The sequence below is a fragment of the Oribacterium sp. FC2011 genome, assembly GCF_000701645.1.
GTDB lineage: Bacteria > Bacillota > Clostridia > Lachnospirales > Lachnospiraceae > Oribacterium.
Genome location: NZ_JNJM01000005.1, coordinates 1 through 57,671 on the forward strand (window position 1 = coordinate 1; position 57,671 = coordinate 57,671).

Annotated in this window: 51 protein-coding genes; 3 read left to right on the forward strand and 48 right to left on the reverse strand. The window is 42.2% G+C overall.

From position 1 onward, the window contains the following. Positions 1-146: 146 nt before the first annotated feature. From T357_RS0105105 to T357_RS0105150, 10 genes are all read right to left on the reverse strand, one after another. Positions 147-515 (reverse strand): DUF1667 domain-containing protein, encoded by a 369-nt coding sequence (locus T357_RS0105105; protein WP_031549435.1) that lies wholly within the window; start codon positions 513-515, stop codon positions 147-149. Between the two features lie 13 nt (positions 516-528). Beyond that, complete coding sequence (locus tag T357_RS0105110; RefSeq protein WP_031549437.1) at positions 529-1,797, reverse strand: NAD(P)/FAD-dependent oxidoreductase; 1,269 nt, start codon at positions 1,795-1,797, stop codon at positions 529-531. Beyond that, positions 1,794-3,239: an NAD(P)/FAD-dependent oxidoreductase gene (locus T357_RS0105115; RefSeq protein ID WP_031549439.1), complete on the reverse strand. Its 1,446-nt coding sequence runs from the start codon at positions 3,237-3,239 to the stop codon at positions 1,794-1,796. Before T357_RS0105115 ends, T357_RS0105110 begins: the two co-directional genes overlap by 4 nt. A 157-nt stretch (positions 3,240-3,396) precedes the next feature. Then, positions 3,397-4,890, reverse strand: a complete 1,494-nt coding sequence (glpK, locus tag T357_RS0105120) for a glycerol kinase GlpK (protein WP_031549441.1) — start codon at positions 4,888-4,890, stop codon at positions 3,397-3,399. A gap of 173 nt (positions 4,891-5,063) precedes the next feature. Continuing rightward, positions 5,064-5,639 carry a glycerol-3-phosphate responsive antiterminator gene (locus T357_RS0105125; protein ID WP_031549443.1) on the reverse strand — a complete coding sequence of 192 codons (576 nt, stop codon included), beginning with the start codon at positions 5,637-5,639 and terminating at the stop codon, positions 5,064-5,066. A 227-nt stretch (positions 5,640-5,866) separates the two neighbouring features. Beyond that, entirely contained in the window at positions 5,867-6,448 is a 582-nt protein-coding gene (locus T357_RS0105130) for a hypothetical protein (RefSeq protein ID WP_031549444.1), read from the reverse strand. Then, complete coding sequence (locus T357_RS0105135) at positions 6,445-6,717, reverse strand: hypothetical protein (protein ID WP_031549446.1); 273 nt, start codon at positions 6,715-6,717, stop codon at positions 6,445-6,447. The genes T357_RS0105130 and T357_RS0105135 overlap by 4 nt, the downstream gene beginning before the upstream one ends. A 359-nt stretch (positions 6,718-7,076) precedes the next feature. Next, entirely contained in the window at positions 7,077-7,637 is a 561-nt protein-coding gene (locus tag T357_RS0105140; protein ID WP_031549448.1) for a type II secretion system protein, read from the reverse strand. A gap of 160 nt (positions 7,638-7,797) precedes the next feature. Then, positions 7,798-9,696 (reverse strand): TM1812 family CRISPR-associated protein, encoded by a 1,899-nt coding sequence (locus tag T357_RS0105145; RefSeq protein ID WP_031549450.1) that lies wholly within the window; start codon positions 9,694-9,696, stop codon positions 7,798-7,800. A gap of 437 nt (positions 9,697-10,133) precedes the next feature. Beyond that, the gene (locus T357_RS0105150; RefSeq protein ID WP_031549452.1) at positions 10,134-11,135 is read right to left on the reverse strand and encodes a hypothetical protein; all 1,002 of its coding nucleotides are present in this window, start codon (positions 11,133-11,135) and stop codon (positions 10,134-10,136) included. Between the two features lie 364 nt (positions 11,136-11,499). On the opposite strand from T357_RS0105150, the gene T357_RS0105155 reads away from it, so the two are divergent. After that, complete coding sequence (locus tag T357_RS0105155; RefSeq protein WP_031549454.1) at positions 11,500-11,682, forward strand: hypothetical protein; 183 nt, start codon at positions 11,500-11,502, stop codon at positions 11,680-11,682. A gap of 289 nt (positions 11,683-11,971) precedes the next feature. Here the strand turns inward: T357_RS0105155 and T357_RS20030 are convergent, their stop codons facing one another. From T357_RS20030 to T357_RS0105320, 31 genes are all read right to left on the reverse strand, one after another. Beyond that, a complete protein-coding gene (locus T357_RS20030; RefSeq protein WP_049962287.1) occupies positions 11,972-12,514 on the reverse strand; it encodes a type IV pilin protein in 543 nt (180 codons plus the stop codon). 820 nt (positions 12,515-13,334) lie between these two features. Next, entirely contained in the window at positions 13,335-13,769 is a 435-nt protein-coding gene (locus T357_RS19025; protein ID WP_044916211.1) for a type IV pilin protein, read from the reverse strand. Positions 13,770-13,914: 145 nt separating this feature from the next. Further along, a complete protein-coding gene (locus tag T357_RS0105175; protein ID WP_031549460.1) occupies positions 13,915-15,135 on the reverse strand; it encodes a type II secretion system F family protein in 1,221 nt (406 codons plus the stop codon). Between the two features lie 216 nt (positions 15,136-15,351). Next, positions 15,352-16,407 carry a type IV pilus twitching motility protein PilT gene (locus tag T357_RS0105180; RefSeq protein ID WP_197027304.1) on the reverse strand — a complete coding sequence of 352 codons (1,056 nt, stop codon included), beginning with the start codon at positions 16,405-16,407 and terminating at the stop codon, positions 15,352-15,354. An 86-nt stretch (positions 16,408-16,493) separates the two neighbouring features. Beyond that, a complete protein-coding gene (locus T357_RS0105185) occupies positions 16,494-17,297 on the reverse strand; it encodes a TraX family protein (RefSeq protein WP_031549464.1) in 804 nt (267 codons plus the stop codon). 122 nt (positions 17,298-17,419) lie between these two features. Then, a complete protein-coding gene (locus tag T357_RS0105190) occupies positions 17,420-19,114 on the reverse strand; it encodes a GspE/PulE family protein (protein WP_031549466.1) in 1,695 nt (564 codons plus the stop codon). 444 nt (positions 19,115-19,558) lie between these two features. After that, positions 19,559-20,008, reverse strand: coding sequence for a hypothetical protein (locus T357_RS0105195; protein WP_031549468.1), 450 nt, complete (start codon positions 20,006-20,008; stop codon positions 19,559-19,561). A 116-nt stretch (positions 20,009-20,124) separates the two neighbouring features. After that, positions 20,125-20,301 carry a hypothetical protein gene (locus tag T357_RS21395; protein ID WP_175456470.1) on the reverse strand — a complete coding sequence of 59 codons (177 nt, stop codon included), beginning with the start codon at positions 20,299-20,301 and terminating at the stop codon, positions 20,125-20,127. A gap of 269 nt (positions 20,302-20,570) precedes the next feature. After that, positions 20,571-21,413: a class B sortase gene (locus T357_RS0105205; protein WP_044916213.1), complete on the reverse strand. Its 843-nt coding sequence runs from the start codon at positions 21,411-21,413 to the stop codon at positions 20,571-20,573. Between the two features lie 98 nt (positions 21,414-21,511). Then, entirely contained in the window at positions 21,512-21,682 is a 171-nt protein-coding gene (locus T357_RS0105210) for a DUF362 domain-containing protein (protein WP_029200537.1), read from the reverse strand. A gap of 286 nt (positions 21,683-21,968) precedes the next feature. Further along, positions 21,969-22,904, reverse strand: coding sequence for a PfkB family carbohydrate kinase (locus tag T357_RS0105215; RefSeq protein ID WP_031549472.1), 936 nt, complete (start codon positions 22,902-22,904; stop codon positions 21,969-21,971). Between the two features lie 40 nt (positions 22,905-22,944). Continuing rightward, positions 22,945-23,538, reverse strand: a complete 594-nt coding sequence (locus T357_RS0105220) for a GNAT family N-acetyltransferase (protein WP_031549474.1) — start codon at positions 23,536-23,538, stop codon at positions 22,945-22,947. Positions 23,539-23,752: 214 nt separating this feature from the next. Next, positions 23,753-24,484 carry a glycerophosphodiester phosphodiesterase family protein gene (locus T357_RS0105225; RefSeq protein WP_031549476.1) on the reverse strand — a complete coding sequence of 244 codons (732 nt, stop codon included), beginning with the start codon at positions 24,482-24,484 and terminating at the stop codon, positions 23,753-23,755. A 209-nt stretch (positions 24,485-24,693) separates the two neighbouring features. Next, a complete protein-coding gene (locus T357_RS0105230; RefSeq protein ID WP_031549478.1) occupies positions 24,694-26,538 on the reverse strand; it encodes an SPOR domain-containing protein in 1,845 nt (614 codons plus the stop codon). A gap of 20 nt (positions 26,539-26,558) precedes the next feature. Continuing rightward, entirely contained in the window at positions 26,559-28,229 is a 1,671-nt protein-coding gene (locus T357_RS0105235) for a hypothetical protein (protein WP_031549480.1), read from the reverse strand. A 99-nt stretch (positions 28,230-28,328) separates the two neighbouring features. After that, positions 28,329-29,216 carry a PrsW family glutamic-type intramembrane protease gene (locus T357_RS20035; protein ID WP_049962288.1) on the reverse strand — a complete coding sequence of 296 codons (888 nt, stop codon included), beginning with the start codon at positions 29,214-29,216 and terminating at the stop codon, positions 28,329-28,331. A gap of 19 nt (positions 29,217-29,235) precedes the next feature. Next, positions 29,236-30,246, reverse strand: coding sequence for an HD domain-containing phosphohydrolase (locus T357_RS0105245; RefSeq protein ID WP_031549484.1), 1,011 nt, complete (start codon positions 30,244-30,246; stop codon positions 29,236-29,238). Positions 30,247-30,268: 22 nt separating this feature from the next. Continuing rightward, positions 30,269-31,576: an ABC transporter substrate-binding protein gene (locus T357_RS0105250; protein WP_031549486.1), complete on the reverse strand. Its 1,308-nt coding sequence runs from the start codon at positions 31,574-31,576 to the stop codon at positions 30,269-30,271. A 56-nt stretch (positions 31,577-31,632) separates the two neighbouring features. Next, a complete protein-coding gene (locus T357_RS0105255) occupies positions 31,633-34,461 on the reverse strand; it encodes an ATP-binding protein (protein ID WP_049962289.1) in 2,829 nt (942 codons plus the stop codon). Between the two features lie 111 nt (positions 34,462-34,572). Beyond that, on the reverse strand, positions 34,573-35,634 hold the full coding sequence (locus T357_RS0105260) for a GTP pyrophosphokinase (RefSeq protein ID WP_197027305.1): 1,062 nt from the start codon (positions 35,632-35,634) through the stop codon (positions 34,573-34,575). 359 nt (positions 35,635-35,993) lie between these two features. Further along, positions 35,994-36,710, reverse strand: a complete 717-nt coding sequence (locus tag T357_RS0105270; protein WP_031549493.1) for a hypothetical protein — start codon at positions 36,708-36,710, stop codon at positions 35,994-35,996. Between the two features lie 59 nt (positions 36,711-36,769). Continuing rightward, a complete protein-coding gene (locus T357_RS0105275; protein ID WP_031549495.1) occupies positions 36,770-37,075 on the reverse strand; it encodes a type II toxin-antitoxin system PemK/MazF family toxin in 306 nt (101 codons plus the stop codon). Continuing rightward, on the reverse strand, positions 37,076-37,318 hold the full coding sequence (locus T357_RS0105280) for an AbrB/MazE/SpoVT family DNA-binding domain-containing protein (protein ID WP_031549497.1): 243 nt from the start codon (positions 37,316-37,318) through the stop codon (positions 37,076-37,078). A 76-nt stretch (positions 37,319-37,394) separates the two neighbouring features. After that, positions 37,395-38,897: a GGDEF domain-containing protein gene (locus T357_RS20040; RefSeq protein WP_031549499.1), complete on the reverse strand. Its 1,503-nt coding sequence runs from the start codon at positions 38,895-38,897 to the stop codon at positions 37,395-37,397. A 2-nt stretch (positions 38,898-38,899) separates the two neighbouring features. Beyond that, complete coding sequence (locus tag T357_RS0105290; RefSeq protein ID WP_081828060.1) at positions 38,900-40,156, reverse strand: substrate-binding domain-containing protein; 1,257 nt, start codon at positions 40,154-40,156, stop codon at positions 38,900-38,902. 234 nt (positions 40,157-40,390) lie between these two features. Beyond that, positions 40,391-40,561 carry a hypothetical protein gene (locus tag T357_RS21115; protein ID WP_155991254.1) on the reverse strand — a complete coding sequence of 57 codons (171 nt, stop codon included), beginning with the start codon at positions 40,559-40,561 and terminating at the stop codon, positions 40,391-40,393. 84 nt (positions 40,562-40,645) lie between these two features. Next, positions 40,646-42,577, reverse strand: a complete 1,932-nt coding sequence (locus T357_RS0105300) for a hypothetical protein (protein WP_031549502.1) — start codon at positions 42,575-42,577, stop codon at positions 40,646-40,648. 177 nt (positions 42,578-42,754) lie between these two features. Continuing rightward, positions 42,755-43,726: an alpha/beta fold hydrolase gene (locus T357_RS0105305; RefSeq protein WP_031549504.1), complete on the reverse strand. Its 972-nt coding sequence runs from the start codon at positions 43,724-43,726 to the stop codon at positions 42,755-42,757. Positions 43,727-43,838: 112 nt separating this feature from the next. After that, positions 43,839-45,239, reverse strand: coding sequence for a class I SAM-dependent RNA methyltransferase (locus tag T357_RS0105310; protein WP_031549506.1), 1,401 nt, complete (start codon positions 45,237-45,239; stop codon positions 43,839-43,841). 97 nt (positions 45,240-45,336) lie between these two features. Next, positions 45,337-45,654: a hypothetical protein gene (locus T357_RS0105315; RefSeq protein WP_081828061.1), complete on the reverse strand. Its 318-nt coding sequence runs from the start codon at positions 45,652-45,654 to the stop codon at positions 45,337-45,339. A 91-nt stretch (positions 45,655-45,745) separates the two neighbouring features. Beyond that, positions 45,746-48,283, reverse strand: coding sequence for an ATP-dependent helicase (locus T357_RS0105320; protein ID WP_031549511.1), 2,538 nt, complete (start codon positions 48,281-48,283; stop codon positions 45,746-45,748). A gap of 168 nt (positions 48,284-48,451) precedes the next feature. On the opposite strand from T357_RS0105320, the gene T357_RS0105325 reads away from it, so the two are divergent. Next, entirely contained in the window at positions 48,452-49,084 is a 633-nt protein-coding gene (locus tag T357_RS0105325) for a DUF1836 domain-containing protein (RefSeq protein WP_242840063.1), read from the forward strand. Positions 49,085-49,129: 45 nt separating this feature from the next. Here T357_RS0105325 and T357_RS0105330 read toward each other — a convergent pair whose 3' ends face one another. After that, positions 49,130-49,438 (reverse strand): YerC/YecD family TrpR-related protein, encoded by a 309-nt coding sequence (locus T357_RS0105330; RefSeq protein WP_029200564.1) that lies wholly within the window; start codon positions 49,436-49,438, stop codon positions 49,130-49,132. Between the two features lie 217 nt (positions 49,439-49,655). Continuing rightward, the gene (locus T357_RS0105335) at positions 49,656-51,137 is read right to left on the reverse strand and encodes a polysaccharide deacetylase family protein (RefSeq protein WP_031549515.1); all 1,482 of its coding nucleotides are present in this window, start codon (positions 51,135-51,137) and stop codon (positions 49,656-49,658) included. 320 nt (positions 51,138-51,457) lie between these two features. Between T357_RS0105335 and T357_RS0105340 the strand changes: the two genes are divergently transcribed. Then, the gene (locus T357_RS0105340) at positions 51,458-52,315 is read left to right on the forward strand and encodes a DegV family protein (RefSeq protein WP_031549517.1); all 858 of its coding nucleotides are present in this window, start codon (positions 51,458-51,460) and stop codon (positions 52,313-52,315) included. 150 nt (positions 52,316-52,465) lie between these two features. Here T357_RS0105340 and T357_RS0105345 read toward each other — a convergent pair whose 3' ends face one another. From T357_RS0105345 to argR, 5 genes are all read right to left on the reverse strand, one after another. After that, complete coding sequence (locus tag T357_RS0105345) at positions 52,466-53,401, reverse strand: peptidylprolyl isomerase (RefSeq protein ID WP_442944862.1); 936 nt, start codon at positions 53,399-53,401, stop codon at positions 52,466-52,468. A 70-nt stretch (positions 53,402-53,471) separates the two neighbouring features. After that, on the reverse strand, positions 53,472-53,930 hold the full coding sequence (locus tag T357_RS0105350; protein ID WP_031549520.1) for a divergent PAP2 family protein: 459 nt from the start codon (positions 53,928-53,930) through the stop codon (positions 53,472-53,474). Between the two features lie 6 nt (positions 53,931-53,936). Next, positions 53,937-55,382, reverse strand: coding sequence for a glycogen synthase GlgA (gene glgA / locus T357_RS0105355; protein ID WP_031549522.1), 1,446 nt, complete (start codon positions 55,380-55,382; stop codon positions 53,937-53,939). Positions 55,383-55,466: 84 nt separating this feature from the next. Further along, entirely contained in the window at positions 55,467-57,131 is a 1,665-nt protein-coding gene (recN, locus tag T357_RS0105360; RefSeq protein ID WP_031549524.1) for a DNA repair protein RecN, read from the reverse strand. A 49-nt stretch (positions 57,132-57,180) separates the two neighbouring features. After that, entirely contained in the window at positions 57,181-57,630 is a 450-nt protein-coding gene (gene argR / locus T357_RS0105365) for an arginine repressor (RefSeq protein WP_031549526.1), read from the reverse strand. Positions 57,631-57,671 lie beyond the last annotated feature (41 nt).

The window sequence follows — 57,671 nt, forward strand, 5'->3', positions numbered from 1 at the left end:
GAAAGTAAGCCAGTGGAATGACCTCAGATGGATAAAACCGGTTTTGGAGTCATTGAAAGTAAGCCAGTGGAATGACCTCAGATGGATAAAACCGGCTCTGATTCACACATCTTCTTCTATGTGCAAATCAGAGCCCGTTTAATTATTTATGAGATTTTTCTGATGTCGCGTGTTGCGATTACAGCTACGCCGGTGCCGGCAGCGTTTTCGATGAGGACGTCACCGATGCTGATGGGTGCCTTGCAGACTGCGTGGTTGATGTCCTGCATTACTGCGAAGATTTTGTCTTTTGGAATGTCGTTTGCTGTCTTGCAGGAAACTCTTTCCTTGTCACCTTCCTTAACTGCTATGGTTGAGGTTACGATTCTTGTAGGATTTGTTACTTCTTTCCTTGCATATATATCCCCTCTTTTACAGGTGTTTCCTGTTACCGAGAGGACTTCTCCTTTATCCATTTCGACTGTGAGCTGGCAGCCCATGGGACAGCCGATACAGGTCAAATGTCTCTGCTCCATAATTCTATTCTCCTTACTCTTTTTCAATCTTGATGGTAATAGTCTCCATCTCAGGTCTTGCCAGCAGGTCTTCCTTCTTTACGATAATCTGTTCCATTTCGCCCGGTGCCAGGATCTGGCGCTTTCTGTGCTGAACTCTCTCGTCTCCGTAATATACAGAAACGTAGGAATCCTTATATACATCACCGACACGGAAGCGGACTGTCAGATTCTCATCCATACGGCCGGGGTCGATGGATGAAGGAACTGTATATCTTGCACCGTCGGTTGCAGTAAGCTTAATGAGCTTTCCGGAGGCGTTTTCATCAAGCTGTCCCTTTACATACTTTACTGCGTTCTCTCCGGCACGTCCGGCTTCTTCTGAAACGTAATCTACGAGGTCGTGAACGTGAAGGACATTGCCACAGGCGAAGATGCCGGGAACATTGGTCTCGAGGCTCTCGTTTACAACAGGGCCTGAGGTGATGCGGCTCATTTCAATGCCGGCGGACTGTGAAAGCTCATTCTCAGGGATAAGTCCGCAGGAAAGAAGAAGTGTGTCGCAGGTGTATCGCTCTTCTGTGCCGGGGATCGGCTTACGGTCAGGTCCAACCTCAGCGATGGTTACAGCTGAGATATGCTCCTTGCCTTCGATGTCGATGACCGTGTGTGAAAGCTTGAGAGGGATTCCGTAGTCGTCAAGGCACTGTACGATGTTTCTCTTGAGTCCGCCTGAGTAAGGCATAAGCTCGGCAACAACCTTTACCTTTGCGCCTTCAAGAGTCATACGGCGTGCCATGATGAGTCCAATGTCTCCGGAGCCCAGGATAACAACTTCTCTTCCGGGCATGTAACCCTCGATGTTAACAAGTCTCTGTGCTGTACCTGCTGAGAAGATTCCGGCGGGTCTGTAGCCGGGGATATTGAGGGCTCCTCTAGGACGCTCGCGGCAGCCCATGGCGAGGATTACTGCTCCTGCCTGAATCCGGAACATTCCGTCTGTGCGGTTCATGGCTGTAATGACCTTCTCAGGAGAGATGTCCATTACCATGGTGTTCAGTTTGTATTCAATGTTAAGATCCAGGGCCTGCCGGATGAAGCGGCCTGCGTACTCGGGACCTGTAAGCTCCTCTTTAAATGTATGAAGACCGAATCCGTTGTGGATACACTGATTAAGGATTCCTCCCAGCTCTCCGTCTCTCTCAAGGATGAGAATGCTGTCGCAGCCGGCTTTCTTTGCGGCTACTGCTGCGGCAAGACCTGCAGGTCCTCCGCCGACTATTACGATATCTACTTTATTCATTCTGCTACCTCCTTGGAGTGCTCAAGCACTATGTTTGACTTTCCGCCGTTCTTTGTGATCTCTGTAAGTGGAAGTCCCAGCTCTCTTGCAAGGATATCCATTACACGGGGACTGCAGAAACCTGCCTGGCAGCGTCCCATTCCTGCTCTGGTTCTTCTCTTAATGCCGTCCAGTGAACGTGCGCCGAGAGGTCTGTGAATGGCATCAAGTATCTCGCCTTCTGTTACAGACTCACATCTGCAGATAATCTGTCCGTATGCAGCATTCTTCTTGATAAGTTCATTTCTTTCTTCTAATGAAAGCTTCTTGGGATCAAGCACATCTTTTCTTGTAGCGATCCAGTTTTCTTTCTCTGTGAGCTTCATCATGTCGCGAAGGAGATTTCCGATGTACTCTCCGATTGCCGGTGAGCTTGAAAGTCCCGGTGACTCGATACCAGCACAGTCGATGAAGCCCGGTGCATCCTTAACTTCTCCAAGGATGAATTCCTGATGATCTTCATGAGCACGAAGTCCTGAGAAGGAAGTGATAACACTTCTTAATGGAAGGTTCTTTACATTCTCGGAAGCCTTGGCTGTAATCTGATCCATTCCAAACTGAGTTGTGTTGGTTGCATCCTTATCATCCTGATCGATGGCTGTAGGTCCTACAAGGAGGTTTCCATGAACTGTAGGTGCTACCAGAACGCCCTTACCGAATTTATTGGGCTGAGGAAAAATAGTGTGACTTACGTGATCCCCTACTGTTCTGTCCAGGAGGTAATACTCTCCGCGGCGCTCGATGATGTGAATCTTCTCTTCGCTTACCATGTTGTGGAATACGTCTGCGTAAACGCCGGCAGCATTAACAACATATCTTGTCTTGTACTCGCCGTTGTTGGTGCGGAGATGCCATAAGCCATCCTCACCCTTGGTGATCTTCTCAACGCGGGTGTTGAAGCGGAAGTCTACGCCGTTAACATTGGCATTCTCTGCCATAGCGATATTAAGCTTGAAGGGGCAGATGATTCCGGCAGTCTCTGCATAAAGAGCACCCTGAACGTTATCGGAAAGGTTCGGTTCCATTGCGAGGGCTTCTTCTCTGTTCAGAAGCTTCATGCCGGGAACGCCGTTCTTAATACCCTTGTCATAGAGCTCCTTAAGTCCCGGAAGCATTTCCTCATGGACACATACAACCAGTGAACCGTTTCTCTTGAAAGGAACGTCCAGATCCTTGCAAAGCTGGTCCATCATGTAGTTTCCGCGAACGTTCATCTTTGCCATGTTTGATCCGGGCTCAGCATCGTAGCCTGCGTGGATAATGGCGCTGTTTGCTTTTGAAGTACCGCAGCATACGTCCTCTTCCTTATCAAGAACACATACTTCTACGTTGTAGCGGGAAAGCTCTCTCGCTACGGCTGCACCGGTGACACCTGCACCAATAATGATCACATCGTAAGTCATGATTTATTATCTCCTCGTTTTATAATTGGATGATTTACATTGTTTATAATGATTACCGGTCCGGATCCGGGTTTTCATACTAATATGGTTAATTAAAGGTATCTTTTGGCCTCACATTTTATACCAAGCCAAGGTGGCTTTTATATATTGACTTTATTTATCTCTTGTCCCAGCCGAAGGTAGCCTTTACTGCCTGATTCCATCCGCGGATTTCTTCTTCTCTTTGTTCCGCTCTCATCTCAGGATGGAATTCTTTATCTATCTGCCAGTTCTTCTTGACGTCTTCCTTGTCATTCCAGAAGCCGGTTGCAAGTCCTGCAAGATAAGCGGCTCCCATGGCTGTGGTCTCAACACATTTAGGTCTGTGTACCGGAGCATCGATGATGTCTGACTGGAACTGCATCAGGAAGTTGTTCTTGCAGGCACCGCCGTCTACCTTAAGTGATGTAAGGTGAATGTTGGAATCCTTTTCCATGGCTCTCAGCACGTCGTTTGTCTGGAATGCTAATGACTCCAGCGTCGCTCTGATGATGTGGTATTTGTTTACGCCACGGGTAAGTCCTGTAATGACGCCTCTTGCAAAGGGATCCCAGTAAGGAGCGCCCAGTCCTGTAAAGGCAGGTACCACATAACAGCCGTTTGTATTCTTAACTCTTGTGGCGAAGTACTCGGAATCTGCAGAGCTGTCGATGACTCTCAGCTCATCTCTCAGCCACTGAATGGCTGCACCTGCTACATAAACCGAACCTTCGAGAGCGTAATTTACTTTTCCGTCGATCCCCCAGGCGATGGTGGTGAGAAGTCCGTTCTTTGAGAATACCGGTTTCTCGCCTGTGTTCATCAGCATGAAGCATCCGGTTCCGTAAGTGTTCTTGGCTTCTCCGGAATCGAAGCAGGTCTGTCCGAACAATGCACACTGCTGGTCTCCGCCGGCCCCCGCGATCTTAATGGGACCTCCGAAGAACTCAGGATCTGATTCTCCGTAAACGTAGCTGCTTGGCTTAACCTCAGGAAGCATGCAGCGTGGAATGTTGAGCTTCTCCAGGATTTCATCATCCCAGTCAAGAGTATTGATATTGAAAAGCATGGTTCTGGAAGCATTGGAATAATCTGTTACATGAACTTTTCCCTTAGTGAGCTTCCATATGAGCCAGGTGTCTACTGTTCCGAAAAGCAGCTCTCCTTTTTCCGCTCTTTCCTGTGCGTTCGGCATATGGTGGAGGATCCACTGAAGCTTTGTGGCTGAGAAGTATGGGTCAATGATGAGGCCGGTCTTCTTCTGGAAGCTTTCCTCAAGTCCTTCCTTCTTCAGTTCTTCGGCTGCGTCGGCGGTTCGACGGCATTGCCATACGATTGCGTGACATAAAGGCTGACCTGTGAGCTTGTCCCAGACGATGGTGGTCTCACGCTGGTTTGTGATACCGATGGAAACGATATCCTCAAAGGTTGCTCCGATCTTCTGCATTGCACGTCTTGCTACAGAAAGCTGTGACTGCCAGATCTCACCGGCGTCATGCTCAACCCAGCCGGGATGAGGAAAAAACTGTGTGAATTCCTTCTGCGCTACCGAGCAGATGTTTCCTGCTTTGTCAAAGAGGATGCAGCGGTTACTGGTGGTTCCGGCATCCATGGCCATTACATATTTAGACATTAATATATTCCTCCATATCACTTACTGATTTAATTGTTTTACGAACATCTGCCCGATATATTTCTTAATTTAAAGGCAGATTTGATGTGACAACCTTAGTTTGTAAACCTGTCACATTTTCATTAGTAGTAAAACTACATGTTCCGTATTTCCGAATTAAGTTGAAATTGATTTTATATATCCCAGATCTTCTGGTTTGTGGTTGAAATTGAAATCACTCCGTTGTTCAAGGCGTTTAGCACTTCTTCTTTTGTACTGATGAGGCCGCTCGCCATGATGCGGACTCTTGAGATCCTTCGTAAATTCTCAAAGAACTCCGGAAGAAGTATTCCAGGCAGAACCTCGATGATGTCGGGCTGAATATCCTGGTGGCTCTGCTTCTCAAAGTTCTGAAGAGCGATAGTGTCCAGCATGAAGAATCTGAGTACTGTATTTAACCCAAGCTCTTTTGCATGTTTTATAAGGTTCTGTTTTGTTGTGATGATGCCGTCTGCCTCTGTGTGTTCTTTTATGAAATCCAGTGAGATTTCCTTGGAAGTGAGCCCGTTTATCAGGTCCATGTGAACCACAACTGTTTTCCCCGCATCCTTGATTCGTTTTACGATATTTGGGATGCTGCAGACGTCGCCATAGAGAACGAAGATGACGCCAATGTCGGTTTCGAGACATTTCTCAAGTCCCGCATCATCTTTTATTGCGGCAATGACCGGATTGTCCTCGATTTTTTCGATAAAGTCTTGTCTTAGCATGTTTTTACCTCGTTTTGGGCACAAAAAAAGAGTACAGCTAGTAAGCAGCCTTCATAAACTGCTTACTGCCATACTCTCTACTCTCCGTGGCAAAATATTTATGGATGCATTCTAGCACTTTAAGATTAAATGTACAACAGAAAACAGCAAAAAAGCCAAAAATTTTTTTCAGCTGTGTTTGTGCCTTGTCTATTTTACACTATAAATGCGGTCAGAGCCAGTAGGTCTCACAATTCCTTATGCCGATAGTATTGCCATTGAAGCGTACCATCATTTCTGTAAAACCTTGTCATTATGGGATCGACAGTGTTATAAATCAGGTTTTCAAAATCCCACTCGCAGACGTATATTGTCTGAAACGGAGATTTTTCTATGTCGTAAAGGAAAATATTGGCTTCACCGTTCCATTTCCATTGAGGCATAAGATTCAGCATGTTCCTGTACTCTTCGGATGTGACAAACAGGAATAAGTCTGTATCTCCATATGGGTATTTCTTTCCCTTGTCGTCGATTATCTCCCGAAGGATTGCATCGGTACATTGCTTGATAATGGGACAGTCTGACTGATGACATTCTTCATTTAAAAATACCTTATCATCCCCAACAGCCTTACAGCCGTGATTCCTCAGCCTCTGGATGAATTCGGCATTATATCTTGTATGAGTCACCTCGATAAATCTTCCATCCTTGTATCGGAGATCCGGCATCTTCGGCCTGGAATTGTCGTCAGTATATTCTTCATCCATCTCTATTCCGATGTTCTCAAGAATTTCAAGCGCTTCATTTTCGCCTTGTTTTCGTTTAATCATTGCATGCTATTTATTCTTAGTGATTCTTCTTGAAGCTCCTTAGTTACAATCACCCTGTCTTTATCGGAAACTTCAAGGTTATTAAATGCCTGATCTAAAGTAAAAGAAGCATTTTTCATCAAATTTTTAATGTTCTGTACTAAATTACTAATTCTATTTGTCTCAGCATATTGTTTTGCATATCTTTCAACTTTTTCACTCACGATATCACGACCTTTCTCTGTTTCTTTAAAATGATGAAGACCTTCTGCCAAAAGTTTGAAATTCATGTTTTCTGATGATTTCGAATTAAAGTCCTCAATCAACTAGCCCATTGATATTAATTTGGTTTTGAATATAGACACTTACTTCTGCTTCCTGCATTAAATTCTGTATCTCCTTAAATCTATAATATCATTGATAAACATTCCTAACAATCAGTAAACCAATCATTGTTAATTCTTTATTGTTAGAGAAAAATGTTGAATTCATTTATTACTGATTGCAGTTCATATATCATCAATGCATAAACCTTAACACAACTTTCATTCTTTTCATATTGTCTAAATTCCGACCATATATATGATTTTTGGAATTGAAAAAGCCTCTCTCGTCTTCAAAAACGAGAGAGGCTTTAAATGTATTCAAATTATAATCTATTTACAATATACTCCGGTGTATCTTTAACTACCACAGAAGTTACTCGACCTTCTGCTTCATGAGCATCCCAGACAGCTCCGGTTCCGATATGCTCTGCGCCATAATCATCAAAATCAAATTCGATAGTAGCGTTTTTTCTTGTAACACCCTGATCTCCGTGATCATCTGATGTCAACGTATTATAAAACGGAAGGTTGTCTGCCAGACCGGACCAGTTGTTACTTAGGTTGGTCGGAACCTCAACATTGTAGATGGATATCTGAGCTATTCTTCCATTATGATAATTAATAGACCCTACAATTTTATCGCCGTCCTTGATTACATAGGTGTTAAGAACGTAATCATAATTGTCGTCATTTGCTGTGTAGGTTATATATTCAGACATAGCCCTTGAGTAAGCGCTGCGAATGTTGGCTACCGCCACCGCATCCCTGCTTTCCTCAAGCTTATCTGTATATACATTTAAACAAGCAGCCACAAGTACACCTATTATAGCCGCAACTATAAGAAGTTCTGCTAACTGATAACCTTTTAATGATATTGTTTTCATGTATTGCCCTCACTACAATCACAAATCCTCGTATATATTAACTCTTATTCTGGATTTTTAATATGGGCTATAAGTTAAAATTTTATAAATTTTTTTATTGCAGGTAACAGTTCAGCCGGTGGACCACTAACCCCGTCCCTATGGTCCACCGGCTGAACTGTTACTCTTTTCTTTCATTGTTGCGATGATTATCTTTGTTTTCCCGTTTCAAACGCTCCGAAGCATTTCTCACTTCTTCCGATGTGATGGTGACAATGTTTGGATTTTTATATCGTACTTCTTCTAATGCTTCCTCATAATTGTTGATGAAGAACTCAATGCTTTCACGCATCAGCAGCATGGCGGAGCTTATCTCGTTATCGTATACGATGAGGCGGCATTCGGCCATAGCCCTGGTATCGGCATGGCTGATTTTGTTTCTGACTTCTCCAAGATGATAATAGGCGTAGAGAACTTTCTGTACGGTTATAGTGTCGTCGCAGGCTGTGTGACCTGTTATTTTTTCAGGTGATTCATTATCGATGGACAGGATTCTGAGATAGGAATAGATCTTGTTTCTGTCTTCACCTTTGGAACCGTTTAGTATTACAGCCGAACGGTCATAAGTCTTAATGAAATAGTGTTCTATGTCCTCCATCTTATAGTATTCATAAGGTTTCAATGCCAGACGCTGATGTGCAAGGATCTTAATGACATCTGCAGCCTTGTTCTCGTCATCGCAATAGTAGAAAATACCTGATCTGACAATATTTGCAGGTGCATGGGATTCGATCAGAGTCAATACCTGTTGGTACAGCTGATGCTTATAGGTCCATTTGATAAGTTCTATAAACGGAATTGTGCCGTCACCTTCAAGAAATGGCTTATAATCCGCCTTAATGCATTCGGCGATGATACCGAACAACAATCCATATTCACTTTCTTCTTTCCAGGATGACTCATCCCGGAATATCTCGTGCAGACGGTCTATGCCTTCCTGAACCTCAGGGATATTACACATGGAAATGCCTACATCAACATGGCGTGCAGCATAGATAAGCTTGCTTATCCTTTCATCCTGTACACCAGAATTCTCCCAGAAATTCACAAGCATATCTGTCTTACTGTAGTTAAGAAATGCATGAGCTGCCGAAACAAGTTTTGTGGATTTGGAAAGTGCCGTGCTGTCTTCAATTTTTACTGTCAGGCTTCCTGCAAGATCTATCACCTTGTATATTTTCTTAAGACAAACATTGCTCCCGGGAGTAGATATAAGGATGTCAAGCATGTTGAGGATGAGCTGACCGTCTATAGCGGAATCATTACTCAGGACTACATAAAGATTTATCTCATCTTCTTCCCCGTTTACGAACGGATCTGTGTCAAGCATGCTGTTGACCCAAAACTCCCGTTTTTCAAGCATAACCGCCGGGATGTATCGTGCAGAGACATTTTCATTCACTTCAAGACACTCAAGCTTTGCAGATGGCTTTAATTCGTTATACAGATAGTTCTCTACCCACTTGACAACTTGTGCCGTATTTTTTCTTAGATCCGGAAGTGACGTAAAGAGGTAAGTTATTAATTTCTCATATAGATCCCGGTTGCCGGAAAGCTCATCAAAAAATCGGTTAAGACGTTTTGTTTCCCGCTCTGAATACGACTCCTGAAAATCATTTATGAGTTTGACCAGATTCTCACGAAGTGCCTCATCCACTAAGGTATCACTATCCTCCTCGGTACTGACTTCATTTATGTACTGTGCCATGCGATATCTGTAAAGATCAAATGCAGAATGATGAGTCTCATAGTAAGCATTGGCCAAATACTCTGCATCCTTTAGCTTAAAACTCTTTTCAACGTCCATGTCGGTCCCAAGCTTTAGTGATGGAAATTTTTCTTCTCCGATGATCAGGATCTCCGCAACAGGTACACGCGCCAGAATCAACTTTGTCCCGGCCTCAATGCTCTGCATGGCTTCACAATAATTAAAACCGAATTCACTTTTAGCAGAGTAATATCTCGGTTTTCTATCGTCACGAGATACATCCAGTGTTGTAAGAAGAATATTTTTAGTCATGTGCGCTCCTCATCTTAAAATCCATACACAAACCACCACTCGCTGTATTCGTAAATATAAAATAATATTAGCATAAGTACGAAAGTCTCTCAATTAAGTTGAAAAATCAATTCACTGACTGCTGGAATGATACTCTTAATAAAACCATTCTTTACTTCCTCATGTACTTTCAAAGATGAGAATATAAAAACTTTGCTCAATGCATGTCATATACAGTTTTCATCTCCATATCTATTATAAGTAGATTTAACTACGATTGCATTTAACTCGTGGTTGATATCTTATCTTTCGTTACTTAAATTCCACCGGTAAACCCACTACAATATGACTAATGACTACATCAATCAAAACGTAAAAACGAGGAATCGCATTTTATGCGATTCCTCGTTCTATATTTTATGATCACTAACCCGGATCATTGACCCGGCTACATAGACCTATGGTTTTAAAGATTCATTGTAATACTTCATAACATCATCTTTTGAAACCTTTTCATATATTTCATTTTTTATCACGGCTTTATAAAGTTCATCAAAATCATTGATATAGACCTTTAAACTCTTTACCAGTGCTTCGAGCCCTTTATCTGTGCCTATTACTATACCCTTATTTTCCATTGCTGTTGCATATGTACACAAATCACTCACCTCCACTTCTACTTCTTTTGTCAATTTAAGTGTATATTCAGATTTTAATTTTTGAACTTTTTCTGCTCCATCGATTCGTTCATCGAAAAGATCTGTAAGCATCCGTATAAGTTCATTATTGGATTTCTCCGGATTATGTTTCTCACTGATATAAATGATTATCGCATTAAGGATATCATATCTTGGGTTATCCGTGTTATTACCGTACAGGAAGTTTCTGTTTATATCATAAATCTCAATGGAGTTTGCTCTGGTCTGAGCTGCTTCTGTACAAAGCCAGATGGAATATACCTTTTTGATATTCCCGTACTTCACGGGATCATCACTGTCCGTTGTGAACTCAACTCCCTGCTGTGCTGATATCATACGGCAGCAATAGAATAAAGCCCTCAGCGGTAAATCATACCCGGGTTTATCTTCGTTCTGAGCCTCAAGATTTATGATGAGTTTGATATACTCTGAACCACATTTTCCAGGCAATCTGAGATACGTTCGTATATCAAATCTATCCAGACCTTCTTCATTTAAATATGCTTCGGTATTCAGACCATCAATCCGTTCACCTGCATTGGTGAGCCCACTGTCAACATAAACCTTACTTACGAGAACATCACCTTCTATACAGGCCTCAATGTCATCAAAATTCATATCCCGACACTCTGACACAACTTCTTTAAAAATCCTTGCTAGCAATGGTTTATATGCAAGGATATTTTTAACCGTCATATCCAGCCGGATCTTATCGGGGTCTGCAGCCATTAAGGCTTTCCCCAATCCTGTTAATGTTTCCATATCTTCTCCTAAAGTGAGCGAGAAAGATATGACCTTCTCGCTTTGATTATATATCAGTTCTGCGCAAAATTAATAATGAAATTTGTATTTTCTGGAATGACCGTCCCAGAAGAGTATTTAAGATTGAAATCAGCTGAATTCTATAGATTGTCTTTAGACGTATGCATCATATCACAGCTTAAAAGTATTTCATATTTTCTATTTTCAGACTATATATCCGTTGTACCAAGTTCAGAAAGCATCATAAAACGGATATGGTTCTAATTCAGACTATATGCATTATTCTTTTTCTCTGCTATCATATCTTCACAAATAAAAACAGCCATTAAAGTACCCTAAAACCACTGAAGGAGGCCTTAATTCCATGTGTACAGTCATGCAGCATTATGAAGAGATCGCTGAGCAAAGAGGAAAACGTTTATTATTATTTGAGATGGTTCAAGATGGCGATATTGATGTAAAAAAAGGTGCACTAAAGACCAATCTTTCCGAAGATGAATTTCTTAAAGAAATGAAACTTGCTGGCTTCAAGCCTCCAATCAAGTGATAAATTCACCTAAGTTCAATGGCAACTGCCGAAGATATGGTCTAATCATATCGACACTTGGGCAAGGCTTTTTTAAGCTACAAAATTTGTATCATACAATCGAAACTCAAAAACGAGGAATCGCATTTATTGCAATTCCTCGTTTTAATTGTAATAGGTCTGTTTCTGACTATAAGTCTTATAAACCACATAATAAAGCCTCTCTCGTCTGCAAACGAGGGAGGCAAGAACATGACAGACTACGAAATCATAATGATCATGTTTTTTTATAATTTTGTGGGCATTATCATTAAACAAAGTCAACCGACGTTACATATCCGTCTGCAGCATAGCCGTCCCAGTTTGATCCATCAACACCTCCATCATGGGAGTGTCCGCTTCCGCTTTCATCGAAATTGAAGACAATCATATATTTTCTCGGAACACCGGTATCTCCATCATTCCAGGGTCTCATATGACCATGAAATGGAAGACTGTCACCCATACCGGACCAATCATTTGCCTTGGTGCTTTTAATTTCTACATTCATCACACATATCTGGACTATTCTTCCCTTTCTAAAATTAACAGTCATAACACGTGTTCCGGAGGAATTGTTAACATCATAACTATGAACTGCATCATCCATGCGACTGTCTGAAAAAGAATTGGTTAAGTATTCAGCCATAGCCTGAGCATAAGCACTGCGGATATTGGCAATTGAAGCTGCATCTCTGCTTCTTTCAAGCTGGTTGGTAAATATAGGTATACTGATAGATACAAGTATACCTATGATGGCTACAACAATAAGCAGTTCAGCTAATGTGAAACCTTTTCTTGATAGTCTATTCATATTTTTTCCTCTTAAAAATTATAACTATACTTTATTTTACAATATAATCGATATATTTAATAGTATTTATAAGAGATTATTATTGGAATTTACTAAGGAATGGTAATTGTTCGGTTGAAAAGGCAGAACGTATGTGCTATATTAAAAAAGCGGTTCATCCGCTTTACAAGTACCCATGACGAGGTGGTAATCTCCCGAGCCATATTATAAGGTGCTCCATTATTTGGATGTCACTGTGGAAGGGAGGTGGCGCACATGACGGACTATGAAATCTTAATGATTATGCTGACTCTGTTAGCATTGCTTTTTACAGCTTGTGGTTTCTTATTGGCGTTGCTTAACTTTCTCGATAAGAGAAACAAGCGAAAAAAATAAAGCCTCTCTCGTCTGCAAACAAGAGAGGCGGCTCTCACTGAGAGCTAAATAACATCTATTGGGAGCATCCACTTTGGAGTGGGTACTATCCTTACTGATAATATATCATTTGTGATTATAATTTTCAATAAAAAGCCAGAATTATAGAACACATTATTAATCTAATGATTACCAAGTTGGAGTATAGAATGGTCCCATCATCTTGAATACTAACTGTCCATGCTGTAGCAGTTTTTTCACCTATTTTAGAAATTACATTTAAACCACTACCTGTAGCTCCTGAATATGTCCATGTCTGTATCTAGTCAAATATTCAACATACACCTTCGCATAACATAATTTCAAACTGATTAAACTAAAAATCCTCCCTCGTTATTTAACAAGGGAGGATTCTCTAATTTAGAGTTAAATATTCAAAAATATCACTTAATTCAATAAACAAACATTACGTAAATGTTGCAGCAGATCCATCACTCTTCACAGTAATAGTAATCGTACTTCCAGGTCCAAACTTACTTGCTGATACACTAGCACCACCAATATCTATAGTTCCATCACCTGCTACACCCTCAAGGCCTGTCTTTTGCTGTGTGCAAGTATATGTAGCTGTTCCAGTGACGACTTTAGTTGTAGCATCTTTCGCTATTGTAATAGTTACATCCTTAATTGCTGATGCATGGTCTCCAACATCCTCTGTCAAAACATAAGCTGTTGTTTCTGCATATAAAGAACGAAGATTAGCAAGATCTGTAGCTTCTCTCGCTTTCTCTAACTGTGATGTAAAAATAGGAATTGAAATCGCAACGAGTACACCAATGATAGCAACTACGATGAGCAACTCAGCCAATGTGAAACCTTTTTTGTTAATCTTTTTGAACATGTTTTTTCCTCCTATCGATGTTCTATTTCTTTAATTTTGAACTGCATCCTTGCAGATCAGCTCATGTGATGTGTGGCACCGGATACATTTCTTTCAGGATGTACCGGCAGTATCTATCTTCACCCGTTTCCGGGTAAAAATTTTGTTAAAACAGGTTATACATGGTGAACATTGGCAGGTAGATGGAGATAACCAGAAATCCTGCAAATATTGCCATGATAACAAGTAGTGTGGGCTCCAGCATGGTGATGGCCTGTTGTACACGGCGCTCTGTTTCATTGGCGAAGTATTCGCCGATTACATCCAGAGTCTTATCAAGCTCACCGGTTTCCTCACCTACAGCACACATATCTTTAAGTGTGTTCGGGAAGTATTCGCAACCCTTTATACATTCACCAAGCTGCTTACCTTCTTCTATACGCCCGATCATGCCTTCTATGTCTTTCTGTAAGAGATAGTTGTCCATGACCTTTGCTGTAACTGATACGGCGTTATTTAAAGTAAGTCCGGAACCGATCATGGTTGACATGGTATTGGCAAACTGGGAAGCTCCGTTTAAAACATTGATCTTTCCGATGACCGGCAATGTCAGTGCCAGGTTTGCCTCAAGAATCATTCCCTTTTCGGTTTTTACAAACACCTTCCAGGCAACGATCAATGCTATCAATATGATCAGCATCGCTAACCACGTCTTTGAGAAAAACTCTGCGGTTTTGATCATAATCCTTGTCATCAGAGGAAGCTCGCCTCCCAGACTGCTGAAGACCTGCGCCAGAGTTGGTACAACCTTCACCATGATGACTATAAGAACTATAACTGCGATGATGACTACAAATATAGGATAGGTAAGCGCACCACGTATTTTCTCGGAATTGGTAGCGCTGGTCTCGTAGTACTTGTGCATCCTTTGAAAGGAATTTTCCAGGGTACCGGAAACCTCTCCTGCCTTAATCGTCTCAATAAATGTTATAGGAAACGCATCAGGATACTTCTCAAAGGAACTGGTTAAGGTTGAACCTCCGAGAACATCTTCAGAAGCAGTTTCCAATATCTTCTTTAATTTTTTGTCCTCAGTCTGTCCAGCTATCATCTCAAGGGCATGTCCTATAGGCATTCCGGATTTAAGCGTTATTGCAAACTGTGAACACATAAGTGCCAGGGCTCTGGTCTTGATCCTGGGATTTCCTATCTCCATATTGAGGAGGCTGTCAAATTGCTTTTTCTCCTTTTCTATGGGAGTAAGACTCGTAATAATCGGGCACTTCTGTCTTATCTGGGCAACTGCCGAGTATTCATCCGGTGCCGATATGACACCTTTTGTTTCAACACCCTCTGCAGTTAAAGCTTTGTACGAATAAGTAACCAATGCAATCACCCCTTATCGCTCAGGTCATTGCTTTATATGTTTAGAATATAAAGCAAAATATAAATATTTACAATAGTATTATTTATATTTTTTATTCCTACACAAAGTTTATCGTCGTGAATCCGAAAAACATAAATGTATTTCATAAAAAATATATAAAAATTTGTAATAGGCTCTATAAGCTTACATAAACTTTTCGTTTAACACTTCTAATGTCTACTGCCCAATAACTCTCTTCCGGACATAAAGCTCATCCACAGCAGCATTCACGGCAGTGTCGGCAGTTATCTTTCCTTCATTAAACATCTTAATGAGACAGTTATCCATGGTCATGGAGCCCTGATCTGCGGAGCTTAGCATGAAGCTCTGCATCTGAGGAGTCTTTCCTTCACGGATAAGGTTCTGAAGTGCAGGTGTAACTATCATCACTTCAGCAGCAACAACTCTTCCTTTTCCTCCTGACTTCACCAGCAGCTGTTGGGAAAGAACTGCCTTAAGTGTTGTTGAAAGCTGAAGCCTGATCTGCTGTTGTCTCGCTTCCGGGAATACACCTACGATACGGTCAATGGAATCCACCGCACTGTTGGTATGCAAGGTTGCAAAAACAAGGTGTCCTGTTTCGGCTGCCGTAAGTGCTGTTTCTATGGTATCAAGATCACGCATCTCACCGATAAGGATTACATCCGGGTCTTCACGAAGGATGGCACGGAGTCCGTTTGTATAGCTCTCTGTATCTCTTCCGATCTCGCGCTGATTGATAATGCTTTTGTCGGATTTGTATACATACTCGATAGGATCCTCAAGGGTGATAATGTGATCATTTCTCGTGTGGTTGATACAGTCAAGAATGGCTGCAAGGGTGGTTGACTTACCTGAACCTGTCTCACCCGTAACCAAAACGATTCCCTTATTGAGACTTGGGAACTTCGATACAACCGCGGGAAGTCCCAAAGAATGCAGCTCCGGGATATTACTGGACAGGATTCTGAGTACGGCGGAGATATTACCCTGCTGACGGAAAAGGTTGATACGGACACGTTCGTTTGCTATGGTTCCTCCACAGTCAAGCTCTCCCATTTCTTCAATCAGTTCGTATTTAGTTCCTGCCATTTCCTTCGCCAGGTACTCACAGTCTTCCGGGCTCAGAACATTCTCTGCAAGGTCAACTATACGACCGTCAATACGGCACTTTATGCGGAGTCCGGCAATGAGGTGTATGTCGGAGGCACCTCTTTTTGCTGCGAGGTCAACTATATCCTGAATGTGTATCATGTGAACTCCTTTACTTTATGATTAAAATCCGAAACAGTCGTCAATGATGCCACGGAAAGTGTTTAGTCTCTGAAATGACTAATTGATTAGTCGATCAATAATTTATAAATGCCCGATAATATGACCAGATGCAAAGGATAAAAAATGTAAAAAAAGTACTTTTTAAGAGTCGAAGCAATATACCCCTTCTCCTCTGTACCTGATTTTTTCGTTTTATTTTCATCATAAAACCGGGTGATAAGTATGGCCGCAAGCACGAATCCACAGGTTGTTGACACTCCTTTCAGGAATGAACCTAAGGATATTACGTGGATGATGAGCATCAGTATAAAGCTTTTTATAAATGCAAGTCTGAGACGGTCAGGCTTTACTTTAAAGCCCGGTTTTTCTTGAACCGGCTCAAATGCTTCCGACAGATACAAGGTTATCGGCACTGCCATGATTGTCCAGTCGGTAAAACAGTTTATCGCAAAAAGACCGAGTATCATCAGGTTCTTTTTGCCTGAGTCAGGAACATGGTAATGTACATATATTGCTCCCAGGCAAACAGCAAGTGCAAATAATATATTTAAGGCCGGCACCCCGAAGGCCAAATAAAAGGGTCCCTGTGAAATCACTCCGAATAAAAGGAGCCGAAGCATATACTTTTTTAGATTTTTTGTGTAAAAGTACCCCTCTATAAGGAAATAGATCATTACAGTTCCGGTGAAGGTGCCGAGACTTATAAACACATTACAGAGAATCTCTGCAAAGGGCCGTGAAAGTTGAAGCTTTGTCAGAATCTCACTGCTTCCCTCAAGCCCCGGTTTCAGAAACATTTCCGCAAAATGATCCAGCACCATGGTAAGCATTGCCAGCCATCTGAGCTGAGCTTTGTTTAGTTTAAACATATCTTGTCAAACTCCCTGACCAAAATAAAAATCAACATTTGCCGCGCTTTAGTTTAAGCCACAACCGGTCAGGAACAAAGTCTCTATCCTCCTGTAAAATACAATGACGCTATAAATTTTCATCAGTCTTCCAGCTCGGAAACTGTTCTCAGAACTTCATCCACAGTGGTAATGCCGTCTTCCACCAGCTTGTCGGCATTTTCAAGCATGCTGATATATCCGGTTTCCTTAGCCAGTCGCTGGAACTCCTGCTTGTCTCCGCCGCTGGTGATACAATGTCTCAGTGCATCATTCATGACCAAAACCTCGAAATCACCGATTCGTCCTCTGTAGCCGGAATTGAAGCACATGTCACAGCCTCTGCCATGATAGAATATACGTCCCGGTCTGTTCTTCAGCTTGGAAAGCTGGAGCTTTTCAGGTGAAACCTGCTCCACTTCCCTACAGTTTGTGCAGATACGACGGAGAAGTCTCTGGGAAATGATACCTCTGAGACCTGCTGAAATAAGGTATGGCGCAACGCCCATATCTTTAAGTCTGTCGATGGCGCTGATGGCATCCTCTGTATGGATGGTGGTGATAACCAGGTGTCCGGTCATTGCCGCACGCATGGCAATCTCCGCTGTCTCACTATCACGGATTTCTCCGACGCAGATGATATCAGGATCCTGACGGAGGATGGCACGAAGACCCGAAGCGAAGGTCAGCCCGACCTTTTCATTGATCTGAACCTGGATAGCTCCGTTCATGTTGTACTCTACCGGGTCTTCCAGTGAAATCATGTTGGTGGACTCGGAAAGAAGCTCGCTTACCAGAGTATACATGGTGGATGACTTACCTGATCCGGTAGGACCCACGATCATGATAACGCCGCTGGTGAGACTAAGGAGCTTTGTGATCTTTGCATCTTCCGCTTCCGGAATACCTATGCCGCGACGATTAAGCTTTGAACCGTCACGTCTCAAGATACGGATAACTATATTTTCACCGTAGATAGAGGGTAATGTTGAAATACGGAGATCAATGTCTTTTCCCTTTATGCGCACTCTGGCACGACCGTCCTGCGGAACACGTCGTTCAATGATATCCATTCGGCTCATGATCTTGAGACGGGAAATGACGGGCTCCATCAAGTTGTGAGGTATAGTCAGAATCTTATGGAGGTGTCCGTCGATTCTCATTCGGATCACGAGATCCTTCTCTGAGGGCTCCCAGTGGATATCGGAAGCATTCTCAACATAGGCACGCTCGATTATGGAGTTTACAAGACGGATGGTTGGTGCGGATTCTTCGCTTGTATCGATAGTCTGGTCTGCGGCGGAGGTTACAACCTCATCATCGCTGATGCCGGCTTCGGCTCTCATCTGAGCCATGGCCTGGGCGGCACCTTCATTACCATAAAGTGTGTTAATGGCATGATCTACAGCATTACCCGCTGCGATCATGGGTATAATGTTCTTTTTACTTGCTTTTCTGGCATCCTCCAACGCAAGGAAATTCGTTGGGTCGGCCATCGCAATGAAGAGATTGTCCTTTGAAACAGATACAGGCACCATACGGTTCTGCTTCGCCAGCTTCTTTGGGATATATTGAGACATTTCCGGTGCGATGTCTGTCTTTGAAAGGTCAATATAATCGATACCCAGCTGCAAACGGAGGGCATCAACCATCTGGGATTCAGTTATAAAACCATGTCTTACAAGTGTTGTACCCAGTCTTTCATGCTCCTGCTTCTGAATTGCAAGAGCTTCATTAAGCTGCTGATCTGTAATAAAATTCATCTCGACCAGCATGTCACCAAGTCTTTTCGTTTTCATACATTCCCGCCTTTAGTAAAAAAATTGCTAGCGCATTCTTCTACTAAATTACCGACTTGTTTTTGTAATTTAATAAATGTTTTATGGTATTAAAATGAGAAATTTAGAAAGATTTTTCGGATCTTTCAGCGTGAAAGAAAATCTGCTGTGAATCAACAGTTTTATTTACATGTTAGGAATAAAAAAATACAAAAAAAGCCGAACTTTGCGCCCGGCCACCGAAACCTTATTGGTTTCCCTTCATTGTCTTAACTATAAACGATAAATTAAATATAAACAAGCATTTTGCTGTAATAAATTGTACTTTTTTAAATACTTTCGTAAAAATTAACAGAATTTTGTAAGAATTAACAATCAAAAACTTTGAGGGAACTTTCCACCGGACCAAATCACGATAGAACGCTCCCTCAATTTAAAATCTTTTTTTCGATTCTTTTCTGAATTTTATCCAAGTGCCTCATCCATCAGGAATAACAGATCGAGAACACTGTCAAATCTGCTCCTCTTGTCACCTTCAACATGAAGAACCATTCCCTGCCAGCTGGAGTGCTGACGCATCTCTGTAAGTAAAAGGAAGGTTGCTACCTGCCCTCTTTCCTCTGAAATGTCTCTGGGTTTAGTCTCAGCAGCTATATGAGTAAGTTTCTTCTTCTCCACTGCCTCACCCTCATTTGTGAGATCACTTCTATGCATAGTGAAGCTTCGGGTTTTTGAAGACGCTTCAGGAAATCCCCAATCATCATATATGGTATCAAGTTCATTCAGCATACTCATGCATGAGTCAAACTCGATTCTTCTGTCGTCATACTGATTAATGATTACACCACTGAAATCATGATCCCTGGTTTTATCAACAAGGATTCCGATAAGATTAATTCCTTTAAGTTTTTCCATATATTCTCCGTTCTGCAAAGCAAGTCTTTTTTCAAAGTCTCAAGACGCGTCATTTTGAGATGCGCCCCTGATTTAAATATACAGGAAAATGTCGAAAAATTATAGCTTAATAATCTTTATTCGTTGAAATCTTCAGTAGAATTGTCATCATCCATAGCGCCGTTCAGCATCTTGATAAGCTCAAGAGTGGATCTGAAATACTTTGTCTTTGACTTCTGAGCCCAGGTAACTTTACCCTGCCATGTTGCATTCTCACGACACTTAATGTTAACAATAAATGTTTCGTTATTCATCTATTTCCCCTTTCAACTTCTGTATTACAATCAAATCCCGACCCCTATTTCAGGATATAATCAACGCATATCAAATAATCAATATGCATACAGAAGTTCCCATCACCTAGGTAAGACTATAACGCTTAAGTTGTTAAAAAAATGATTAAATCGTTTTCAATATTTGCAAAGGTGACTATTTTAGTGAATTTATACATCATTTAAAATCCAGTCTCCTGCCTTTTGACGGATTCCTGGTAGAAATCAGGGCTCCATGTAACATATGTACATCATTTAATATTCAGTCTCTGCCCTTTTGATGGATTCCTGGTGGAAATCAGGGCTCCATGTACCACAAATCGTTCATTTCCGCCGGATCTTCCGGAACAGGTGGATAATGTTACGATACCGGGTCTTTCACCAAAATCAATGTCTCCGATGTAATCAGTGAAATTAGAATTCTTTAATGCGCGGTCAATGTATGCATCATAATCTTCTTCCGACAATATATCATCATAGGTTTTTGATGAACTTACTGTCTGATAGAAAGAAAAGATTTCATATTTTCTAACCTGTCCGTCTGTGTAAATATAGAAATATGGGTTCTCGGCAGCGAGACCGGGTTCTGAGTTAAGCTTCTTGAGGGTTCCGAACATTGAACCGTTTTTCATATTGTGGCCGAATATAAAAGTATTGTGGCCTTTGAAGCCGCGTTCACTCAGGTAATCATAGAATATGCATCCGGCAAAGTTATACTTACCTTCAAATGTTTTGTGCAGGTAGTCATCATTATCCTTGGAGTAAACTACCGGATAAGTCATATCCAGCGCAGGCACATAGAGAACACAGGCCAAACTTTCATTGATGTTTTTTAATTCCTTAAAATCAATGGAAAGAGTCGGAAAATAATCGTTTCTTTCATCGTATACATCAGCAGGTTCCTTTGTGTCTTCTGTATCTTCAAGAATCTTTATGTAATTGTCATTGATATCGGCATATTCATCAGCGGCTTCTTTATATTTCAGATAATCTTTCATATAGAGATACCCGAAAAAAATGGCTGCCGCTGCCGCTATGACGGGGATAAGGTAAAACAGTATCGTCCCCGGGGTGAGTTTCTTTTTTTCTTTCATTTGGCGTTTCCTCGGATTTATATTAACAAATCAATTATAGCACAAAAAAAGGAGCCGGTACTTAGTACCAACTCCTTTAAATCTTATTATATTTGAAATTACTTAGCAGCGATAGCGCCTGTAGGACAAGCTTCCTCACAAGCTCCACAATCGATGCAAGTGCCCTCATCTACAACATACTTTGAATCGCCAGCTGAGATAGCCTCTACTGGACATACAGATGCACATGATCCGCAGCTTACGCACTCATCATTGATAAAATGTGACATATAGGTTCCTCCTTGAAATAATATTAAATCAAAACTTAGTGTTCGATGAAGTGTTCAATCTCATCTGTATTGTATCTTAATATAGTTTCCAAAAAAGTACAACAAAATAATTTTCTTTTTTTGTATTTTTTGGGATAATTTATTTAGTTGGAACTAACCATATCATACCGCAAATATAGGGATTTGATATGCATTGGCACTTAAGAACTTAATATATTCTGTAGTGATGCTGAATACTGCAGAAATCGGCAACTCCGGGTACAACTTATAATTCAGGTCTGAAACATTAGCGCTCTGCCTCTATTCCGAATTCTCCCGGAAGGAATCTGGGGCAGACGTTGTCGGTGGTGAGGATTACTGAGTTTGCAAGTCTTGATCCGATCTGGCAGGCTTCGTTAAGCGATTTTCCGTAGGTCAGTCCGATGGCAACGCCCGAGAAGAATGCATCTCCTGCTCCGGTGGTATCGATCACCTCAACTGATATGGTTGGGCTGAATCCCGGCTCATCATTCATTGATGCATATACTGCACCCTTTGAACCCATGGTCACAACCATACGGGGATACTGTGCAAGCTTAACCTGCTTATCAAGTATCTGCATCATTTCTTCAGGAGTTTTATTGCAATAATCATCGGAGAAAAGCATTCCCGCTTCCTGCTCATTGCAGACCAAAACTCCGGTTCTCTTGATCAGGTCTCTTCTCTGCATTGCGATAGACATATTGGAAACTACCGCATAAACTTCTTTTCCGTATTTTTCTGCCAGATCAAAAACAAGCTTCAGTATGGATGAATCCATGTCGATCTCTACAACTACGCTGTCTGCTTCTGAAATTATCTCGTCTCCCTGCTCCTTAAGTATATCTTCAATATCACTAAGGTCAGGTCTTTTGGATATGGAAGCTATGACGTCACCATCATTGTTGAAAATTGCAAGCCACATGCCGAGCCCGTCCTCGACTTTTCTGATATATTTAGTATTTATCTTGTGGCGGTTCAGCTTATTGATGACATCGACTCCGGTTCCGGTATCATCCACAAGGCTTACGAATGTTGGCTTCAGCTCAACATTGGCAATATCCTCAGCCACATTTCGGCAAACACCTCCATGCACCTGCATTACTGATCCCGCATTTCTTCCGTTTTGAAGAAATGTCTCTGTGGGGTATCCTTTGATGTCAACAAATGTGGCACCTATAACTACAATTCCGTTTTTTGACATATGTATCACCTCTTGTATAGATTTATTCAAGTTGCAAATTTTAGTATCTGCTGAAGTCTATTTCCGGTTCAATCTCATCAAATCTTTTTACTTCCGGCTGGTTTTCAACGTGCTCTCCGATGATTTTCTCCATCCAGATCAGGTTGTACCAGCGGTTAAACTTGTAGCCGCATTTATGAAATTCTCCCACCATGTGGTATCCAAGATGTTCATGAAATTCGGCACTGTTTTTAGTGAGATGTTCATCTTCAGAATCCGGGTAAGCGATGCTTACGTTAATATTCAGATAGCCCTGCTTCTTCAATATATCTTCAAGTGCGATATAAAGTCGTTTGCCGAGGCCGCTGTGTTGAGAATTTTTATCGATATATATGGAGGCTTCAACATTGAACCTGGCAGCCACACGGACGTGAAATGGTGCTGCGTAGGCATATCCCACTATCTTCCCATCCTGCTCTGCAACGAGGTAGGGCAATTTTTCAAGAATGTTCTTTATCCGCTGCCTGAAGTCCTCTACTGTTGGAACTTCAACCTCGTAGGTAATGGCTGTTTCCAGAACGTAGGGCGCGTATATCGAAACTAAAGCTTCGGCATCTGCCTCGGAAGCTTTTCTGATTTTGAAGTCGTTATTCATTTGTCTCTCCCATGGATGTCTTTATTTAATGTCTAAGCCATCTGGAACACATCTCTCTAGTGAGAACAGCTCCCTATGGACTTCTTAAATAATGCATATACTATACGCTTTGAAAAGATATAAGTCCACTGCTAAGATGACTTCTTAAAAGTCCGCCAAGTATACAGCACGAAGTCAGAAGGTATCAAACTTTAATTTAGAATTTTTATATAATTCAGGAAACATATACTTCGGGCTCGTTCAGCATTATGTCGGTAATGCCTTTGACCTCCAGGGCTGTTAGATTCAGCTTGTTGCCGCTTGGCTCCTCCGGGAAGAGGCGGCCGCTGCCCCAGGCTCTGACGGTGTAGCCCTGTAATTCATCAAGTGTGCTGTCGATGGATCTGAATTCAGGGTGAAGGGCGTCAGCATTAACACCGCCACGGATTTTAAAAAGGCAGTCAGAGGTGTAGCGGTCAAGGATGCCGATCTCAGCCTCATAATCAAGTTCACGAATTAGGTTCAGGGATTTTCCGTAGAAGGATGAGTACACGATGGCATGCTCCAGACCTCTCCGGTGAATAAGCTCCACTATCTTCTGCTCCATGCCCTCGTAACGGATATTGCTGTTTTTGAGTTCGAGGTTCAGCTTAAGTGTGCCTGCCTTCAGACGTGGCTCGAGAAGGTCCAGGAGTTCCTCCACTGTAGGGATTCTTTCAACTCTGGCTTCACCTGCATCTATTTTCATGTTTTTCAATTCTTCAAGGGTGTAGTTTCTGATCTCACCCTTTCCGTCCGTTGTCCGGTCCAGGGTTTCGTCGTGCATGATCATTATGTGACCGTCTTTTGACAACTGGATATCTGTCTCTATACCTGTGAGATCTTTTAGTTCCATTGCTTTCCTGAAAGCTGTCAGTGTATTCTCAGGATATCTTAAACTGCAGCCTCTGTGCGCCCATATTCTCATGACAATCTCCATTCAACCTAATTGAATTTGTTACGAAATCTTGTGTACTAACTTAAAGTTATTTTATCATATATCTATAGGATCATTAGTTATTTGAAATCAAAAAAAAACGGTTGTCTACCGGATTGCAGACAACCATTTTTATTTGATGCCATCAGGTCGAAGTAAACAGTTTATTAAATCTCCCGGGATCTAAGAAAACAGTCTATTTAATCCCACCATGCGCTGCTGTAATAAGTTGTGATCCTGTCACCCTTTATAGCAACTTTGAAAACTCCGTGAAGTGGAACGCCCTCGGAGTAAGCTTCAGGATTGGTTTCTAAAAGCTCAAGATTCTTCTTGATCCACTCGTATGGGGTTTCACCTTTTTCGTAATTGGTGAAGGTGCTGAGGTCTCCGTCCTTGGTAAACTCTGCGTCTTTGTATACGTAGAGGTTCATTGTTGTATTCTCACATTCCATAGGATATGGGAGGGAAACATTTACACCTTGTAACAGAATATAATCATCCTCAACAGAAATACCTTCTGTGCTGTATATGGTGTAGAGATATTTATCTCCGATATACTTGCCGGCATTCTTAATGTAAGCATCCTTGAAGCCTGCGGCCTTTACTTCTTTGAGACTCTCCTGTGCTTCTTCCCTGGTTTTGAAAAGTCCTGCCACAACAGCATAGTATGATTCAGGATTAAGTCCTGAGAAATCCGGAGTATAAACCATGAACTCATCGTAAATATCTGCGTCATTCAGAGCCATCTCTGTGTCCAGACATTTGTCAGATTTCTTTGTTGTCATTACAACAACACCGTAGAGATCTTCCGGGCTTTCGGGCAGCACAGAGCTTTCGTTTTGCGCAGAGTTTTCAGTTTGTGCAGAGTTTTCGGACATCACGGAGCTTTCGTTTTGCGCGGAGCTTCCGTTCTGCGCGGAGCTTTCATAGCCGGAACCCAGAAGCTGAACTTTGTAAATGCCGCCGAAGTCAGAACCGTAAAGGTCTGCTTCATCATCGTCCCAGGCTTTTATGTAGTCGTTGATTCGGGTATCGAAGGTCGCGTTCATATAGTTTATGGATCTGGAGCCATCATTCAGTTTTGATTCTTTGGAGTAATTAATATTGATGATTCCATTGTTCCTTTGGATAATGTTATCAACGGTATATCCATCACCCTCCAACTCTTTTACGACATCGGTACCAACAATATCTTTAAGCTCTGAAGCATTGATCTCCTTTGCACCATACTCCATGAAATCGCCGGTATTCCTGCTGTAGTAGAAATAATAAGGTTTCCAGCTGTGTCCCAGCCACATAGGTTCTTTGGAATCCTTTTCAAAATCGCAGGTACAGTCATAAGCACTTAGCTGGATGACCAGGTCCCCGGTGTCCTCGTCAACCTTAGCATCTCCAACTCCCGAAACAACGGATTCCTTGCATGTTTCACCATCTGTATAATAAAAGTTAGTTACCAATGACGTTGCATACATGTCATTGAAAACAACAAAGTTTTTGTCATGTCCTTCCACAATGCTGAAAACATCACCTTCATCGTTTAAATAATATTGAAACTTATCGTGAAGTTTCTTTGAGCCCTCTTCATTTACAAACCAAATCTCGCCTTCACAGGAATTATATTCCTTGTCAGCCTCTGTTCCGATGAACATAAAGCCTTCATACTCACCGTCAAAGTCGATATCATCTACAAGGAAAGATCTCACTTCCTGAGTATCTACATTGGCATCCTTTGCTACTTTTGAAATGAAGAAATCTGTCATCTCTGCTTTAGAAGACTCTGTTTCCGAGGTCTCCGAAGACTTATCAGGCAATACCTCATCGGCAGCTTCAGATTCACCGGATTTTCCGCCTTCATTTTTCTCAGCCTCATTTTTTCCGGCTTCGTTTTGCTTAGCTTCACCTTCCTCATCAGCTTTGTCGGTGGTCCCAGCTGCAGCATCAGAATTTGCGGAAGGTACATTTGAACCTCCGCAGGAAGCCATAGACATAATCACTGCCGCAGAAGCACCAACAGAAACCAAAAACCTTGATAATTTCTTTTTCATTTGTAATCCCCCATAATTACTTAAAACACTATCGCACATGTACTTCCCAGCAAGATAAAGAAAAGCCCGATCAAAAGTCCGAAACCTGAACAGCCCATTTCACGCATAGTTCCAAACAACGTGATTCTCTTTCCGTTTCTGTCAACCTTTCCGATACCGAACATTGAGAAAATGCTGAGCTTCCTGTCTATGCGTTTGCCTATAAGTCGTGTTTTGCCATCAGGTTTTATTTCATAGATATAAGGATGGTCATAAGCATCTTTCCTTACACCCTTAACGAAATAAACCAGAACTATCATTGCAGCCAATACATACCACGCGGCACCATACAAAGGGTAAAAGTGGTCAAAAAATCCTTCACCTTCTTCCATATCTGCAAGCCTTAACAGCGCCGCAAGGATAAGAGGAAGGAACACCGTAACAAGTGCATTATACAGGATGCCTATCCATCTTCCAATTGTGTAGAACCTTAGTCTCACCGGAACTTTCTCGCCCTTTGCATTAGACTCATAAAACACAGGAGTGTTGTCATAAGGATTCTTTAAAACACCTTTTCCTTCATTGATGACAAGCTCGCCGTCCTCGCGATACGCCCTGGAAGTTTCGCTTTTGAGAGTGATTCTTCTGACAAGTGACGTTCTGCCGTCTCCCATTACCGAGAAGATAATGCAGCCGAAAACCATGGCTCCGTAGAACATTGGCTCAGCAGCCCATCCATAGAAGTATCCCATTATCATGGTAAGTATCACTGTATAGATAAGGGGTTCGATGACCCATGGATATGATTTTTTCGTACGGTTTTTTGAGACTGCAATACGACCTGTCTGTCCGTTCATAACCGCCGTCAGAGGTCCGTTTTTAATGAAGTAAACGGGAAGTATGGCGGAGAGAACATTGATCTTTTCCGTGTGGGTGTTGATCACTAGTCCGGAGGACTGAAGTACAGACTCTACCTTGGGTCTGAAATCCTCGGTAACCTCTTCCTCGATTCTTTGATTTATAACCTTGTCCGGGGAGTCATTGAGCTTTACAGGCATACCTGCAATGAGTCCAAACTCAAAGGGTCTGGCGCCGGACCAGTCAAAGGGCTCCATGTCATTCATCACCAGATTGTCAAACTGCTTTGAAGTATTGACAGCTGTGCCGTCAAGATATCCGCCGCACTCATATCTTCTTTCGGTACCATCGCGGGAAACACTGGCATAAACAGGTCCCTTGGCAACTCTGTAGGGAAGATATGAACCGTGGAACTGTCCCATTGATGAAACGACAGCCTTTCCTTCAGGAGTGTTCGAATGTTTATGCCCCCAGTCCAGCATTCTCTTTTTTGCTTCCTCAGGCGTTATGGCAAAAGGAATGATGAGATCCGGCATCTGGGATGAATCAGTAAGTTCCGATCTCACCAGTTTACTGCCGCAGAATATACATTTTTCCGAAGCTTCACCTACTCCAAAGATAACTCTGGCTCCACAGGCTGAGCATGAGCCCTCTTCTATTTTGTCACCGGAAGCTCTTATTTTTACGCTGTTTTTATTCAGCTCTCTCCACTTATATACCGAATCATAGGCTTCTTCTATTCCGGTAGACTCACCGCAATTTGCACATCTGTAGGTCTGATTTACAATGTCAAAATCAGCCGGTGCACCACAGTTTTTACAATATATCCTAAGTGGTGATTTATTCTCTTCCATACTCCCCTTTAATCCCCCAACAATATCTAAGCTAAGAGTTCACGATTATATAGTTTGATTATTTTATGGATTGAAATAGGATATTAATTGTTTGATTAATCACACCGGAGAATCATAATACGCATATTTCTTGATATTCTTATAAGCTGTTACATTAAGCGCCACCATGACAAACAAAAGAAGAAGTCCGATAATAATCTGTGCAAATTCAGAATCCGAAATGCTTCCAAGCATACAAAGAAAATCGTAGCCGCCGTGGATAAGGATCGTTATGAACAGTCCCTTCCTTCTCATCTTTTTGGCGCCTTCCGGGTCCCCGTGCAATTCATGAGACTTTGCCTGTCCATAGTAGTATCCCATATATATTCCGAAAACGCAGTGTCCCGGAAATGCTGCTCTCATAAAGGCTGTACTCAGGGCATTGTCAGCGAGATAAAGAAGATTCTCTGCTATATCAAAACCTATGGCCAGCATGGTACTGTAAACAACACCGTCAAAGCGGTAATTGAAGGCAGGATGCTTCCATGTGATGGATTTGAGAAGCTGATATTTTACCAGCTCTTCTGTTGCAGCAGCAAGAACAAAAGCTTCCATAAAGCTGTAAACTATAGGATCCCATGAGAACAGAAAATCTATGAACATGCCAAGTAAGGATTCAATCGTACCTGCTAAAAATGTGGCAATAAATGCCCCAACAAGGAAAAGCTTAAGAATCAACCCCACAGGCTCCGGCTCTATGCGATCCATCCGGTATATAAGAAACATGAGAATTATGCCCGGAACACAGGAAAGCATCACAGCAAGATTGGCATCCCCATCCTCGAAAATGAATGCACTTATAAGAAATCCCATGGTAAGGACGATGATAAGAAGTACAGGCATACGTCTGACCACAAAAGTCTGCTTCTGTACTATAACCGGAGTTCCGCACTGCGGACAGAACTTCTCACCTTCTCTCAGCGGTGTACCGCATCTTTGACAATTCATAATTACTCACACCCTATCTTTATTCATGCAGTTTGAAATCAACGTCTTCTTTGATTATCTCAAGCATAATTGCCGCAAACTTTGGATCAAACTGCGTTCCCGAACCTTTCTCAACTTCACTCCTGACAACATCCTGCGGAAGGACACCTCTGTAACTTCTGTTGCTGGTCATGGCATCGTAAGCATCTGCAACTGCAATGATTCTGGCCTCTTCGGGAATATCCTCTCCCGATATTCCGTCAGGATAACCCCTGCCGTCGTAGCGTTCATGATGACAGCGGGCTCCGATGGCCAGTTTAGGCATTTCCTCAATGTTCTGAAGTATCTTTGCACCTCTTCCGGGATGTGTTTTTATGATTTCGAATTCTTCATCCGTAAGTCTCCCCGGTTTATTGATAACAGCATTGGGGACGCCTATCTTCCCGACATCATGAAGAAGTCCCATCATGTATATTTCTTCCTGTTTTTCTGTTGTACAGCCTGCTCTTCTGGCTATTTCCCTGGAATACTCGGCAACCCTGCTGGAATGTCCTTTTGTATATGTATCTTTGGCGTCGATTGCTTCCGCAAGAGTCTGAACTATATGTATGGATAAACCTTCTATCTCTCTGGTTTTCTTTTCAACTTCCGCATGCAGATCCCGCTGAAGCCTGATGAGATCCAGAAGATGTCTTACACGTAGTGTCAGGACCTCAGCCACAAAGGGTTTTCTGATAAAATCCATGGCACCCATTGAAAGACCTATAGTCTCGGACTGACAGTCATCATCGGCAGTAAAGAAAATTACCGGGATTTCTTTCCTTGAGTTTTCTTTTTCCCAAAGCCTGAGAAGCTTCAATGTCTCGAAACCATCAAGATCCGGCATCTTAATATCCAGAAGAAGCATATCAATGGTATTCTTCTCAACGTAATCCAGTAAAAGCCGGCCGCTTTTAAGGCAGGTTACCTTAAACCCGGCTTCCGAAAGAACAGTTTTTGCACTCTTCAATATGATGGCAGCATCATCAACAATAACTACCCGCTCTTCCATTTAATTTCCTTTCTTTGGAAGATTAATCCTCCCACAAACTACCGTATTGAGCTACCGCCTCATCGACAGTCAGTGTACCGTTTGCAACCTTGTAGGCTGCTGCACGAAACTCCTTGTTTACGGCATCATTAAGACCTGTTTCCTGATAACTGAAGGACTTATCTTCAGGGAATCCTTCGAGAGACGAATATACCTCATCCAGAGAAAAATCATTTGTCGGAGTAATAAGTCTCTTAATCTGAGCCATATTTCCAAGCTCTTTTTCTCTCATGATGAACCTGATAAATTCATTGGTCATATCGAGATTACTGCTGTTTTTATTTACACTGAAGAAAAGGTTGACTGCATCCAGGAAATACCCGCCATCGTCTCCGATTGGTACAACATAGAATTTATACTTAAACGGATTCGACTGGAACTTTTCTGATTTACTCTCACGCTTCAAGGTACCGGAAACCATATCTCCGCTTCCCAGCATCATGGGAACGTCTCCCTCGAAAAAGCGCATTATTACAGCATTATAATCATCCTCTATTTCCGTTGAGCATCGTCCGGGATTCAGATATCCCTTGTCCACAAAATCCTTCAGCTTCAAAAGGGCGGGACGCATCATTTCTCCTGCGGACTTGTCCATAGCATTGAGAGGTGCTGCCGATTCCGGATTCTTTATGACATCATAGCAGAAAAGCGGGAAGTCAAAGGCATAGTACATACCTGCCACTGTCGTCCCATTGGCCCCCATGATCGGGGTTTCGTAGCCTGCCGCCTTAAGCTTATCACATACATCCACGAGCTCACTGTAATTGTTCGGAACCTTCAGGTTGTTTTTCTCAAATATATCCATATTCACAAGCATTCCGTAGGATCTTGTGAATATGGGAAGCATGTTGATATCTCCGTTTTCCAAAGTGAGTTTGGCCCCCTTACGGACGCAGTCCAGATCTATCTTAAGGGACGGATCGGAAAGGATCTCTGCATTTTCAAAAACAGGACCCATCTTGTCATCCTCCAGCATCCATGATGCCGTAACATAGATATCCGGTGCTTCATCACTCATGAGTGCACTTGAGATAGTGTTATTGTAATCATCCAAATTAACATAATTCAGACTTACGTTTGGATAGTATTCATAAAACCTCTCAAATTCACTTTCTAGTGATTCGAAATTTGAATAGTTACCTGCCACCTTGATGGAGCATGCCGTATCGGTTTTTAATCCGGGCTTGAACTCTCCGCTGTTATCCGGCTTTTGCGCGCATGCAGTAAACAACATTAATGAAGCTGTTGCCGTAATCAATATACTTCGTTTAAATCTCGAAAATCTCAACATAATACTGCCTCCCCTCATATAAATCTAACTCCGGGTCTTTTTCAGCACCCTATACTCTATTGCTCTTCACCTGAAATAATCCCCGGTATCTGTTCATAATCAAAATCATCAACAGCTTTTTTTAATGCTTCAAACCTGCCTTTTTCATTCTCCGGCAATCTGTATTTTCCGAGAGATTCCACAATGTCACTTACATTGTCATAATCAAAGGAATCACAGCTCTCTCTGATATCATTATATGCCTTCTTCAAATCATCTTCGGATATAACAGGTCTGTCATCAGCAGTATCCGATTCAGCCTCCGCTGCTTTTTTATAGAACTGAAGTGGCTCAAGTTCCCTTACGAGCTTTCCGTACTGATCAAGAAGTTCTCCCAATTCTTTTTCCACAGTAGCTGTATCACCGGCATCGCCTGCTTTTTCAAGCCGCTCCGCAAAATCTCCAAGCTTCAAAGCTCCTATCAGACGTGAAGAACTCTTCAACGCATGTATCTTGACCGTTGTGTTTTTGAGATCTCCGGCAGCTAAGTATCCTTCTATATCTTCTCTGTTCTTCTTTGCATTTTCCAGATACTTCTCCAACGTGCTCATATAGACTTTATCGCTACCGCAATATTTACAGCCCGTATTAACATCGATTGCTTCGATACCATAGATGAATTCCGGAATAAGCTGACTTTTTTCCTCTTTTTCCTCGGATGCGGGAGCGATCTTATCCTTCGGAAGATACTTAAGAAGTAATGCCTCAAGCCGTCCGGGATCCACAGGTTTAGTAAGATAATCATCAAAGCCTGAGCTAATGTAGATTTCACGCATGCCTGAAATAGCATTAGCCGTAAAACAGATTACAGGTGTCCGGGCATTGAGCGTACCCGGTGTTTCCCTCATTTCCATAAGTGTTTCGATACCGTCCTTATCAGGCATCATATGATCCAGGAATATGACATCGTATTTTCTCTGCTTATAAAGTACTATTCCCTCATCTCCGCTGATGGCTGTATCTATCTGCACCTTAGTGCGTTTAAGCAGGTTTTCGAAAACGGAAAGGTTGACCTCGGAATCGTCCACTGCCAGAATCCGTGCCTCCGGCGCCGTAAAGGACTCCTTATATTTCTTTCTTTCCAAAACAGAATTTCTGAAGGTTTCCTCGTAATCTCCTATAGGTGTCCGGTCCTTTACAACCTGAACAAGCTCGAAGGAGAATGTGGATCCCTTTCCGTATTCGCTTCCCACCTCTATGTGACTGCCCATCATATTGAGAAAGCTTTGTGCAATGCTCATACCTAGACCTGTACCCTCGATATTTCTGTTCTTACGCTCTTCTATACGTTCAAAGGCCATAAACAGTTTCTGCATATCTTCAGGCTTGATGCCTATGCCGGTATCCGTAACACTTATCAGTAGCCTTACGGTTTCCGGACCTTCTTCTTTAAAACCGGCTTTAAAGGTGATGGATCCTTCCTTTGTATATTTTACAGCATTTGAGAGGATATTGGTGATAACCTGTTTGATACGTATCTCGTCTCCGTTCATGACCATCGGGATATTCCTGTCCACATCAAGTTTAAGTAAAAGTCCCTTTTCCTCAGCCCTGGTCTGAACCATATTTACCAGATCATTAAGCATTGAAACAAAATTATAGTCTGCATTGTGTATATCCATCTTACCTGCTTCTATCTTTGAAAAATCGAGTATGTCATTTATAATTCCCAACAGAGTTTTTCCGGCTGTTCTGATGCTTTCCGAATATGCAAGGATTTCCTCTTCATGACTGTCCCTAAGCACCATTTCATTAAGTCCCAGTATCGCATTCATAGGTGTGCGGATGTCATGGGACATGGTGGAGAGGAAGTGGGACTTTGCCTCATTAGCCTGATTGGCAGCCACCGCAGCTTCAGATAGTTTAAGGTTGTAGGTCATGAGTATAATGTAATTAAATACAAGTAATCCCAGTAATCCCAGGGTTACCATGCCAAGAAGCAGCCAGTCAACTACGGTATTGGCAACCAGCTCCCGTGCCGGTATATATGCAAGAAGATACCAGGCATTAAGTGATTTCAGAGGAATATGGGAAATGATACATTCCTCTCCTTTTGAATTCAGCATCTTCATGGCACCTAGATCCGAGGTTATTTCCTGAGTCATGTTATTGTAGCCGGTGCTGTCTGCCTGGTTATAAGACTTGAAATATTCGAAGAAATTGGAATTCTTCAGGGACTTGCCATGAACCAGATAATCTCCGTCCTTGTTAATGAGTGAAATCTCAACTCTGTCATACTCACCGTTAAAGAATACAAGTTTATCTTCAAGAGAACTTACCGGCTCGACTCGCATCAGGATCGCCTCTTTAAGATCTCCCGTTGTTTCATCCAGTACCTTAACGTAATTCATAAAGGCAATAGACTGTACCCCGTTCTGAGGGTTCGTATATGCTCTTGTAAGGTTTACTACACCGTCTTCTTTACCAATGTCAAAAGAATTGCCAAAGAGATCGATATTGCGGTATGAAACCGAATAATCCTCCGGATCCTTCAATGCATTGTGTGTAGATATACCGTTTTTTAAAGGATCCTCAGGAAATATCAGATGTCCGTATATACTTGGAGATATCTTCGCTTTTCTGATAAATGATATAGCTTCCTCCGCAGTCATGGGTGTTCCCGCATCTGCGGAACGATTGATGTAATTTGCCCAGATATCACAAAGATGCTGCTCGTCAAAAAGGTAGTTGGTGACGATCTGCTCTGCGGAAATCGTCATTTTTTTAAAAGCTTCAACCGCATTCGCATTGCTCTCGCTCATCTTTGTATTGGCATATTTAATTATAAAGAAAAGTATCAGTGCCATGATCATAAGATTGATAGCAATGACCTTCGATTTTTTCAAGCTTTCACCTCCATGTTCATCAAGAAAACTCAAAGTATTTTTATCCCGATTCCTATTATATCAGCGAAAATCAGGCATATATTAAACGGGTAAGCGGGCACTTCCATATGGTTATACGGAGTTGTTGTCGGAACGAACCTTCAGTATCCACTGCACATTTCTTTCAATATATTTTGGATCCTTTGAGGTAAGTGACAGAAACTCCCTGATCCGTTCGGGACTGCAGTCACTGTTTACAAGTTCTGCCCTGTAAAGATAGTAATAGGCGACGGTGGAGGAAAGCTCTTCAAGGTCTGTACCGCCAAGCTTATCTTCAGCAAGGCGGAGTGCGGTATCATGCTCTCTTTCGATCATCTGAACGAGGTCCCCAAGTGTACGTTTTCCAAGGAAATCAAGCTGGATAAGCTGTGACTCTGGATTCGCTTCGTTTACAGTGGCTCCGGTAATGGCTGCTATCTCCTTGAGAAGCTTCTGATAGAATCTGCTTCTTTTTGTAAACTCAGCGATGGTTATAGCGTCCAGATACAGATTGTCGGCACAGTCGTTTTCTATACTGCTGATAACTTCCTGTTTATAATGAACCAGACTTTTGTGAATTCCTGAGAAAAGATCATCAGCTGTTTCCAGGAGACTTGCTGCTTTTGAAAAATTCCTTCTAACCTCACGTGGCGTTGTGAAGGTTGATTTGTATCCGATATCGTGTTCTATTTCTGCCCAAACGTGCTGAAGTAAGGTGCGGATCTGTACTTCAACCCACATATCACGAAATTCTTCGGGATATTCGTCACTATCCGGAAGTGCGATGATATAGTGAAGTGAAAGATATCCAAAGGAAGTCGGGTCTATGAGATTTCTTTTGTCTTTTGATCTCGTCATGTCAACGCGAAATGCTTCCGCAATTTTCCCGGCGACCATATCTATCCCTTCTTCAAAATAGCAAATAACACGAAAACCAAGGATGTCACGAAGCTCCTCAGCACTATGATACCTGTCCGGTTTCCTATCCAGCTTTCCCTTTACGGATTTCACTGTTTTGATTCTATGGGTGATGCCGTAGATGACTGAGCTGCCAAGCTCTCTTAAAGTATCATTAAGACGCTCTTCCATAACCGGTTCCAATGCCCGGTATTTTTCTATCAAATCTTCTATTTCCCGATCTCTGGTATAAATCATATCCGTCTCCATATGTATATACGAGTGTCTATCCTCCGGTTATCCACCGGTCTAAATCATTGAGGTCTGACTCCACCACATTATCGCCATATTTACTGTATTCCCTGAAAGTCACCGGTTTCGGTGTTCCAAATTTCACTTCAAACATAACCCATTTCTCCTATAGTCTTTAGTATACTACAAATATTGTCAGCTTAATTAAGAATTTGAAAATTATTTTTACATATAGCATATGTTCGGAAGAAAATTCAACACTAAAAAATCCACCGGGTACGTTTCTCGCCGGCGAGAAACGTACCCGGTGGATACTGACTCCGTACTCACGATCCTCGTCATCTACAAGAACCATATAAGCACGTCTAATTTGATTTTGATATCACAGTAAATCCGATAATATCTGCTTCATACATTTCTTTATTTAAATCATTGAGCGCAGAATCGTCTTTAACTTCTCCATTTGCATCTGCATCAACATCCCGAAGTTCTGAACGGAGGTAATAGGTGACATTACCCTTCTCATCAAATTTTTCTGAAGCCTCAAGATCGATCACGAGGTTATCATCGTTTAATGTATACCTCTTTACATAATGATGTCCGCTGGCATAAATGTAATCTCCTGCGGCGGTGAGGGGATTCGCAGTGCCTCCGGATCTGACATGACCACCATCTTTTAAATTATTATCTTTATCTATCCAGTATACCTCTGCAACAGTAGCAGCTCTGGTACCTTTATCATCACCTTTGAATGTTCCGGGCGTCACAAGCAGCACATCTGTACCACCTATCTTTAGTTCAGCATATCCCATATCAGCTTCGAGTTTATCGATAACCTGTTCAAAATCTTTACAATCACTTATATCGATATCGATCTTTTCCTCAGGTATTGTTTCGTCCTCATGCATATTTGCATCGGGCTGAGTCGAAGGATCATTGATTGATTCGGAAACAGTTGACTCGGTAACACTTGATTCGGCATTGGTAGTTGCTTCAGGTACTGCGATACTGTTATTGCCTACACATGCAGAAAGCGACGCAGCAACAACGGCTGCAATTATAATTATACTTTTCTTTTTCATAACAACCTCTCATTAATTTAGAAAATAAATCTGTAATCTCCTCTCCCATGAATCTCACATCAAATGTAGTCGAATATACCCTGAATAGCATCAGTTATATTGATGATATCCGGATAATGTATTCTATCTATTTTCGTATAGCCTCTGGCATTCAAATCAAGCAATGCCAGCTTCTCACATTGTACATAACCTTCAACATTCTCAGCCCTAATATGTATATGCAATGGTCCTGCTTCACCTGTTTCAAAAATAGGACAACCAATTATTTCAAAGGTCTGATTAAAGAAATCTTTACTTACAACGAGAACAGGTTTTCTGATATGCTCGATTTTAAGAATATCTCCCTGATTTAATTCTTCGTTCATTTACCAAATCTCTCTTCCTGCCGCTTCACCCCAGTCAAATTCACCGTCCAAATTAAGCTTTCCATCGTATTCAGCAGCGCGTTCTTCTAATGTTTTATGTCTGAAAGGTTTAACAAGCATTATCATTCCATTAGATACCTTTACATCGAGAACATCATCTACAGAAATAGCTGCTTCCTGAAGCACTTCCTTAGGGATTCTGATTCCCTGACTATTGCCCCATATTTTTACCTGAGTCTGCATATGTATCTCCTCCTTGTATATACATCGTATATCCGCAGGGTTAAAAAATCAACTAATATTCCGTCCCCGGTGGTTATTAGGATTCCCTGGTTTTCGCGCCCATAGCTTTAAGTTCCTGCTTGCGCGCATACATCATTTTATCGGCTCTTTCAAATATATCCCGGACATGGTGGTCTCCCTCTTCCAGCACGGCATAGCCAATCGACACAACGACACCGTTTTGTGGTATGTTTTCTTCTACTTTCCTGTTCATAGTGCTTGTGGTATCATTCATGGAATCATAGCCTTTATCCTGAAGTATTACCACAAACTCATCTCCGCCTATTCTGAAGACTGCACCATGTATAAATATGTCGCATATCATTACACAGGCATCCTTTATAAGCTTATCACCGGCTGCATGCCCCAATGTATCATTGATATATTTAAGACCGTTTATATCGCAAACAACCACTGCCAGGTGCTTGAGTTCACCATCATGGATTTTCCGGTTCAGCGAATGTTCATACTCTGTATACGCATGCTTATTTCTTACGCCGGTCATGGAGTCTGTGTTTGCCAGATTTTGAAAAGCCATTCTTGATTCTTTTTCTGCGTCAAGTTTATCTTTTGATAACGCCCTTAACTCCAGCAAAAGAACAGTCGCGAAAAGCAGCACCGTTATAAGCGTGAAAGCAATCTGATCCCTGTTGGCTGTAAGGTTTTTCTCACTGATGTCACGGATCTCACTCAGGATAACGCTCTCATGGATCAAAACAGCAAACTCCCATCCTGTGTTAAGAAGAGGAACGTAGCACATCGTTTCAGTTACACCGTTGAAGGAATACGACATGCTTCCACCTGCATCATTTAGAAAGTTTTCGCGATTCTCTTTCCATATATCCTCGGAAACAAGTCCCTTTGTTGCTTCAAATATATTCTTATCTGAAATTACCGGACCAAGTTCCGTTCCTGACAGATTGCTGCCGTTTACTGAATATAATGCAAAATATGTTATGCCCTGATCATCAACCGCAAGGAGGTCAATGATGTCTTTTATGTCTATCTGGATAAAGCATGCTTTAAATCGTTTACCTAAGATAGTAAGATCCGGCGTCGGTATAGCCAGGCACAGCTGTTTGGAGGAGCCGTAAAGGGAAACTGTACTGATGGTACGATCTTCCATTTTCTCTTCTGATAAAAATTCATGTCTGCTTTTGCCGGTATATGTTGTATATTGCGTGTACACAACATCATCCTGATCTACCAGTGCAAAACGGTTAAGGGACAACAGATTTCTGATTTTACCAAGTGTAGTTCTTAATTCTTCCTGTGATTCAATGTTTTCGTCCCGAATAAAGTCAAGCGCCTTTTCCATCTGACTGAATTCGCTGTCGATTCGACTTTCAACTGTCTGAGCTCGACGGTCAGCTATGTTTTCAAGATAAAAATTGCTTACAGCTAAAACTGCTTCCTCTGTCTGTAATAGCGTCTGATTTGATGACCAGATTGCATTGGAAGTTATCATCACAATTATAAGCAAACTGCCTATTATGGCTGTAAGCAAAAATGTTCTGTTCGTTATCTGTTTCTTTTTCATCTTCAAATATCACCATACAGCAGTTCAAGCATCAATGCCGCGTCTTTCTGATAAATAACAGTGGTTATCTCATCTGTTTTGTCCGGAAATAACTCTCCCGGCAGATTTCCGTCAGCAATTTTTACTGCTACCTGAAGTGTATCAAAGCCTATTGAATAGCAATCCTGAACTCCCAGACAGTAAATCACTCCTTCATCAAGATATCTCAATGCTTCCTGATCATGATCCATGCCCACAATAACTGCTTTGCTGCCCGTTTCCTTGATGGCTCTGGCAGCGCCTACGGGGTTACTCATATTACAACAGATAATGCCGTCAAGATCAGGGATCTTTTTCAGGATATTCAGTGTAAGCCCGTATGCCAGATCTACAGAGTCCATATCATATTCCGTGGCCACGATCTTCATGTCAGCGTACTTTTCGATAGTATCCCGGGCACCCCTCGCCCTGTCTTCATGACACGGAGCACCTTTGTTCCCCACAAGTATGGCTACTTTACCTTTATACTGAAGCTTTTCGCAAAGGGCTTCCGTCAAGTCCACACCGTCCTCATAATTATGTGTGTTTCCGACATATGCTATCCTTTTACAACCATCGGCTGCATCCGAACTTGAAAAGGTCATTACTTTTGTTCCTGCGTCGATCATCCTGTCAATAACCGGAGATATGACCGACTCGTCTGCAACATCCACGCCTATCACATCATAGTCTTTCTGTTCTGCCTGAAGCAGACGTTTTGTCTGATCCTCGGCAGAAGCCCCTTCCGGTGCCATATACTCATAAGTAACAGTAATCCCTTTATCCAGAAACTGTCTCTGGGCCTCTTCCATACCAAGGGCTACGGCATCCCACCAGGGATGTACGGTTTTATATGTGAAATAAAAATTATAATGATACTTCTTCGGAATATACGAATCCAGCTCATGATCAAAATCTACTGCGCTTCTAACAGGTTCTGCATCTTTTGATGTATCCTCACCGGAAACTGTACCGGCTGAACCGGATGAATCAGCTTTGCCGGATGTAGCTGATGCTTCGGTTAAATCTGCTGTACCGGTTGGATTTACAGTTCCGGTTGGATTTGCTGCTCCGGTTAAATCTGCTGTTCCGGTTGAATTTGCTTTTCCGGTTGAATCAGCAGGAGGTGAAGTCACACTTAAAACCTTCCCGGGATGCCCAGGAGAGCAAGCCCCTGAAGAAAGCACAATTGCCGATACCGGAATCAATATATATAACTTCCAAAATTTATTTTTCTGCATTAAGTTGCCTCTTTTTTCAATACTTCCCGGCAGAAAGCTTCTCTTCTTCGTAATACCTCAGATTGATATCCGCTTTCTGCCCATTATTATTTTTTATATCGACAAAAATTCAACTTAAATCAGTATTTTTTTTGTTTGTCCCGGGGGACGGGTTTCATGGTCCATCCGGTTTGCATTGTACCTAAAAAATCAGATCCCACAACGGTAGTTGAATCCGGTGTGGGATCTGTGAATTTAGTTTGAACTTTCGTACAGCACGGGCTTTCCGTCTGCTTTAGTGTAAAGCACGCCGTTCTCTGAATAATATATCTCGTTTTCCGGGTCCACGTCAAAATACAGTGTCGGCCGGTATACAAGGATGCTGCCGTCGGACTGTATGATACCATCTTTGTAAATCTCTTCCAAAATGCTGTAATCGGATATATGCGGTCCCGTGCCTGAAACATTCTTGCCGATGTTTATGGTGTTTGTGAGACGGGGGTGCGATTCTCAACTGAAAAACTTGCAATGGGTGTAGGTTTTTCCGCTGAATTCTGTTACAGGCCAATCTTTGGTTTTCTCTTTTCCCTGATCTTGTGTGGTGACTTTGACGGTGTAGCGGGGCATGCCTTCGGATACAGTCATTTTGTATCTGCCGCATCGCTCCTTATTGAGATACCAGGTATCGGTAATCTTCTTATCGCCCTCATACACATCCGATGTGGTATCATCCTGTAATGCAACAACCAGGACATCGTTCAAAGCATCTTCTTCGATTACTTCCTGCATGTTAAATACATTCCGGGTCCAGATTTGAGGGTCAATGACAACAAAGAATACAGCGTCTTTAGGAGCATACTCCATGAACTTTCTGTAGTCGCTTGCTCTTCCAGAGTCTGCAAACGTGCAGTAAGCATTCATGGCACCATCAAGTCTTTCGGGCATTTCGAAGACTTCTTCATAGGTTTTACTATCCCCTGATTTGATCGCCGAACATCTGACTTTTTTGCCATCTTCTATGAAGGCAAGGTCCAGGATCTCATCATAATTCGAATGATACATGAGATCTCCGCAAAGGTCTCTTACGTCATTCCCCTGTGAATATATGGCAGTCGTGAAATCATCATCAAGCCAGATAAGATTCGTGCCCTGTATGGTCTCCGGGCAAAGCTCCCCCAGGAATCTGTCATATATATAGTATTCACTCATGTGCGGGCTTACATGGCAATCTATGATTTCTTTACCGTATGCGTGGAACACGTCCAGGATGGCATTGCCTGCTCCCAGTTTGGAAAGGTCATAAAACTTGTTTTTAAAGTGGAATGTCATTCCCTCGAAGCTTACTTCCGGCTCCAGGTCTCCTAAGTCATACATTCCGTAGAAAGCATTATCCACCTCTTCGATATCCTTGAGACTGCCGTCTGAGTTAACTGTCAGCCTGCACATATATCTCGGGAAATCCAGCTCGAGATTGTATTCGTTGAGGAGCAGCTTCTTGTTGACACTGTTGGAATACTTATAATATTTGGAACCCATTTCCTTTGGCATAAAGGCCGCTGCGGTGTATGGGTTTCCGGTGTATTCATTTTCATCATCCCAGGTAAGGGGCTTCATCTCCTGAGTCCAGATGCCGCTATCGTCGGCTTTCCATATCCATGCGTAAAAGGTATCAGTTTCGGCAGAAGCATTAGCAGCCTTGCTGCTCTCTCTGTGCATGATAAATGAGTTTGAGCCAAGTGAAAATGTCTCGTCCGGATATTTGGGATCCTGGAACAGCACGGAACTCATGAAGGAATCTCCGTTTCCTGTCTCCTCCATGTATATGTAGTCTTCTCCGTCGCAGTTTCCGTAATACAGCTTCGCATAAGTGGAATTGTATCCGTCGTCCGGAGCAAGATATCCCGTGTCGGGAAATGTCATCTTATCCAGGCCCGACACACTGAGAGCGAATGACAGAGGTACGTTCTCTTCTCCCTTGTACTGGTGATCCGGCGTGAACACTCCGGTACATCTTTCATCAGAGTCTGTATAGCCGTACTTGAAATATCCGTTGTCCGAGATTTCGATATGAGCATAATCCTCATGAGTTACAGGATTTATGAGATTCCATTCGCCGGACATAAAGGTGAAAAGGTCTTTTTCTGAAGCGGGGACTTTGAGGGTTTCTGAGTCAGTTTTTGTGGTTGAGTCTGCATCTGTTGCTTGTGAGCCTGAGTCTGCTTTGGATTCTGAATCCGAGTCTGTTTTTGGTCCTGAGGGGTCTGCATTTTCCGCAGAATCACTTTTCCCGGAGCCCTCAATCCCGGCGCTCTCACTCTGCTGTGTACTTTCTTTCTGCAGTGTGCTGTCTTTCGGGCTTTGCGGTACATTGCCTGCGCATCCACCGAGGAGCAGGTCCGCTGATATCAGCATTAACGCTGTTAATATGGTCTTTTTTCTCATTTTTCTTTTCTCCACTTCCTTTGATCCATGTTCTATGGATTACAGATAATAGTATATCGTATTTTCAGGGTTATGGAGACGGAGTTTATAGTCTATTGCTATATAAAATGATGTTATCAACCTACAAAAAAATGGCAGGTAGCTATGCTGCCATAACTATCTGCCCTCTTCTTATTTTTACTCTTTATCCAAAAATTGTATCAGTCTGTCCCAGAATTCATGATAATACGGTTTTTCAATCATGATCACATGAGAACCACCGTCAATCACCTGAACCTCCGAACCCTCCGGTAACATTTCATTTGCGCCATGAATTTTATCATAGTTTAGATACGGGTCATTTCCTCCGCAAATAATCAGCGTTGGATTTTTCAGCTTTTTCAGGTCGATCAAATCTGTGTCTTTGGATACGCAAATGTCTCTTCTTCCGCCATTGGGGCTATACTCCCCGTCATAGTGCCAGCAGTTTGAACAGAATATCTCAATGACGTTCTTGTCTGCTATAGAGTAGTCAAATGTTCCGTCCTCGCATCTTTGGAAATCATCCGCTGCATGTTCCCATGTATTGTGGTGAAATGCTTCTGTCACTTCATATTCACCCACACCTGTAAGGATAGGTGCATATAAAACAAGCTTTCTTATATGATCCGGATTTTTCGAAGCGAATCTGCTGACGGTCACCGTTCCCCAGCTCCATCCCAGAACATCTATTTTGTCATGTCCTGTCACCTCGATTATTTTGTTTACAGCTGCATCTATGTCTTCTGCGGCATAATCAGAGTCAGGAACAAAGCCGTCTTCAACAGTTTCAGACTGACCAAATCCCGCGATATCCAGTCGCCATACGCTATAATCGTCCTGAGCCAGTTTTCTCACCAGACTGTAGTCTTCATAATCGGTATCAAACTCATTTGACGAGTACGTAACTCCATGGATAAGAAGGATGTCCTTCCCGGTTTCCTTTCCGCTTACGGACATGCAATCAAGATGAAGATTCAATCCGTTTCTTTCCAAAGGATATTCAGAATATTCGTAAGTAGTCTCTGCTTTGTTGTTTTGTTCAGAGATATTAACCTCTTTTTTACATCCGGTTAAAACACATATGTAAAGCAGAATCAAAATCAAAACACTAGATAATTTCTTTTTCATATACAACTCACCATAATGGTTCCGGGGAAACGGCGTTTTCGGTGCGGTGCCCGGGTTACACCCACCGGGGACGGTTATCTCCGGTGAGAACCGTCCCCGGTGGATAACTATGCTACTTATCTTTCATCAGTAATGCGATGCATTCACAGTTGTTTGTTCGCGGAAACATATCAACGGGACAAAGCTTCTCAACCTTGTAGCCAGCGGCCTGAAGCGGGGTCAGATCTCTTGCAAGACTGGTTGGCTTGCAGGCAACGTAGATCAGCTTATCAACGCCGTAGTCTATGATTTTTGTCAGTGCCTTCGGATGAATACCGTCTCTCGGTGGATCAAGTATGATGAAATCAGGTCTCGGTGCGTCCTCATAGGTGCCGTCTTCTTTTATGAGTCTTCCGCCCTGCTCGATAACCTTAAGGACATCCCCGGCGATGAAATCGCAATTGGTTACTCCGTTAAGCTCAGCATTTTCTCTTGCCGCAGCAACGGCTTCCTTAACTATCTCCACACCGATAGCCTTTGAGGCAACACTGCTCATAAGCTGGGTAATGGTTCCGGTTCCTGAATAAAGGTCATAGATAACAGGTTTTTTAATGTCTCCACTTTCCTGTTCCTTTTGTAGCTCACTAAAGCCTGCATACTCTCTTACTTTGCTGTAAAGCTTTTCTGCTCCCAGAGAGTTGGTCTGGAAGAAGCTGAAAGGTGTGATCCTAAACCTGAGTCCCAGTATCTCTTCATAGAAATAGTTCTTTCCGTAAAGCACTGTGGTTCCCATATCGGTGACTGCATCGGCAAGGGAATCATTGATGGTATGAAGAATACCTGCGAAGGTTCCCTCTATTTTGCCATCCTCCTTGAGTCCTAAAAGCATATCCTTCCAGCCCTCAAGAACCTCCTCTTCTGACACAGATGGTTTGACTCTTATGTATTTGTCCGGCTCCGGCTTTTTATGCTTCTTCTGAGCCTTGGGACTGTATCTTCTGTTGAACCACTCATCAAGTTCCTTTGCACGCTGCTCGATCACTTCCTGAGGAGCCGGAACTCTCATGGCACTGTCCCACTGGGAAGTAGTCACGAGGTCCACAAGTATCTCCCCTGTTTTAACAGCTCTTCTGAAGAGAAGATGTCTCAGATACCCTTCATGCGCTTTCTTATGCTCATAGGTGATCTCAAGCTTTGAGAAGTACTCTCTTGTGGCTCTGACGATATAGTCTGCATCCTTATGTGTAAGTGAGCAGCCGTCAGTATTGATAATGTTGAAAAAGCTGTGCTTCTGGTGAAGTCCCAATGTAAGCGGACCGTCTTTTTCACAATCCCCGAAGGAAAACTCCATTTTATTCCTATAACCTTCGTTTACAGGTGATGGCACAATCGGTTCAAATATATAATCATCGGTTCTTATTACAGGCTCTAAAAGCTCATGTAGCTGCTTTTCTTTTATTTTGATCTCGTCGTCATAGGATGTACCCTGATAGTAACATCCACCGCATCTCTCTGCATTGGAACATAAATCCATCTATAAATCTCCTTGAAATATAAATATAAGAAAAGAAAGAGTCTTCCAACTCCAAACAGAGTCAGAAGACTTTAAAACACTAATCTCCAAGTTTCGATTAATCTTCAACAACTACGTCATCATCCTCTTCAGGATCCTCATAGTCATCATAGTCCTCAAGATAATCAGGAGCTACGAAACGATATACAGCATATGCGATACAAGCTATGGATGCAACAATTCCTATGATAGCAAGAAGTGTCATGAGAACTTTTTTAAGCTTCTCATCATCCCTTTTCTGCTCCATGTAGTTCTGTAATTTCAGCTTCTGAAGGAGAAGCTCTGCCTGATCTCTTGCATCGTTTCTGTAAGCTTTAATATTATGTGTAAGTTCCTTTGCATTATCTCTTAACGCTTCGATATCAAATCTGTCCATGAGATACCTCCGATCTTTTTATTGATATGAGGAAATTATAACATTTATGACGTATTTTTACCATCAAACCTGGAAAATAATAAAAATATTGTTAAATCTTCTTCAGCTTGGCAAAGCTTGCAAACATCTTTTTCTGTCCGGCCTTTTCAAAATCAACAGTAACCTCATAATCCTTTTTGCCATCGACTATTGAAAGTACTGTTCCCTTACCAAACTTAATGTGACTTACGGTATCGCCAACTTTATAGTCAAGGCTGCTTAATTTCTGGACACCTGTTGTCTGAAGACTCTTGGGAATTCCGGAACCTGACTTTCTGCCTGAGCCATAGGAGGAACCGCTTCTGCCTGTATACCCCGTTGAACCCATGCCGCTTAAACCGTAGCTGTTCACGCCAAAGCCGCCGGAGCTTCCACCTGAGAAACCTCCGGAGCTGTTTCTTCCGGAATGGCTGTTGCCTCTGCCGCCGATAACATTACCGAAATCATCGTCATGGCGGTACTCGTCGCGTTCATCATATCTCTGATTTTCACGCCTGCTCTTTCTATAGTCACCGTAGCTTCCGGAACCATAGGAGCTGCCTCCGAAGGAACCTCCTCCGAAAGATCCTCCGCCAAAAGCATCCGCAAACGGCATCTCGTCTTCGCCGTATCTGTTTAAGGTTGTCTTTTGGCATAACTCATCCGGTATCTCATCTATGAACATGGAGGGTTTCATACGCTCGTAGTTGCCGTTGACCATTCTGGTTCTTGCGGAAGTCATGACCAGTTCATCCTGTGCTCTCGTGATGCCCACGTAGCAAAGTCGTCTCTCCTCTTCCAGGTCATCATGCTCGTTCATGGATTTATAGCCCGGGAAGAGTCCGTCACTCATACCCACCAGATAAACCTTCGGGAATTCCAGTCCCTTTGCGCCGTGAAGGGTCATAAGTGTAACGAGATCCGTATTGTCGTCCTTCCGGTCAATGTCAGCAACCAGTGAAACTTCCTCCAGGAACTCACTGAGCTTAGGTTCCTCTGCATTCTTCTGATAGTCAGATGCCTTGCTAATGATTTCTTCGATATTCTGGAACCTTGTCTCTGCTTCTACGACACCTTCAAGCTTGATTTCTTCTCCGTAACCTGAGTCATCCCTGATGGATTCAATAAGCCTCTGAATTGAGTAACTATCCTCATCCACTGCCTTTTCATTGAGGTAACCTGCATAGCGGAGCTTATCCTTCCAGTTCTCCACCATGTTAACAAACTCCTGAAGCATCTTTCCGGCTTTTCCGCCTATGCCAATGATCCCTGCCTTTGTAGCCGCTTCATACATAGTAACCGTATGTTCCGAAGTGGAATTTGCTGCAGCAAAAACCCTGAGTTTTTCAAGAGTGGCCTCACCTATACCTCTTTTGGGAACGTTTATGATACGTTCAAATGCCACATTGTCAGAGTCATTGGCAATTATCTTCATGTATGCCAGTACATCTTTTATCTCACGTCTCTGATAGAAGTTAACTCCACCGATGATCTGATAGGGGACATTCATCTTGATGCACTGCTCTTCAAGAAGTCGTGACTGGGCGTTGGTTCTGTAAAGGATGGCCTGATCGTGATAGGATCTTCCGCAGTCCTTTACCTCACGGATAACAGCATTGGCCTCATCATTGGCTCCGTCAAATTCCTTAAAGGTGACATCCTTTCCACCTTTATGATCGGTCCAGAGGCGCTTCTGCTTGCGTCCGGTATTGTGGGCGATGACAGCATTGGCACAATCAAGGATCTTCTCCGTTGAACGGTAATTCTGCTCAAGTTTTATGACCTTTGCCCCGGGAAAACTTTTCTCGAAGGAAAGGATATTCTCGAGATTTGCTCCACGGAACTTGTAAATGCTCTGATCATCATCACCAACAACACAGATGTTTTTGTACTTCCCCGCAAGCTTATCCACAAGGTTAAACTGGATGTCATTGGTATCCTGATACTCATCTACCAGGATATACTTAAAGCGCTCCTGGTAATACTCAAGAACTTCCGGCTCTGTATCGAACAGCTCAACCGTCTTCAGGAGCAGGTCATCGAAGTCCACAGCATTATTCTGATGAAGTATTTTCTCATACAAGGTAAAGCATTCAGCTATCTTTTTTTCATTGTAATCTCCACCTGAAATCTGATCGCGATACTCAACCGGTGTCAACCCCTCATTCTTTGCCTTTGAAATCGCAGCCAGAACCGCACGCTCCTTCAGGTTTTTAGAATCAATGTTTAGATCTTTAAAAACCTTACGCATAACTGTGCGCTGGTCATCCGTATCATAAATTGAGAAATCCGAATTATACCCTAGTCTGTCAATATGACGTCGAAGTATACGTACACACATCGAGTGGAAGGTAGATACCCAGACCTCTCTGCCCCGGAGCCCAACTATCTTGTCAACTCTGTCCCTCATCTCACCGGCTGCCTTGTTGGTGAATGTTATGGCCAGGATGTTCCATGGCTGCACACCACAATTCTCTATAAGATAAGCTATACGATGGGTCAGAACTCTGGTCTTTCCGGATCCCGCTCCAGCCAGTACAAGTAAAGGTCCTTCTGTTTCCCGTACGGCTTCACACTGTTCTTTATTTAAAATGCTTTCAAGATTCTCCATGATTCTCCTATATATAAATATATTTTTATCAAAACATATGTTGGTTGATTATAGCATAAGTCATTCTCTTTCGCTACGTTGTTTATAGTTTTAGATATACGTAGTTTTTATAACTACGTATTGTGACAAAAAATAGATTATGTTATACTTGTTCGCATGGATAAAACAATGATTGATGAAATAATTAAATATTTCCACTCCCTTAACTATATAAAGTCCGAGGATATTCCGAATCTCGATCTCTATATGGATCAGGTGACAGGGTTTATGGAGAGAAATCTCGACCCTATAAAGCGGCATCACGATGATAAGGCATTGACCAAAACCATGATAAACAACTATGCCAAAAACAAGCTCCTGCCTCCACCTGATAAAAAGAGATACAACAGGGATCATATGCTCGTTCTTCTCTTTATTTACTACTACAAGGGCATGCTTCAGCTTAATGATATCGAGGCACTGCTGAAACCTCTTAATGATAAGTATTTCGGCGGAAAGTCTTCCATAAGTCTCACAGATATCTACAACGAAGTCTTTACCATGGAGGCTGCCGAAAAGAGCCGTATCTTTAACGAAGTTGAAGAAATGAACAGAATTTCCCTTCATTCCTTCAGTGCCGATGACCCTAAGTTCAAGGATCTTTCAGACGAAGATCGTGAGGAACTTCAGCTTTTCTCATTTATGTGTGAGCTTGGGTTGGATGTATTTATAAAGAAACTCCTTATGGAGAAGATCGCGGACAGACTTCATGAAAAAGAGCTTGAAAGGCAGAATGCCGAAAGAGCTATGAAGAAAAAATAGTCTTTCATGAAAAAGTAAAGATGCAGCCGATTCGGCTGCATCTTTTTATTTCTTCTTCAGGTTATCCTCAAATCCAAGTCTCTCAAATACCATATCATAACCGTCTGCACCATAGTTCAGTGACCTGTTAACTCTTGAAATAGTTGCTGTTGAAGCACCTGTAGCCTTAGCAATGTTCAGATAAGTTTCACCCTCTCTTAACATCTTTGCAACTTCATAACGCTGTGCCATACTGAGAAGCTCATTGATGGTACAAACATCTTCAAAAAATTTATAGCACTCTTCCTTTGATTTCAAAGTGAGTATTGCGTCGAATATATGGTCTACTTCCTTAGTCTTTAATTTGTCATTCATGTCAAAACCTCTGCTATTATATTTTAAAATGTTTAAAACGCACAAGCACTTTAGCATTTTCACGCGTTAATTTGTGCGCTTTTACACTTTAGTATATGAAAGTAGTATAGCACTCAGATTTTTCCATTGCAAGTAGTAAATTGCATACATATTTCCGACTTCAATTATACAGTAACAGTTCAGCCGGGGCATCTGCCCCGGCTGAACTATTACGCCCTTAATTCCATGTAATCGGTGTAGGACGCCTTGTATCAAAAACAGTTTTTGCATCCAGAATATCTGAAAGCTTGTTGTCTTCACCTGAATAGTCCATCCACAATCTGTAACCATCCAGGTTACGACGACCCTGTCTTACGGCGTCCTCAGTATACTGAACCCATACAGGATTTGAGTCAACATTACAGAAATAATCAAATCCCGCGGCCTTAAGCATATTGAACTTGTCATTTTCCGTTGTATAGGGATGCCAGTCTCCGATATCTGCTCCGAAAGGATAAAGGATGATATCGCAGTTACCGGGCATAAGTGACTCAACATTACGCTCCCATCTGTCAGTATCTCTCTGAAGGTCTGCAAGCTCTCTATTAGTAAAGTTGATGTGACCCCAGCTGTGGGAAGCAAGCTCATAACCATCATCCACAAGAGCCTGGAAAAGCTTCTTTACAGTCTCTCTGTCTTCCGCAATGTTTGGATTGGCCTTCATTTTCGGATCACGATTCTCAGAAGACTCGTCATAGGTTTCATCCGTACGATAACCGAGGACTCCATTGTAGCCTGTAAATGCCATGATAGCCTTTGCTCCTCTGTAGGAGAAATCAGGATGAGCCTCAACAAAGTTATCAAGTATAGGAACTATATCATAATCACCGATGGAAACATTACCCTCTGCGTCTGTGTACTGGAGCTTCAGCTTGCCGTTCTCATCGAGAACCATCTTGTCCGCAAAGCCCTTACCTTCCATATACTCATAGTAACAAACATCATCCTCAGACATTACAAAGGCTTTCTTACCTTCAGGAAGCATTATCTGCTTCTTCACCATCTTTCTGGTGCCGTCTTCCTGTGTCTGCATCTCAGCCATATCATGAAGACCAACAAGAACATATCCTCTGTCATACATCTGCTGAAGGATAGCCTCAAACTCAGGAATGGTGGTCATTACCTGATTGAAATCCTTACCGGCTGCATCGTTTGTAAAAGCTCTGTCAGTATCCTGGCAAAGAATATGGAAGAAAACGTGTGTTATCTGGGAGTTGTCAAAAGGAACACATGCTGCCTTCTGAGCTTCATACTCCTGTATCTTTGCCTGTACTTCAGGACTCTCTGCATATTCCGATGTACTTAATGTCTCTACCGCAGCATCATAGTCATACATCATAGCCTGTCTGTCGCTCTGAGCTATGAGTTCCGTAAGAACTATAGCAGGATCTTCCTCTGCGGGAGCGGTTGTCTCTGCTTCCGATTCAGCAGTCGCTGTAGTTTCAGTTTTTTCACTGTTTCCGGATTTTCCGAAAACAGATGATAAATTAAGTTTTCCTGTTCCGATAAATATGCCAAGCACCAGTAACAATATGATGTCTACCGCAATGATTGTATATGTGATGCGTTTCATCTTACGTTTTCTCGAACGTTCTCTGTGACGGCTTCTGATTTCTTCACGTCTTCTTTGAAGCTGTTCTTCAAATGCTCTTTCATCCATAGGATCATCATTCAAATCCGAAGCATTGTTTAATCCATAATTATTATCCTTATGATAAGAGGGTTCCTGTCTCTGTGTCTGACCGGATCCTTCGGGGTTTATGCGTGTTACATTATCTATGATATCGCCATCACGATTCTGGCTGTTTTTTCTTGAATAATTTTTCAGGCTCATTTATCCATAACCTCATCTGTTAAATTTAGTACATACGATTTTTAATTTTAACGCTAATTCACCTTAAGGGCAAGGTCATTGACATGGTTTTCTCATTTGCTATAATATGTAGTAATGAAAACTACGTCATGAAACGTGGAGGTAATATGGATTATAGAATTATTGCTGACAGCTGTTGTGATCTGACACCGGAGCTTAAGGCAGACGGTCATTTTTTGATCGTTCCCCTTACTCTTGAGATAGGTTCATCCTATTCTGTTATTGATGATGAGAGTTTTGATCAGGCGGATTTTCTTAAACGGTCAAGAGAATCACGTGAAGGTGCCAAGACTGCATGTCCTTCTCCGGAAGCCTACAAGCAGGCAATCGTTGACAGTGATGCAGACGAAGTTTATATATTAACCATTTCAGAACATCTTTCAGGTTCTTATCAGGCTGCTGTTGTGGGCGCACAAATGTATGAAGAAGAGTTCCCTGACAGTAACAAAAAGATAAAAGTATTCAGCTCCGACGCAGCAACCGCAGGCGAGCTGAATCTCTGTATAAGTGTACAGGAACTTAAAGAAGCCGGTAAAAGCTTTGACGAGGTTGTAACCCTTATTGAGGAAAAGATACAAACCATGCAGATTTTATTTGTGCTTGGGTCTCTGGAAAATCTTCGTAAAAATGGACGACTTTCCGCAGTGAAGGTATTTATGGCTACTGCCCTTAATATAAAACCTGTAATGGTTGCAATTCATGGAGTTATACATAAGCTCGAACAGCAAAGAGGTGTCAACAAGGCCATCAAACGTATGGTTCAGCTGGCAATCGAGCGTGTTGGAGGTCCCGAAAACACCAAGGATAAGCTTTTAACCATCACACACGTTAATTGTCCTGAACGTGCAGAATATGTTAAAGAAGAGCTTCTGAAACTTGCCAGCTTCAGAAGGATCGTCATCGCGGACACCATGGGTGTTTCCACAATATATGCCGAAGATGGCGGAGTTGTAATCGCTATATAAGTAGAGAATCTTATGTTTCGTTAACAGACTGTCGGCTTCCACAATTTAAAATCTTGGTTTAGAAATAAACAAGGACAGGATAGACATTATAATCCATAAACGGATTTAACATCTATCCTGTCCTTTTTAAATGAAATATAATTTAGATGATCATTCTAAGATTACATTTTCATCAAACAATGAAAAGAAATTCTCAGCTTTACTATCGCTGCCTGTAGACAAGTCTATATTTTTCCAGAATTCAGATCTGAACCTGATGATATGTTCATCGGTATAGCCATTAAATGTCTTAAAGAAAGCCTCTGTCTTTCTGGCATTCTGTATAAGGACTTTATTTTCGGCGGTAGCTTCCTCATCGTAGGAATTGATACATTTTATGATGTGAAACTTTCCATCCTGCTCGATAACACCGGATATCTCGCCCTGTTCAAGGGCAAAGGCCGCATTGAATCGTGCGTTTTGTTCTTCAGCTCTTGAAATTGTCTTTTCAATTTCTGTATCTTCGCTGTTCTGTCTCGCATAGTATGCAAAGTTGGCGCCTTTGACATTAACCTTTTCGAGAAGATCATCTGCGGTTGCTTTATCTGAAACTATGATTTCCTGAATCCTTATGACCTTAACATCGGCATCTGCTATTTCTTCATCTTCTTCGGACACAAGGTACTGAGCTGTTTTACAGGCCAGGAAATACTCGTTATACATGGTGATGACATCTTCCAGCGTACAGTTTCCCATGATGTTTTTGTCCGCTTCCGTAAGTCCGTCATAAAACTCTCCTGAGATTCTTCTTATGGTATCCATATCGGCTGTGGATGCTACGATACCGGTCTCTTTAGCTATAAGGTTTAATGTTTTTATATCCTCAAGAAACTCCTTCATCCTGGAAACAAAATAAGGTCCGTAAGAGGTCTCAAGTTCACCTTCAAGCGGTAGCTCCCAAATAGATGTGCCTAAAGCATTTTGATACCTGTTCCTTTCGGAAAACAGAACCAGTCTGCACTGAGCTTCCGTATACTCATCAATGGCTTCTGTCCTGCCGGTTATCTCAACACCTTTACACGAAACTAAGCTGCATGCCAAAAGCATGCAGCTCAGTAAATACAATATCGTTCTTTTTAATCTTGTAATAATCATATGTTGTTTAGTATCGTAATCCTCAATATCTTGTCTTTACCGAAAAGGCTACCAGGATACCCAGAAGAGCTCCCATAAGCACCTGCAATGGCGTATGTCCGACATACTCCTTGAGTTTCATCTCAAACTCTTCCGGTTTCCAGTTAAAGGGGTTATCTTCCAACATTTTATTGAGAAGAACAGCCTGTTTTCCCGTCTCTCTCCTGACTCCCGTAGCATCATACATAACAACACTTGCAAGCACAAAACATATGGCAAAAATCGATGAGGATACACCATGTTCTATGGCTGCCGCTGTAGTCATTGAAACCACAAAAGCAGAGTGACTGGAAGGCATGCCTCCTGATCCTGTCATCCTTTCCCAGTTGATGCTTTTATTAAAATAAGCATCAATCATGGTTTTTAAAACCTGCGCCAGAAACCATGAACTGATCGCAGTTACAAGCATATAATTATCTAACAACTCAACTATAAAATCCATCTAAAATTAATATCCTATCAACCAATCATATAATTCCTGATACTTCATTGCAGAAGTTCTCCATGAGTAATCGGTTGCCATGGCACGATCTACCATCTTGTTCCAATCACGCTTACGATCATAGTAGATCTTCTCTGCATAACGTATCGTATTGAGCATTTCATGAGCATTGTAATTGGTGAAGGAGAATCCTGTTCCCTTATCCTCGTACTCATTGAATGGCTCTACTGTATCTCTCAGACCACCTGTTTCTCTGACGATAGGAACAGTTCCGTATCTAAGTGCGATAAGCTGTGAAAGACCGCATGGCTCAAAAAGTGAAGGCATGAGGTAAGCATCACATGCACCATAAATCTTATGGCTTATTTCATTGGAATAATAAATCTGAGCAGATACCTTATTACTGTACTTCCAGCCGTAATGACGGAACATATTCTCATACTTCTCATCACCGGTTCCGAGAACCACAAACTGGATATCGTCCTGGCAAAGCTCGTCCATGATACACTCAACGAGATCAAGTCCCTTCTGGTCGGTAAGTCTGGATACGATACCGATCATCATCTTGCCGGGATCTACATCCATATTCCAGTCCTGCTGAAGAGCCTTCTTGTTTCTCGCTTTTTCTTTGCGGAAATTCTTTGCACCGTAATTGAAATTCAGATATTTATCAGTCTCCGGATTCCACTCATCATAATCAATTCCGTTAACGATACCGCGGAGATCATGCTCTCTTGCTCTGAGAAGTCCATCGAGACCTTCTCCGTAGAATGGCATCTTTATTTCTTCTGCGTAGGTATCGGAAACTGTTGTGATGGCATCAGCATAAACTATACCACCCTTAAGGAGGTTGCCATCCTTCTTGCATTCCATCTTATCGGAGGTGAAATAGTAATCACTTAACTGAGTAAATCTCTGAATAGTCTTTACATCCCATACACCCTGGAACTTAAGGTTATGGATGGTAATAACCGACTTGATGGAGCGATAGAACTCTCCGCCTGCGAACTTATCATGTAAAAGTACAGGTACGAGACCGGTCTGCCAGTCATGGCAATGAATCAGATCAGGATGCCAGTCAAGTAATGGTAATGCTGAAAGAGCTGCATAACAGAAAAAGCAGAACTTCTCAAGATCCCAATACCAGTCTCCATAAGGTCTGTCTCCGGAGAAATATGACTCATTATCAATAAAGTAATAGGTCACTCCGTCTTTTTCATATTTGAGAACACCTACATAGCGGGACTGCCCGAGATAATCCATGTAAAAGTGTGTAACATACTCCATCTTCTGACGCCATTCCCATGGAATGCACATGTACTTAGGAATCATTACACGACAATCATAGTAACGCTTATCGATGGTCTTAGGAAGAGAACCAACAACATCGGCAAGTCCGCCGGTTTTGATAAAAGGAACAGACTCCGATGCAAGCATCAATACATTCTTCATATTTTTGCAGCCTCCCAACTTGTATTATGTGGTTGTTGTATCATCTTATTTAACTTAAGAATTAACACAATATAACTTCTTTTATTATACTTCTTTCAATGTGTCATTAGCAAGGTTTTTAAGCTCCCTGGCATTGGCAAGAACAGCATCTGTAACTCTTCCTCCGGCAAGAAGTCTTGCAAGCTCCATGACAGATTCATCATCTGTAAGTCTTCTGATATCTGTATGGGTATGTCCGTCCTCGGAAAGCTTTTCGATACAGAAATGAACACCTGCTTTTGCCGCGATCTGAGGCAGATGGGTTATCAATATAACCTGATGATTCTGTGCTATCTTTTTAAGCTTTTCAGATACCTTCTCTGCCGTTCTTCCGGAGATACCGGTATCAATCTCATCGAAAATAAGAGTAGGTATCTCATCTGTATCAGCCAGCACTGTTTTTATGGAAAGCATGATGCGGCTCAGCTCACCGCCGGATGCAACTTCACTTAAAGGTCTCACCGGTTCTCCCGGGTTCAGGCTGACAACAAAATGTACCTCATCCTTTCCGTTGGAGCCGGGTTCCTTCAGCTCTGAAAATGCCATATCAAAACGAACATCCAGGAATCCCATTTCAGTCATCTCGGTACGTATCCTGTCACACAGTATCTCTGCACCTTTTTTTCTTTTCGCTGTCAGCTCTTCGCAAAGCTTTAAAAGTTCTGTTTCGGATTTTTTCAGTGCCTTTTGGCACTTCTCTCTTTCCTCATCATAATCTTCCAGTAATCTGAGTCTTTCCTGTTTCTTTACGAGAGCAGCTTCGGCTTTTTCGACTGTGCCGCCATACTTCGCCATAACTCCCCGGATATAATCAAGTCGCTCTGTGATCTCCTGAAAGTCTTCCTCGTCAAAATCATTATTATCGAGATAATGATCTAGGTCCCTTATGGTATCTTCGGAAATTGACTGAAGGTCATAAAGACTGTCACTTATGTTCTGCAGACTATCATCATAATTTAATGCATCCTGTATGGACTTTATGGCTGTACTGAAATCAACCTCATCCATTACAGCTCTTGCCTTCTGAACAGAACCGTAGATTTTTTGTATATTCTGGTATTTCTTGTATTTCTGGGACAGCTCCTCTTCTTCGCCTTCCTTAAGTTCTGCCTTCTCGATGTCATCGATTTCAAACTTAAGGAAATCCAGTTCCCGGAGTCTTTCGGCTTCGTTCATATCAAAACCCGAAAGCTTATCCTTTAGCGCGGTGTATTCATGATATTTATCGTTTATGTCTTTTCTTAAGTCCGAAGTATCCTTTATCTGGAAATCATCAAGGACCTTAAGATGATAACCATCCCTTAGCAAAGACTGGTGTTCATGCTGTCCGTGAATGTCTATCAGAAGTTCGGCAACCTTCCTAAGCTTCGAAAGAGTTGCGGTTTCATCATTAATCTTAATCTCCGACCTTGTGTTGGAGATCTTTCTTTTGATGATTATCTGGCCGTCCTCCGGCTCAACATCAAGAGCACGCATCTCTGCTTCCTGATGTTTACTGAGCCCTCCGAAAACCATTTCGACGAAGCCGGATTCCTTTCCGCTTCTGATCATATCCTTGCTTCCTTTGGAACCAAGACACAGATTTATGGATCCAATCAATATGGACTTACCTGCACCGGTTTCACCTGTAAGGATATTGAGCCCCGGTCCGAACTCAACCTCCGCAGAATCAATCAGTGCAAGATCTTTTACATGTAGATGATATAGCATTTTGTCTCCTCTTTTCAGTTGATTTATCATCCGTAAATATCATAAGAAATCAGCCCATTATTTCCTGGATACGTTTCTTTATGTCTTCCGCATCCTGGGCATTTTTCATGGCACACATAATGGTATCATCTCCCGCAAGTGTACCGACGATCTTCTCAAGTCTGAACTGGTCCAATGCCGCAGCAACTGCATTGGCCATGCCTGACATGGTACGGATAACCAGAAGGTTTCCTGCTGTATCCATGCTCATGAGAGCTTCCCTCAGAACCCGTATATATTTCTCAGAGTATACCTGTTCCTCTTTTTCGATGATCTGGTAGTACTGGACTCCGTCATTGCCCGCAACCTTACTGAGCTTAAGCTCCTTAATATCTCTTGATACAGTTGCCTGAGTAACCTTATATCCTTCTTTTATCAGAATATCCGCAAGCTCTTCCTGTGTACCTATGCGCATGCGACCAACAAGCTCAATTATTTTCTGGTGCCGTGATTTCTTCATCTCAGCTCTCCTTCGTCTGCTTTATCCCGATAGTTTCTGTT

Coding starts and splice junctions, on each gene's coding strand:
- T357_RS0105180 (WP_197027304.1), bottom strand. CDS start 16,407: ATGATACACATTCAGGATATAGTTGACCTCGCAGCAAAAAGAGGTGCC.
- T357_RS0105310 (WP_031549506.1), bottom strand. CDS start 45,239: ATGGATTTATGTTCCAATGCAGAGAGATGCGGTGGATGTTACTATCAG.
- T357_RS0105320 (WP_031549511.1), bottom strand. CDS start 48,283: ATGGAGAATCTTGAAAGCATTTTAAATAAAGAACAGTGTGAAGCCGTA.
- T357_RS0105245 (WP_031549484.1), bottom strand. CDS start 30,246: ATGGAAGAGCGGGTAGTTATTGTTGATGATGCTGCCATCATATTGAAG.
- T357_RS0105275 (WP_031549495.1), bottom strand. CDS start 37,075: ATGAACGAAGAATTAAATCAGGGAGATATTCTTAAAATCGAGCATATC.
- T357_RS20040 (WP_031549499.1), bottom strand. CDS start 38,897: ATGAAAAAGAAACAGATAACGAACAGAACATTTTTGCTTACAGCCATA.
- T357_RS0105185 (WP_031549464.1), bottom strand. CDS start 17,297: ATGTTTAAACTAAACAAAGCTCAGCTCAGATGGCTGGCAATGCTTACC.
- T357_RS0105250 (WP_031549486.1), bottom strand. CDS start 31,576: ATGTTGAGATTTTCGAGATTTAAACGAAGTATATTGATTACGGCAACA.
- T357_RS0105125 (WP_031549443.1), bottom strand. CDS start 5,639: ATGCTAAGACAAGACTTTATCGAAAAAATCGAGGACAATCCGGTCATT.
- T357_RS0105340 (WP_031549517.1), top strand. CDS start 51,458: ATGGATTATAGAATTATTGCTGACAGCTGTTGTGATCTGACACCGGAG.
- T357_RS0105205 (WP_044916213.1), bottom strand. CDS start 21,413: ATGAAAGAAAAAAAGAAACTCACCCCGGGGACGATACTGTTTTACCTT.
- T357_RS0105220 (WP_031549474.1), bottom strand. CDS start 23,538: ATGAATAACGACTTCAAAATCAGAAAAGCTTCCGAGGCAGATGCCGAA.
- T357_RS0105345 (WP_442944862.1), bottom strand. CDS start 53,401: ATGCTTTTGGCATGCAGCTTAGTTTCGTGTAAAGGTGTTGAGATAACC.
- argR (WP_031549526.1), bottom strand. CDS start 57,630: ATGAAGAAATCACGGCACCAGAAAATAATTGAGCTTGTTGGTCGCATG.
- T357_RS20035 (WP_049962288.1), bottom strand. CDS start 29,216: ATGAATTGTCAAAGATGCGGTACACCGCTGAGAGAAGGTGAGAAGTTC.
- T357_RS0105195 (WP_031549468.1), bottom strand. CDS start 20,008: ATGGAAAAACTTAAAGGAATTAATCTTATCGGAATCCTTGTTGATAAA.
- T357_RS0105155 (WP_031549454.1), top strand. CDS start 11,500: ATGTGTACAGTCATGCAGCATTATGAAGAGATCGCTGAGCAAAGAGGA.
- T357_RS0105140 (WP_031549448.1), bottom strand. CDS start 7,637: ATGAAAACAATATCATTAAAAGGTTATCAGTTAGCAGAACTTCTTATA.
- T357_RS0105280 (WP_031549497.1), bottom strand. CDS start 37,318: ATGCAGACTCAGGTAAAAATATGGGGCAATAGTCAGGGAATCAGAATC.
- T357_RS0105225 (WP_031549476.1), bottom strand. CDS start 24,484: ATGAGAATATGGGCGCACAGAGGCTGCAGTTTAAGATATCCTGAGAAT.
- recN (WP_031549524.1), bottom strand. CDS start 57,131: ATGCTATATCATCTACATGTAAAAGATCTTGCACTGATTGATTCTGCG.
- glgA (WP_031549522.1), bottom strand. CDS start 55,382: ATGAAGAATGTATTGATGCTTGCATCGGAGTCTGTTCCTTTTATCAAA.
- T357_RS0105290 (WP_081828060.1), bottom strand. CDS start 40,156: ATGCAGAAAAATAAATTTTGGAAGTTATATATATTGATTCCGGTATCG.
- T357_RS0105215 (WP_031549472.1), bottom strand. CDS start 22,904: ATGTCAAAAAACGGAATTGTAGTTATAGGTGCCACATTTGTTGACATC.
- T357_RS0105270 (WP_031549493.1), bottom strand. CDS start 36,710: ATGAAAAAGAAAAGTATAATTATAATTGCAGCCGTTGTTGCTGCGTCG.
- T357_RS0105305 (WP_031549504.1), bottom strand. CDS start 43,726: ATGAAAAAGAAATTATCTAGTGTTTTGATTTTGATTCTGCTTTACATA.
- T357_RS0105190 (WP_031549466.1), bottom strand. CDS start 19,114: ATGAAAACGAAAAGACTTGGTGACATGCTGGTCGAGATGAATTTTATT.
- T357_RS20030 (WP_049962287.1), bottom strand. CDS start 12,514: ATGAATAGACTATCAAGAAAAGGTTTCACATTAGCTGAACTGCTTATT.
- T357_RS0105300 (WP_031549502.1), bottom strand. CDS start 42,577: ATGAGAAAAAAGACCATATTAACAGCGTTAATGCTGATATCAGCGGAC.
- T357_RS0105350 (WP_031549520.1), bottom strand. CDS start 53,930: ATGGATTTTATAGTTGAGTTGTTAGATAATTATATGCTTGTAACTGCG.
- T357_RS0105325 (WP_242840063.1), top strand. CDS start 48,452: ATGATTGATGAAATAATTAAATATTTCCACTCCCTTAACTATATAAAG.
- T357_RS0105135 (WP_031549446.1), bottom strand. CDS start 6,717: ATGAATTTCAAACTTTTGGCAGAAGGTCTTCATCATTTTAAAGAAACA.
- T357_RS21395 (WP_175456470.1), bottom strand. CDS start 20,301: ATGAATAACGAAACATTTATTGTTAACATTAAGTGTCGTGAGAATGCA.
- T357_RS0105230 (WP_031549478.1), bottom strand. CDS start 26,538: ATGAAAAAGAAATTATCAAGGTTTTTGGTTTCTGTTGGTGCTTCTGCG.
- T357_RS0105110 (WP_031549437.1), bottom strand. CDS start 1,797: ATGAATAAAGTAGATATCGTAATAGTCGGCGGAGGACCTGCAGGTCTT.
- T357_RS0105315 (WP_081828061.1), bottom strand. CDS start 45,654: ATGGACAGATTTGATATCGAAGCGTTAAGAGATAATGCAAAGGAACTT.
- T357_RS0105115 (WP_031549439.1), bottom strand. CDS start 3,239: ATGACTTACGATGTGATCATTATTGGTGCAGGTGTCACCGGTGCAGCC.
- T357_RS0105105 (WP_031549435.1), bottom strand. CDS start 515: ATGGAGCAGAGACATTTGACCTGTATCGGCTGTCCCATGGGCTGCCAG.
- T357_RS0105335 (WP_031549515.1), bottom strand. CDS start 51,137: ATGGATGAAAGAGCATTTGAAGAACAGCTTCAAAGAAGACGTGAAGAA.
- T357_RS0105330 (WP_029200564.1), bottom strand. CDS start 49,438: ATGAATGACAAATTAAAGACTAAGGAAGTAGACCATATATTCGACGCA.
- T357_RS19025 (WP_044916211.1), bottom strand. CDS start 13,769: ATGTTCAAAAAGATTAACAAAAAAGGTTTCACATTGGCTGAGTTGCTC.
- glpK (WP_031549441.1), bottom strand. CDS start 4,890: ATGTCTAAATATGTAATGGCCATGGATGCCGGAACCACCAGTAACCGC.
- T357_RS0105260 (WP_197027305.1), bottom strand. CDS start 35,634: ATGATTTATACCAGAGATCGGGAAATAGAAGATTTGATAGAAAAATAC.
- T357_RS0105130 (WP_031549444.1), bottom strand. CDS start 6,448: ATGATTAAACGAAAACAAGGCGAAAATGAAGCGCTTGAAATTCTTGAG.
- T357_RS0105235 (WP_031549480.1), bottom strand. CDS start 28,229: ATGGAAGAGAATAAATCACCACTTAGGATATATTGTAAAAACTGTGGT.
- T357_RS0105150 (WP_031549452.1), bottom strand. CDS start 11,135: ATGGAAACATTAACAGGATTGGGGAAAGCCTTAATGGCTGCAGACCCC.
- T357_RS0105145 (WP_031549450.1), bottom strand. CDS start 9,696: ATGACTAAAAATATTCTTCTTACAACACTGGATGTATCTCGTGACGAT.
- T357_RS0105210 (WP_029200537.1), bottom strand. CDS start 21,682: ATGTCACATTTTATCAATGATGAGTGCGTAAGCTGCGGATCATGTGCA.